Below are 46,994 nucleotides of genomic sequence, written 5' to 3' on the forward strand. Positions count from 1 at the left end.
GTTCTCGGGTCGGGTTCAGATCCCGCAACGCCGATCTGCGCGTCCTTGCGGCCACGGACCCCCGTCCGGGGGTACTGTGATGACAACGCGCGAGACGTTCCCCCCAACTCCTCGCGCGTCGCGCTCGATCGGTTCCCCCCAACGGATCGAGACGCAGCCGGCCCCGGTCTGTTCGCAGACCGGGGCCGTTGCACGTCTGTGGGTGGTTGCCGGTCGGCCGTGCGGGCGTCCGCCGCGTCAGGCGGCGTCGGGCAGCTGTGCGGCGAAGTCGCGGACGGCGCGCTCCCAGCGCTCCGGGTCCTCGTTCCACTCGAGCGTGTGCGGTGCCGTGCGGAACGTGACCGTGGTGGCGCCCTGCCGCGCGGCGACGTCGTCGGCGGCGACCAGGGCGTCGGCCTCGGAGTGGATCAGCAGCGTCGGCGTCGACGAGTCCTGCCAGGTGGTCGTCGTGACGGGAGTCGGGGCCCCGGCGAGCCGCGACAGCACGTTCGTGGTCGCGATGCGGGCGGCGACGGTGCCGACGAACGCGGGCAGGTGCGCGCCCCGGACGGCTCCGCGGAGTGCCGAGGCGACGTCGAGCAGGGGTGACATGGCCACGAGTCCGTCGACGTCGACGCGTGCGGCGGCGACGGAGCAGGCGAGCGCGCCGGCGGACCAGCCCTGCAGCACGACGCGCTGAGCACCACGCGCTCGGGCGGCGCGGACGGCGGCGACGATGCGGTCCGCTGCCCCGGCGTCGAGCGAGCGGAGCGGCAGGTCGGTGGTGTCGACGACCTCGGACGAGGCGCCGAGCGCACGCCAGACCCCGACACCGCGCAGGACCTGGCGCGGGCCGAGGGACTGCCCGTGCACGTGGACCACGTGGGTCGTGGCGGCCTCGGGCTCCGTGCCGGGCACGTCGTCCGGTCCGTCGTACCGCAGGGCGTCCCAGCCCCACGCACCGGTCGCCACGGGGGCGGTGACGCTGCGGCGGACGGTGTCGCCGTCACTGCTGGCTCCGGTCGCCGTGCTCGCGGTGGTGATCGCGCCGACCTGCACCCGGGTGCCGTCGCGCTGCAGGTCGTAGGTGCCCGGCAGGCGGGTGTCGCGGGTGGCGGTCAGCTCGACCTCGGTGTCCGTGGCGCTGCGGACCGTCGCGGTCGCCGTGTACGGCGTCGGGAACAGCAACCGTCGTGCGACGAAGGCGCCGAGTCCGAGCGTGCCGACCGCCCCTGCCGCGGTGCCGAGTGCCGTGATGCGTGCGCCGGTCATGTGATCTCCCTGAGTCGTGCCGTGGTGAGCGTCGCAGCGGCCGGGACGTCCTGCCCAGCCTCGCGCGCGCGGTCTTCGATCTCGACGGACAGCCGGTGCTGCCGACTCCGCCACTGGCGACGCTGCCACACGATCGTGAAGTAGAGCCCGGTGTTGCCCGATGCCGTCTCGAGCCGCCGGAGTTCCGGTTCGAGCACGCGGAACCGGCGTCGGGCGGCCCGCCAGTCGCGGAACTCCCGTGCGGCGTCGGGCAGGACGCCGCCGGCTGCGCCGATGGCGAGCAGGACCATCGAGCCGAGGAACACCGGGGTGTAGAGCGTCGACAGGACCCCGACCGCACCATCCGCGCCGGCGACGTGCACGGCGTCGAGGGCGATCGCGATGCCGGCGAGCAGCACGAGGCCGGCGGCTCCGACGACGAAGAGCCAGTACAGGCGGCCGAGCCCGTCGCCGCTCCGGAACCCGCGCAGCACGGCGACGGCCGACCGGGCGATCACGATGGCGATGTAGGTCATCTCGACCGCGGAGTAGAGCGCGGTCGGCAGCTGGTCGCCGTAGGCCACCATGAACTGCGCCGTCGGGGTCGGTGCGTCGATGAGGCTGAACAGCCCGACCAGGGCGACGAGCACGAGCACGCAGCCGATGATGCGGCTGGCGCGCAGGAGCTTGGCGGAGCGTGCGGCGGCCTCGACCGACTGCGCGAGGGCGAACATGCCGCACACCATCAGGCAGCGGCCGATCAGGTCGGCGATGTTCGGCACGTGCGTCACACCGGCGAGGAACGTCGTGACGTCGGGCTGGTTGATCGTGAGCCCGACGGCGACGCAGCTGCAGCAGACCATCAGCCAGGTGACGCTGGCCGACTGGGTGCGCACCAGGAGCAGCCGGGCGACCAGCACCGCCAGGATCAGCCAGACCGGGATCGACCCCCAGACGTGCAGCGTCACCGCGTCACCGGAAGATCCCGGGCTGGCCCTCGGGGTCGAGCAGCCCGATCCGCAGCGCGAGCTGGTCGGCGACGAGCTCGACGGCCTGTTCGTGCGGGGTGTCGAGCGAGCGGGTGAACGCCGTCCGGCCGCTGAGCAGCCCCGTGTACGCCTGGTGGTCACAGCCGGTGTCGTCCATGAACACGTGGGCGAGCTCGTGCAGCACGCACGCCACCCGGGAGCGCTCGGACAGCCCGGGGCGGGTCTCGAGCAGGGCGTGGTCGGTGCGCTGGATGAGCCGCGCGGACAGGTCGCCCGGCAGCTCCGTGGTGCGCACGAGGATCGGCTTGCCGAGCGCCGCCTCGGCACGGGCGGTCAGCTCCGGCAGGGACAGCCGACGGGGGAGCCCGAGGCGCTGCACGCGGCGACGGGCCTCGGTCTGCCGACGCAGGGCGTCGAAGCGGTCGCGGTACCCGCTCACGGGGTGCCGCCCGATTCGTCCAGGCGACGCAGGTGGTCGGTGAAGTCGCGGATCTCGTCCGCCGAGGCGAACTCGCCCAGACGCCGGGTGGCGAACGCGACGACCTCGCGCTTGCGGAGTTCGAGCACGAGTTCCAGTTGCGCCTGCACCCGCTCCGGCACGTCCGTGTTGCCGGCAGCGTCTGTCAGGTACTCCGCTGGGACGCCGAAGTAGGTCGCCAGGGCCGCCAGGAGTCGCTGGTCGCGGACGGCCGGACCGTTGCCGCCGAGCATGTAGCCCCAGCGCGGTCGACTCATCGACGCACCCTGCGCCTCGATCTCGGCGGCGATCTCCTTGTACGGGGGTCGCTGGCCCGAGTTGGCCTCGACGACGTCCATCAGGAGCTGCAGTTTGCGCGACAGTTCCCGACGGTGTGCGTCGTCGTCGTTGTACTCGATCACGTGTCCCCACTCTCACATCTGTCTCAGACATGATAAAACTGATCCAGCGCGTCGGCCGGTGTCACCACTCTGCCAGGCTCGCGCTCGCTCGTCAGGTCGGCATTTCGATGGGGGGGATGCCGAACGGGGGACGAACGAACGGGAGGCGCGGTGCCAGCTGGCACCGCGCCTCCCGTCCGTCGTGTGGTGCGGACTACGCCTGCACGTCGCCGCGCCAGCCCGGCTGGGTCGGTGCGTTCTCGACGCGCTCCTTGTAGTTCTGCAGGTCCTTCTTGACGGCGTGGCCGCCGACGCCCACGGCGGAGCCGAGCTTCTCGAGGATGCCGGAGGGCTCCCAGTCGATCTGCACGGTGACGCGGGTCTCGGCGTCGGAGAGCTTGTGGAAGGTGACGACACCGGCGTGGTCGGTCTCGCCGTCCTTCACGGTCCAGGCGACACGCTCGTCGGGGTGCTGCTCCGTGATGAGGGCCCGGAACTCGCGCTCCTGGCCGGCGATCTTCACGGTCCAGTCGGTGGTCTTGTCGTCGACCTGGACGATCTTCTCGACCTCGTCGAGGAAGTGCGGGAACTCCTCGAAACGGGTCCACTGGTCGTAGGCCTGGCGGACGGGGACGTTGACGTCGACGGTTTCGATGATCTGAGGCATGCACCGGACGGTAGGCCGATCGACCTGGGCGGCACTCAGCAGCGCTGTCCCCCTGCGGCTTCGGCGGATGCGGGTCCGTCCGTCGCTGCGCAGTAGTGTGGGGCGGATGACAGAGCACGGCAAGCACGCGTTCCACGAGCGCGACGACCACGGGATCCTCGTGCGTCCGGCGCTCGCCTCGGACGTCCCGCACATCCAGCGGCTCATCGCCCCCTACGTCGACCGGCGCATCCTGCTCGGCAAGGAGAACGTCGCCCTGTACGGCTCGATCCAGCAGTTCCGGATCGCCGAAGGGCCCGACGGCACCCCGATCGGGTGCGGCGCACTCGCCGTGTTCTGGGACGACATCGCCGAGGTGCGCACGCTCGCCCTCGACGAGCAGTGGATCCACAAGCGCGTCGGGCACCGGATGCTCGAAGCGCTCGAGCACGACGCCCGTGAACTCGGCGTCGCCCGGATCTTCTGCCTGACCTTCGAGGTCGACTTCTTCGCGAAGCACGGGTACCTGGAGATCGGCGAGAGCGTCGTCTCACCGGACGTCTACGCCGAACTGGTCCGCTCGTCGGACGAAGGGGTCGCGGAGTTCCTCGACCTCGCCCGGGTCAAGCCGAACACCCTCGGCAACACCCGCATGCTGAAGAACCTCTGACGCTTTCTCGTGCCGCCCGGCGGGGTGGCCGGGTGCGGCCCGCGCCGTTGTCTACCCTGTGCGCATGTCGTCGTTGCGTCACCCCGTCGGGCCCGAGAAGCCGGTCGTCTACTGGCGCCGCCGGGCGCTCGTGCTCGGGGCGCTGCTGGTCGTCGTCCTGGTCGTGGTGCTCATCGTCGTCGGGCGGGGGAGCGGGGCCACCTCGGCGGCGCCGAGTGCGTCGGCCTCTGCTGCTGCCGGGTCTGGTGCAGGTGCATCGCCTGCCGGGTCTGCCGGTTCCGGTTCCGGGTCCTCGCGGTCCGCTTCGCCGAAGCCATCGGCTTCCGCCTCGGCTTCTGCGTCGAAGCCCGCCGCTGCCGACGGTTCGACCTGCACGAAGGACCAGATCGTCCTGACCCCGGTGCTCGACAAGTCGGCCTACGGCCCCACCGAGGACCCGAAGATCGCGATGTCGATCAAGAACTCCGGCACGAACTCCTGCCACCTGGACCTCGGATCGGCGCAGCAGGTGCTGACGATCAGCTCGGGCCAGGAGCAGTACTGGTCGTCGAAGGACTGCCAGACCGGCGGCACGAACCAGGACGTCACGATCAAGTCCGGTCAGACGCTCACGACCCCGGCGATCGCCTGGGACCGGACCCGCTCGTCCACGTCGACGTGCGACTCGTCACGGCCGGCGGTCACCGCGGGAGGCGCGAGCTACCACCTGCAGGTCGCCGTCGGGAACCTCGAGTCGAAGAGCTCGGTGCAGTTCATCCTGCAGTAGGCGGCGGGAGCGCGGTTCGCGGTGCGCAGTGCGCGGTTCCGATCCGTTCCGGCTGGCCTGTGCCTCGCAGGGCGCCGGGAACAGCAACAGGCCCCGTCGTCCGAAGACGACGGGGCCTGTTCAAGCTGATGTGATCAGCCGAGGACGGTGATGTTCTCCGCCTGCGGGCCCTTGCGGCCCTCGGTGATGTCGAACTCCACCTTCTGGTTCTCCTCGAGCGACTTGTAGCCGTTGCCAGCAATCGCAGAGAAGTGCGCGAAGACGTCAGCGCTGCCGTCGTCCGGGGCGATGAAGCCGAAGCCCTTTTCGTTGTTGAACCACTTGACGGTACCGGTAGATGCCATGATGGCGTTTCCTTAGCTTTCTTGCTTCCGCCAAGGTGCAGATGCACCGACGGAGACCCCGACGTACGTCGACGGGGGTGATGCGCCACGCGGGCAGGTGCCGGCGGGACGGGTTCGGGGCCAGGCCTGTCGGCCAGTGACCCTGGGGCCCGGGTTGAGGGGCAAACCACCTCGCCCGGACGTTGAGCGCCGCCGAAGCGGTTCCATCAGGCTAGCGTGCTCTGGGCCGACTGGCTACCCGTGCGTCACGGAACGACGAAAATCTGGTGGAATTGAGCTGATGGCAGACAAGGAACAGCGCTTCCGGAGCGAACAGCTCGAGGAAGCCCTCGCGAAGCAGGACGTCGCTGCGGTGGCGTTCGCGCTCCGCCACGACATCGTGATCGTCCCCCGACTCGTCACCGGCAAGAAGGACATGCAGGTGCGAGTGTTCGGCCGTGAGGGGTCGGACAAGCGCATCCTGCTGCTGTTCTCGTCGGCGGACGCCTACACGGCGATGGTGCCGGACGAGAAGATCCGGCAGGTCATGGTCTACGACGGGCCTCGGCTCGAGGAGTTCCTGGCTGCCCACCTCGACATGCTCGAGGGCGTGTTCTTCGACATCGCCGGCCCGCACACGATGCAGGCCGCGCCGGCGGACCTGCTGGCCGCTTTGCGCGCGTAGCCGCTCAGAACGCGCGGTCGAGCTCGCGTTCGCGCGGGGACTGCGTCATCGAGAACGCCACACGCAGGGCTTCGCGCAGGTGCCCGGAGTCCGAGCCGAGCACCGTCGTGAACCCGAGGCGGGTGGCCTCGTTCACGCGCTGCTTCGTGCCCGTGGCCGGACGGATCTCACCGGCGAGGCTGATCTCGCCGACGGCCGCCAGCGTGTGCGGGTACGGACGGTCTCGTGCGGCGCTCGCGAGGGCCAGCGCGATCGCCAGGTCGGCACCGGGCTCGGTGAGCTTCATGCCGCCCACCGTGGACACGTAGACGTCGGCGTCGGACAGCTTGAGGCCGGCGCGGCGTTCGAGCACCGCGAGCAGCATCGCCACACGCGAGGCATCGACACCGTTCACGACCCGGCGTGGCTGTGGCGCCGAGCTCGGGACGATGAGGGCCTGCACCTCGACCGGCAGCGCGCGACGCCCCTCGAGTGCCACGGTGACGCAGGTGCCGGACACCGGGGTGGCGTTCTTCGACATGAAGAGGCCGCTCGGGTCGGGGACCTCGTGGATGCCGTCGCCGCCCATGTCGAAGCACCCGACCTCGTCGGTGGGGCCGAAGCGGTTCTTGAGCGCCCGGACGAAGCGCAGCGCGGTCTGCCGGTCGCCCTCGAAGTGGCAGACGACGTCGACCAGGTGCTCCAGGAGCCGCGGGCCGGCGATCGTGCCGTCCTTCGTGACGTGGCCGACGATGAGGACGGGCAGGGCGCGGTCCTTCGCGATGCGGATCAGGGTCGAGGCGACCTCGCGCACCTGGGACGTGCCACCCGCGATGCCGTCGATCGAGCTCGACGAGATGGTCTGCACGGAGTCGGCGATGAGCAGGTCGGGCTGGACCTGGTCGATCTGGCCGATGATCACACCGAGGTCGACCTCGCTCGCCAGGTACAGGTCGTCGTGCATCGCCCCGGTGCGTTCGGCACGGAGCCGGACCTGGTCGACGGACTCTTCGGCGCTGACGTAGAGGACGCGCTTGCCCGAGGCTGCGGCTCGGGAGGCGACCTCGAGCAGCAGGGTCGACTTGCCGACACCCGGCTCGCCGCTCAGTAGGACCGCCGCGCCCGGCACCACACCGCCGCCGAGGACGCGGTCGAACTCGCCGATGCCGGTCTGCCAGCGCTGCACGGAGGTGCCGCGGGCTTCGGTGATCGGTCGCGCGGCCCGGGCACCGGTGACGGCGACCGCTGACGTGCCGCGGGTGCTCGCCGACGCCGCCGAGCTGTCCTCGACGGTGCCCCAGGTCTGGCACTCACCGCACCGGCCGACCCACTTGATGGTGGTCCAGCCGCACTCGGTGCAACGGTAGAGGGACTGCGGGCGCGCCATGTCGTCGAGGCTAGGCCGTACGGCCGACATCACCGGGGTGGTCGCCCGGCTCGTCTGGTGTGCTTGGCTCGTCCGACCGGTCTCGTTCGTCGGGCACCGCGATCGACCCGGTCATCCGGTGGCGCAGGCGCTCGACCGGCCCCGGACCCTGGCGCGAGGCGTGGTCGAGTGCCTCGGCGCCGTCGGTGTCCTGTTCGGCGCGGGCGTTCGCCACCGCCCCGGCTTCACGACCGAGGTTCTCGGCCTCGCGCACGGACAGGTAGTGCCGGATCGCCGCCACCGTGTCGACCCGCGCGTCGACCGCCGGCTCGAAGGCGCTCGCCCAGACCTCGTAGCCGCGGTCGTTCGGGTGGAACAGGTCGCCGTAGCTGTTGAAGAAGGTGCGGCGGACCCCGACGCGCTTCGTGATGGTGTGCAGCGGCGCCACCGTCAGCCCGAACTCGTCGGCCACCCGGTGCACGATCTCGTTCGCCACCGCCACCTTGCGCTCCCGGTCCGGCACGAACATGCACGGCAGCTCGGCCACCACGGCGTGTGAGGGGACCGCGCCGTAGATCGCCCGGATGTTCCGCTCGAACTTGTCCGGGTCGAAGTCGGCGATGTCGTTCGCCCCGATCGACACCGTGCAGACGTCGGGCGCGTAGTGCCGGAGCTTCGGCAGCTGGTCACGTTTCGCACCCCACGTCGTCGAACCGGAGACGCTGAGGTTCACCACCCGGACCGACATGTGGGAACGGTGCCGGATGCGCCGCGCGAGCAGCCCCACGTAGCCACGCCCGGGTGCGGTCGCACCGACGCCCTGCGCTGCCGAGTCACCGATCGCCACGTAGAGCAGCTGCCCCTCGTGCTGCTGTCGTTCCCGCCACCAGTCGGCGTGGATCGGGAGCATGTCGACGACCCGTTGCGCCGCTGCCCGTTGGCCCTTCACGCCGGCGCGGGCGCCGACGGCTGCGGCACCGACGACGCCGAGGCTGCCGACGACGGAGGTGAGGAGTGCGATGAGCGTGCGGGATCTCATGCCGTGGACGGTACGCCCGCCGGTCTTGCCGGAGACGAGGAGGACCTGTGGGTGTGGGGAGAGCCCTGCAGGTGACCGCTTGTGGAGGGCGATCCGACCCGGGGTGTCATCACGGGCCTCCCGGATCGTGTAAACTCTTTCCCGGTACCGTGTCCGAGCGGCCGAAGGATCATGTCTCGAAAACATGTGTGGGGGCAACTCCACCGTGGGTTCAAATCCCACCGGTACCGCCACAGGGTCATTTGCAGGTCTGGGGTACCAGCGTTTGCAAGTCTGACCACGAAACAAGAGCCCCCGGCTGATGCCGGGGGCTCTTGTCGTTGCTCGCCACGTTGGTGGCGCGGGCATCGGTGGTTCTGCGTGGGGGACGAGTTCTCGGGGTGGCGGGTTCCGAAGGTACCTGGTGCAGTGTCTGGAAACCGTCGGACTACAGGAATCGACCCGGTGTGGCTGACTGCTGCGCGTCCATGTGCTCGATGGCCTGCAGGAGCTTGTCGCAATGGAAAGGGCTCCCTGCACGCGGTCGTCGGACAGGAAGTTCTGAACGTACAGTTCCCTCGTCGCGGCGTCCTGATGGGAGTTGCGCGCCGCTCTATGCCCCTACGCGTCACGGTGATCCGTGCGCTATGAGACCGCTGGTAGGGAGTCGACGTGCGCGAGTACCCAGTTGAGCGCGAGGTGGGTGAGCGCGTTGTGGACTTCACCGCTTGCCAGGAGCGCCGCTACTTCGGCGACGGGAACTCGACGCAGTTTCAGGGCCTCCCCTTCGACCGTTGTGTACCAGCCGTCGATGCGCTCCGCTTGCCCGACCACTGCGAGGTGCAGGGAGGTCTTCTCGCCGGTGAACCCTGGGGAGATGATGAACTCGCTGATTAGTGTGGAGTGGGTCGCGTGGAGGCCTGTCTCTTCCTCCAGTTCTCGAAGGGCTGCCTGCTCGGCCGTCTCTCCTGGGTCTACGAACCCGGCGGGCAGCTCGATGTCAGTCTTCCAGCCGTGCTTTGCGAAGAGTCCGGCTCGCACCTGTTCGATCAGATAGATCGAGTGGTCTTCAGGGTTGTAGGGGATGACTGCCGCGAGGTCGGGTAGGTCGACGCAGTTCACGGTGAGGCGTTGGACGGACACGGGAGTGGTGGCCGTCAAGTTGTACTTCGTGGTTGCCCGTGTCGCGGTGGATGTCGTGACGGGGCCGAGCTCTACCTCTTCTGCTTCGCCGGGATCGGCGGTCTTTCGGTCGGTCATCGCTTGCCTACTTCGCCAACGTTGCGTGGAGCCAGGTTCCGATGTCGTCGAGACTCATGTTGAGTTGCTCCGCCGGCGCAATTTTTCGCCCGTCGAGGAAGACTCCCTCTTCCCCTGCCTGCAGGACGGTGAGGATGTTGTCCTGATCCAGGAGGTACTCCTTGATGAGGTCGGCCACTTGGCGGTTGTGGGGGAGCTCGTACTTCTCGACGACGTGCACCCAGCCTCGGAGTTTCTGCAACCAGACGCTGGCGTTGCTGAGTGGGATCCACGTGGTCTCGGCGTCGGAGTCGAGCGACACGACTGGAACCGTGACGAGAGGCGTGTCCGCGCTCTTGAGTCGGCCGAGTATGTCGTAGTCGACGCAGAAGTCGAAAACGTCCAGGTCGCGGAGCATCTCGGTGAGGTAGACCCGCTCGAACATCTTGAACGGGCACGTCACGTCACGGAGGACCAGGTCGAACGCGAGGAGCTGACGGACGCGCTTCAGAACGTAGTTCGCGGTGCTTTCGCTGTCGCGGGATTCCTGCCAGTGGGAGACACGGGTGGAGCGGCGGTCGCCGATTGCGGCCTTCACGTCGCCTGCGACCAGCGGTTCGAGCAGCAATCCGAGCTGTCCGAGGTTGTTGCTGTTGTCGCAGTCGGTGAACATCACGTAGTCGTGCTGGTCCTCGACTGCGCGCTGAAGACCAAGTATCAGGGCTCCGCCCTTGACGGACTGGTCCACGCTGGCGAGCTTGCTCAGGGGCAGGCTCCTGGCGGGGATCGCGTCGCGGAGGCGGAGGAGGTCGATGCCGGTGAAGCCCTCCTCTTCGATGATGATGCGGGCGACGTCGAGGCTTCCTTCGGGGCATTCGTCGTCCACGATGTAGAGGTGCCAGGTGAGGCTGGTGTTGTCGCACAGCCAGTTCAGCTCGGTCACCTTGGCTCGCAGAGCATCCTCGCCGGTCGGGTTCTCGGCGGTGTTGGGCTGGAGGCGACGCGCTTCCTTCCAGACCGTGAACACCACGCCGATGCTCGTCGGAGTTGTGATGGAGAGAGCGACCCGCTTCGAGGCCGCCAGGTAGGTCACCAGCTCGGCGAGGATTCCGTCGCCGTCAGCGAGATCGAGAATGCCTTCCTCATCCTGAACGTCGGCAGCCACGAGGTGATCAGCGATCCGGAACGCTTCCGTCCGGTAATCCCAGTCACTCAGGAATCGGACGAGGTACTCGCTGCTCGGTTCGATCTTGCTGGTGGTGACGCTCAATGGTGTTCCTTTCGATTGGTCGTACTTGCGGGTTGAAGCGGCTGGGGCCCGCGCTACGCCATGCCTCGGTCGGACATTTCGCGCGATGTGGCCTTCTGACGGACGACGATTGCGAGCGCGCCCAGCGCCACGATGGCGGTGATCAACGCCGCAGTTCCATAGACCGCGCGGTACGGAGCGGGGAACGCAGCCAGTAGGGCGATGAGCAGGCCTGCAACTACAGCGCCGATACGTCGTGTGTTGGTGAAGAGACCTGATGCGAGGCCGGGGCTCGGGAAAATTTCCTGGAACACGGTCAGGCCGACACCTGCGACGACGGCGAAGAACCATGCGTTCAGCGGCTGCAGGATGAGCAGCTGCCACGGGTGCGTCACGAATGCAGCGGCACCGTAGTAGAGGACGCCAGCCGTGAAACCGGTCAAGAGGAGTACCCGGGGCGCCACCCGGTCGTGCAGACGGCCGATGAAGAGGAGGGCTGGGATCTCGAGCAATGCAGCGGCGCCGAGGACGACGCCCGCCCAGAGAAGGGGGCTGTGCAGGTCGCGGGAAACGAAGAGCGAAGCGATCGTGACGGTGGCGATGTTCGTCGCTTGCAGGAACACGAAACTGCCGACGGTCACCCAGCGCGACCAGCCGCGCAACTGTGCCAGCAGTTTCGGGCGAGGGGCACTGTCAGGTTGGATGGAGGCATCGCGCCAACGGATGAGCAGCACCGCGGTGACGACATTCACCACGGCGATGATGCCAATGAGGATCAGCGCCGCCGGGGACCCAGCCACACCCGTGCAGAAGGTGGCAAGCGGTGGACCGACGACCCATGCGAAGGACACGATCGCCCGGGTGCGGATGACCTGTGCCGGCGGTGCGCCTTCGTGACGGAGCTGTGCGAAGAGCAGCGTGGACCCGACGCCGGGCGGACCACCGAGGACGACGAGCGCGAAGACGGCGATCGGCAGGGACGTCGTCAAGGAGAGCACGGCCACCAAGGCGACGCCAGCGATACCGCAGACCAGCAGCGGCCGGAGGTAGTTGCCTGTTCGGTCGGCCAGAACGGGTATCACCAGCGAGGCGATGAAGCCACCGACGTTGTACACCCCGAGCGCCAAACCGACCTCCGCTGGGCTTGCGTTGTACAGCTCGACAAGGAGGACAGCGAGCAGCGGATTGAGGACCGCGAACTGTAGTGCCCAGAACCAGGCCGCCGCGGGCCATACGATCCGGCCGTGGTGCTGCGTCGTCGTTGCGGTCACGCTTGTCCCCTCGTCGTCGAGTACATGAGCATCAGGGTGCCCTACCCCAGCAGCCCGAGTTCCGCTGCGGAGTCGTACGCGGCGGCGTTCTCGAACACGTCCAACTCTTGCAGGTAGGTCAGCAATTTCGAGGACGTCGCCTTGTTGTATGCGTGGCACAGCTCTTGGGAGAAGACGTCGGCGAGGACCTGCTGAATCTGGTCGTTCGGCATCCGGTAGGACGCGAGCTCGGCGGCGATGGAGGGGCGGTCGGGGTCGAGGAAGACGTCGATGAGCTTGGGGAAGAGCCGTGCGATGAAATCGCGTTCCCCGGTGTCCAACGTTGCCCAGAGGAACTTCAAGTAGGAGGCAAAGTAGGCGTGGTGACGGCCCTCGTCCACCGCATGGTCTCGGACGGTGTCGGTCACTGCCGGGTCGACACGTTCTCCCCGAGCGACGTCGGTCAGGGTCGCGGAGATTAGCGTTTCGGAGACGATAGTGAACGCCACCTCGATCAGCCCCGCGAGTCGCGGCTCATGCTGCGCCTGCATGGCGCGGAGGCGATCGAGGAAGTACGGGTCGTCGTCGAGCTTCGGCGCCGCGAGGTCGGTCAGCGCTTCCGCTTGCCGGATCAGATCGATCGAGAAGTAGGCGTGGTACGCCTCGTCGCAGTAGATCTTGAACGCGTCGAAGCGCATCTGTTCAGGGATCGGAACTGCGATGCTGCCGTTCGCGATGCCGAGCGTGACGTGGTTGACGACCAGGTACTCGAGCTTCGCCGTGAAGTGCAGGTAGCGGTACATCTGACGCGTCTGGATCTGCGCGAGAACATCGGGTCCGAGGCTGCGCACCAGGGGATGCGATGCGATCGGCACCAGTTCTTCGGGGAACAGGGACAGCGTCGAATTGGGCTGCAGGACTCGTCGCGGCGCAGACCGCACGCTTGCGCGTTCATCCCACTTCGTGAAGGCGGACCGATAGCTCAAGGTTGCGTGGTCGGCGTCGACGGCCGGTCCTTCCGCGGTTCGTTGCAAGCTGGCCATCGGGCAGAATGCTGCCGCGGCGCAGCCGGTGAAGAGACCTACCGTGCCGCACATTCTTGCACCGCCTTCGTCTTTCTCGTGGGTTGCGAGGCTTGCGGTGTTCCGGGGCGTTGCGGGCTTCGGTGCCCGCGGCGAAGGGCGGCGGTGTCAGGAGCCATCGATGGTCACCGTTCTGGTCTCGAGGAAGAACTCGACGCCGTCCTCGGAGCATTCGGCAGGTCCGAACTGTGAGGCCTTCGCGCCGATGTGAGGCATGTGTGGGAAGGCGCCGGTGCCGGCCCGGTTGACGTGCAGCATGCCGGCTTCTGCTTGGTCAACGAAGCGGGCGATCGCTCGCAGGTCCGTTGTGAAGATGGCAGCGGACATCCCGTAGGGCACGGCGTTGTTGATGGCGATTGCTTCTTCGAGGGTCGCTGCTTTGAGGACGACGAGGAGCGGTCCGAAGACCTCCGTCTGCGCCAATGATGCTGTTGGTTCGAGGCCGATGACCACGGTGGGTGCCATGAAGTTGCCCTCCTGGCGAACCTGGTGGCCGCCGCAGGCGATAGATCCGCCGTCGTCGAGGCTGCTCTGCACCGCCCTGAGGCAGCGCTGCAGCGCTTCGTCGGTGATGAGGGGTCCGAGGTCCGCTCTCGCGTCCTCTGGTGGCCCAGGCTGGAGCGATGTTGCTCGGGCGACGATGCGCTCGACCAGGGCGTCGTGGACGGTTGCGTCCACGATGACGCGGCTCGTCGCGGAGCATCGTTGGCCGGATTGACCGAATGCACCGCTGACGATCGCGTCCGTGGCACGGTCGAGGTCGGCGTCGGCCAGGACGATGACGGCGTTCTTCCCGCCCATTTCCAGCTGTGTGCGGGCCATCGTCCGCGCCGCTGCTTGCTGAATGGCACGGCCGACCTCGACGCTGCCGGTGAAGCTGACCGCGCGGATCAGAGGACTCGACACCAGCAGTTCGCCGGTGACAGCGTCACCCTGCACAACCGTGATGACGCCGTGCGGCACGCCTGCTTGCTCGGCGAAGTCGGCGAGTAGTTGCGCCGTTCTAGGTGCGAGCGGCGACGGCTTGAGGACAACGGTGCACCCCGCAACGAGTGCTGGCGCGAGCTTCCATGCCGGGATGGCGAGGGGGAAGTTCCACGGTGTGATGAGCGCGGCCGGACCGACGGGCCGCTTGATGGTTGCGCTGCTGGTGTGGGGTGTGTCCGAGGGCAGGGTCACGCCTGCTGTGCGTCGTCCGAATCCTGCCGCGTGACGGATAAGGGCGACGGTCCGCTCGACTTCGGCGTCCGCGTCCGCAGTTGGCTTGCCGTGTTCGGTCCCGATGCTGTCGGCGAAGCGTGCGGCGTTCCGGCTGATCAGGTCCGCGAGCCGGAAGAGGATGTCGCCGCGGCGGACGGCGCCCACGGACGCCCACTCCGCGGACATGCTCGTCGCGTGTTCGACGGCGTCGTGGACGGCCTGCGTCCGCCCTGCGGGGAATGTGTGCTCGAGCCGGCCGGTAGCGGGATTGACCTTCAGGAGGGTCGGAGCGTCCTCGATGATCGGGGTCCTCGTGCTTGTGGCTGTCATGGTCAGCTCACCTGCGGGGATCGTGCTTCGACTCCCACTGCGATGTCGCGTCCGATGGCTTCGAAACGGGCTTCGCTCTCGACGTGTTCGGCCATGTCCTGGAGCGCGAAGACGTCTTTCAGCGGCGCGATGGACTGGTCCACGGACGCGGCGGATCCGCTGGTGAGGATGGTTCGAAGGGTGGTCAGAGTCGAGGTGATCGCGCTACGGAGGCCCTGGTTGGCGTAGATGGCCAGCGACGCACCCATCAGCTGCAGGTCGTCGAGGCTGGTGTCCTTGTAGGTCGTGGGAACGACGACGACCGGGATCACACCTTCGTACGCTTCGAGGAACTCCTTGATCTCGGCAGCATCAGTGCGCTTCGAGTGAATCAGGAGTGCGTCCGCTCCTGCTGCTTCGTAGGCGCGGGCGCGGAGAAGCGCCTCGTCGAGTCCGTAGCCGGCGATGAACGCTTCGATCCGGGCGATGACCACGAAGTCGGCTGAGGTGCGGTTCGCCCGTGCGGCGGCGAGCTTGCTGCAGAAGTCTTCGACGGGGACCAGTGATTGGTTGCCTGCGACGAAACTGTTGAGCTTGGGGAAGGTCTTGTCCTCGATGCAGACGCCCTGGACACCGGCGGCCTCGTAGGCGCGCACCATCGCTACGACGTTCGCGGTACCGCCGAAGCCGGAATCGCAGTCGGCGAGGACGGGGATGGAGACCTTCGCGGCCATCGAGGCTGCGACGGCGAGGACGTCGCTCATCGTGAGGATGTTCGCGTCCGGGACCGCCATCGATGCTGAGATCTCGAGGCCGCTGGCCCATACGACGTCGTATCCGGCTTGTTCCACCAGGCGCGCGGTGAGGGCGTTGTGGGCACCGGCTGCGCTGCCGATGCGGCCGGAATCGAGGACGTCGCGGAGGGTTCGTGTAGTCGTCATTGCCTATCTCCCCAAGGTGTTTTCAGTGGTTGTCTGCAGGTAATTCCTGAACCGATCGCGGAGTCCCTTTGGTGTCGATGACACGCGAGGGCCGATCGGGGTTTCTCTCGGCGAGACGCGGATACGCGCGAAGGCCGGGAAGCGTTCGATGTCGTTCAGAGTTGCGAGGTCCTCTGGGGTGGAGATGTCGAGGACCGTGAAGTAGCCGAGTCCTCGTGCGACCTCGGCGAGGTGCCCGGACGGTGCAACGTGCTGGCCGCCGGTGCTGCCGTGTTGGCCGTTGTCGAGGACGACATGGAGGATCTTGTGCCCGCTTCCGGCGACGCTTGCTGCTCCGCTGAGGTTCATTGCCGCGGAGCCGTCTCCGTCGATGGCGATGACGGTGCGTCGGGGTTGTTTGATGGAAATGCCCAGGGCCACGGGGCCGGCCATGCCCATGGAACCGACGAGGTAGAAGTTGCCGTCGCGGTCGTCGAAGTTGAACAGGTCCCGGGAGATGTGTCCGCAGGTGGCGACGATGGCAGCGTCCGGGTAGGCGCCGAGGAGTGCCGTGAAGGCGTCGTCGTATTGCATGCTCAGATCCCCTCGGTGATGAGGACGACGAAGGGCCTGCCTGCTTGGACTGCTCGGATGCCGGCTTCGATGGCATCGGCTGGGTTCGCGGAGTCCAGAACAGCGTGGCCGATGCTGACGACATCGAGGAGGTTCGTGATCTCCCGGCCGATGATGTCGTGTTCCACGGCGTCGGTGCCGTCGTAGCCTCGCCAGCTCATGATGATGAGGGGGTGAATGTCGTAGATGAGCGTGAGGCTCGTGAGGACGTTCAAGGAGTACCCGAGTCCGGAATTCTGCATCAGCACCACCGGGTTCGCGCCTGCGAGCCGGGCTCCGACGGCCATGCCGACGGCGGTGTCCTCCCGGGGGGCGGCCACGTACTCGATGGCGGCGTTCCTTCCGCCGCGTTCGAGTGCGGAGAAGAGTCCGGCCAGCAGCGAGCACGGGACTCCGGTTGCGAAGTCGATGCCGTGGTGTTCGAGGATGGCGAGCACTTCGTCGGCGACGGAGGTCGCGGTGCTGACTGCGCTCACGAGTGCACCACCTCTCGCATCCAGATCGCGACGTTCATGTACATCCAGACCTTCTTCCCGTAGAAGTCGTGGTCGAGTTGTTGGGGGCGGCTGAGGAACCGCTCCATCGCTGATCGATCGAAGAGGCCGTCGCGCGCGGTCGCGTCGTCGAGGAGTACCTCTCGCGCCTGGGTCAGCATCCCGTCGCGCATCCAGTCGTCAAGCGGTGTCGGGAAACCCATCTTCTTGCGAGAGGTGAGCTCGGCCGGGAGGTATCGGTCGGCGACCTTTCGCAGCACCGTCTTCGTCGTGTCGAGCGTCTCGGAGGCTCGGAATGCCGGCGTGACTAGGGATCGCAGCTGCGCGGAGCGGCTGTTCCACGCCATCTTGTACCGGGTCGGCATGTTGATGAAGGTCTCAACGAGTTCGTGGTCCACGAACGGCACGCGACCTTCGAGGCTGGCCGACATGCCAATGGAATCGACCTTGTCGAGGATGGCGCCGATGTGGAGATGCTGGAACGTGTGCAGAACCCGGTCGTATGGGTCGGCATCCGCCGTGCGTGCGAAGGAACGCTCGAATGGGGCCCGAGTCGCCTTGTCGCCCTGCAGCGCGTCGCGGGTGTCGGTGGAGAAGAGTTGCCACTTCTCCTCGAACGGGACCCAGTTGTACATCCGGTAGAAGTGCTCGAGGTGCGATTCCACGTCGAGGTTCGCGGCGATCGACGTCTGGCTGGTCGGCCGACCGGATGCGATGCGTCGAGCGATCGACGCGGGGATGACCCGTCGCAGTGCAGCCGTCTTCTTCCAGTCCAGCGGTGACCGCATCACACGCCCGTAGCCCCCGAAGAGCTCATCGGCGCCGTCACCGGAGAGGGCGACGGTGACGTGGCGCTTCATCTCCTTTGACAGCTCATGTACCGCGATCTCCTGCGGGATGGACAGCGGGGCGTCGCGGTGCCGGATCAGCGGGGCGAGCCCCTCCTTGTACGTGTCCTGGTCGACGACGAGGTGGGTGTGTTCCGCCCCGACGTAGTCCGCCACCTGCTGCGCGAAGATCCCTTCGTCGTAGGCGCCTACCCCGTACCCGACCGAGAACGTCTGTACGGGACGGTCCACACGTCGAGCCATCATCGCGACGATGAGGCTGGAGTCGAGCCCTCCGCTGAGGTAGGAACCCAGCGGGACTTCCGAGACGAGGCAGCGGTCGATCGCCTTCCCCAGCATCTCGTCTGCGAGGTCGATCCATTCGGCCTCGGACTTCGAGTCGTCGATGTCCGGCACTGGTAACTGCCAGTACTCGCGGTCAACGATGCTGCCGTCGAAGACCTCGACGAGATGTCCGGGCAGTACCTTCTCGATGCCGTCGAAGTAGTTGTTCTCCCACACCGGCTGCCGGAAGGTGAGGTAGCTCGAGATGCCCGCGAGGTTCGCCTTCTTCTCGAAGCCCGGCACAGCGAAGATGGACTTCATCTCGGACGCGAAGACGAACCGACCGTTCACCTTCGCCCAGTAGAGCGGCTTGATGCCGAGGCGGTCACGGGCGAGCAGAAGTCGGTTCGTGCGCCCATCGTGGATGCCGAACGCGAACATCCCGTTGAGACGGTGTACGACGTCGGGACCCCATTCGAGGTATCCGCGGAGGATGGATTCGGTATCGCTCGACGTCCGAAATCGGTGGCCTCGCGCTTCCAACTCGGCGCGCAGTTCCCGGTAGTTGTAGATCTCGCCGTTGAAGACCAGTGACACCCGTGCGTCGGCATCCACCATCGGTTGCTGGCCGTGCGGGACGTCGATGACGCTGAGGCGCTTGAACCCGAGCCCAAGGGGTCCATCGACGTGGTACCCGGATTCATTCGGACCGCGGTGGTCCTGGCAGTCGTTGATCGCGGTGAGGGTGTCCCGGTCGGTGAAGGGACGGCCGTCGAGCTCGAGGATTCCTGCTACTCCGCACATGATGTCTCCTTCTCGTAGGCGCGTTCGAAGATCGAACGAGCGCGTGTGTAGTCCTCGGGGGTGTCGACCTCTGCCCACCGGTTCCTGCCCACGGGTACGCACTCGACACTCAGGTGTGAGGCAGCGATTGGGAGCACCGCTGTGTAGTAGTCGAGACGGTTGCGCCGGTCGTTGAACCGCTGCGCCGCTTCCGCTGCGACTGCTGCGCACGCTTGTTCGCTGAGCTTCAGGACCCCCACGAAGTTCCCGTCAGCGTCGTCTGGCGGAACTTCGTTCCCGATCTCGAACCGCTGTTCGCGCATACGGACCCGCATCGTTCCAGAGAGTCGCGACGTCGTGTCGACGGCCAAGGCGATGTCGGCAGTTGACGCCAGGACGTCCGCGATGAGTCCGTCGTCGAAGATGACGTCCCCGAACAAGATGACCCGGCCGCCGCCGCCGGCGGTGAGGAGGTCAGCGTTCGCACCGAGGGTCCACAGGTTGTTCGCGTCCTGCCATCCGTTCCACACACGCACTTCAGCGTGTCCGTCCAGCGCCTTGGTGAGCTCTTGCCACTTGAAGCCGGCGATGACGGCGACGTGACCAACCCCGCAAGCGTCCAGCTGCGCGCGTGCCCGGTCGATCAATCGGACGCCCCCGATCTGCAGCAGGCACTTCGGAAGGTCGCTCGTGACGTCAACGGCCCGGGTTCCCGATCCTGCACAGAGGAAAAGTGCTGACGTGCCGCTCATGAGCGAACCGTGCAGGCGGACGCGGACGCTTCATTCGCAAAGCCCGTAGTAAAAGACCACGAGCCCCCTCCTGCGCGTGCTGTCTTCTCTCGCGGGTCGCCGCAAGCCGAGCGACAACCTTCCCCTGCGAGTTCACTTCTTCGTGACATGTGCACCTCCCCAGATGCAGTGCGCAGACCGTTCTGTGCACTCTTCAAAGCAGGGCTGTACCACTCCGTGCAGCCCCCGCTCACGGCGCCGAGCGTCTTCGACGTCGTCGTCCGTTGCACTACGGAACGTAACCCCCCGTTCACGTGGCGTGCAAGAGATGTTGAGAAAAAGTTCGAATCTGAACAGGTCGACAGGTGGGGTTCGCGCCTCAGCTTGTCCCGACCCTGCGGCGACATCCGACCGGTGTGCACGCGCTGACGCGCGAAAGCGTGGATGCGCCTGGTCGGGCCCGAACGAACGTTGACCGTGCTGGCGTGGATCATCCAGCTAAAGTGCAACCCCAGTTGGGGCGCGATGCGGAAGGGGTCCGAAGTGTTGCTCGCCTATGCGCGATCGGGATCGATTCCGCTCGAAGTGCCGTGGAGTGAGTTGCGGCGTACTGAGAAGCTGAACTCCCGAGACCGGCAGATGTCCCTGACGGGCTACGTGCTTGCCAGACAACTGCTACTGGACGCCGGTCTGGGCGTTCACGAGCTGCGACGCCGTTGCAGCAATTGTGGTTCGGGTGCGCACGGTGCGTTGGTCTCCCCGCACTCGACAATCTCTGTTAGTCATGCCTCTGATCACGTGGTCGTCGCCGTAGACCCCTTGAGCAGGCCGCTCGGCGTCGACATCGAGACCGTGGAGCGCGCGCACGAGATTCGCGCCGTCTGGTCTCAGGTTTCACTCAGTGAAGCCCCAGCGGACCCGCTCTCCGTTGTCGCTCACTGGACTCGCTTAGAAGCCACGTCGAAGGCGCTCTCCCGCGGACTAGCGATGGACTTCAGGTCGATTCGAATGCCCGCGGTTGGGCAGATCCGTGCCGAGGGGCAAGTCTTTCGGGACACGGCGCTGATGGGCTTGCCATCAGGGATTGTTGGATCCGCCGTGCTCGGGATGACGGGCAGGTGCGAAGACGATGCAGCGGTCCCATCTTGGGGTCAAGTGCGCCAGATCGTCCTTAGGTAGCCGTCATGGCCAGCGCCATCGCATCACCCCGGCGCCGAGATGTAAGCGCTTGCATTGGGCGTCGACCCTCGTTAGCGTCGAGGCGTCACGTCGTGAAGTTGCGAGGTCTTGGGGGGACGAGTGGGTTCTAGTGCATCGACGGTCGGCGGAGGGCGCGCCGCCATGGAACCTTGGGAAGCATTGGATCTTCCGAATGCCTTCACGTTCGGACGCGGTCGAAGCCCCGTCGAGTTCGACCTCGCAGAACGCGTCGGCACCCTGCAATCGCTTCTTGTGTCTGCCGGAATGCGCGGGGAACTTCTCGGTATCGATTCGCAGGACAAGTCCCAAGTAGCGGTCGCGCGCTTAGCAGCGCTCCGTAGTAGATTGCCGCATGCTTTGTGGGAAGGTGCGTCCGATATTGCCAGCGTCCGCCTGTATCGGACCCTTGACGTCTGGGAGTTTGAGACCACCCGCTCGTCCGAGGGGATCGCATTCAGTCCGGAAGACGCATATCTCGTCAGCAGCTCAGGGACTACGGGTGCCTCAAAACGTGCGATCATCGCACATTCGTCCCTTCGCGAGGTGTTCCGCGGCGTTCGAGACCATGTTGCGCCGGTCATTCCGAAAGGCGCTCTTTGGACGAGTTTCCATGCTCCCGAGTTCGGGTTCAGCTACTTCGAGATTCTCGGAGCGTGCGTCACCGAGGGCGCAGTGGGCTTCATTGCCGACTCGGGGGAAGCGGCGTATGAGACACTCGCAGCCCTGCCGCGGCGCGATGACCGGCCGATAGTGATGTCTCTGACGCCGTCAGAACTGCGAATGCTCACTTCGAAGTGGGGAGGGACAGGGGCTGGGGCCGTGATCCCGGACTTCATTGTGCTTAGTGGCGAACCGGTCGCTCGCGCTGGTCTGCGCGACTTCTTCGCCCTCCGTGGGGCAGCCGACACTAGGGTGATCAACACCTATGCGCTCATGGAGACCGGCGGCCAGATCGCGATAGGTGAAGTGACGTCAGAGAACCTCGAGGCTTTCGAGGCCGGATTCGCCGGGGAGCCGAGCACGGACGCCCCTCTTCGGCTTTTGGAACCGGGTGTTGAGTCCGAGCTATTGATCGGCGAACCGCTTTCGGCGGGCAGGTACTGCGATGCTGACGTGGTCGGGAACCGGTTTGAAGTCGACGACGGTCAGCGCTGGCTCCGTACTGGTGATCGTGGGGCGCTGCGCGACGGCGGCCTGTGGATTACCGGGCGGACTGCCGACCAGCGAAAGATCGGCGGTCGGTGGGTTGATCTGGCCTCGGCCGAGCGCGACGCGCGGTCGACCGCTCTCGTAGTGGATGTCGCGGCCGTACCCGTGGGGATCACCGATGAAACGAGCGAAGATGCTCTAGGACTTCTCGTGGTGGTCTCCTCGAGTGCTTCAGAGGTTGTTGTGCGGTCCGAAATCATGGCTGCTCTCGAATTCAAAGGAACCACGCGAATCGCTGTGGTGTCGTCGATTCCACGCTTGCCCGGCGGTAAGCGCGACGCCGCGGCCATTCGCGCGTTGATCGAAGCGGACCGTGCCGCTCCCGGTGAGACCGTCATCAAGTTCTGGCGAGACTTGCTGGGGGACGGAATCTCGCCGGACACGAACGTCCTGACAGCGGGTATTGACTCGCTTGGGCTCACACACGCCGCACGAGAACTCAGCCGTCGGATTGGCCAGGAACTCTTCGCCGGGTTCTTCGTGGAGTTTCAGACCCCGTCAAAACAACAGGCTGCGCTGCAAGGACCGCAGCATCCGGTCGCACCTCGGGTTCGACGAAGCGTCCAGCGTATCCGCCTTCAAATTGAGGAGCATGACGAATGAACAAGCAGTCGGGAGTGGCCCTTGTCGGGTACGGATGCCGGGCGCCAGGTGGCATCCGATCTGCCGACGATCTTTGGCGGGTCGCAGAGCGTGGCGACGACGTTCTCAGTCGCACATCCTCGAATGTGGGTGCGACACATCAGGAACGAGTCTCCTCTTATGGGACGCTTCGTGAAACGAACCGCTTCGCACGTAAATACTTCGGGTATTCGCCGAAAGATGCACGCGAAATTGATCCGCAGCAACGTCTGCTGCTCGAGTGCGCCGTCGAAGCCGTCGAAAATGGCGGTGTCGGCAACCTGCTGCATGAATACGAGCTAGGGGCGTTCTTGTCCTCCGGATCGAATTTCAGCGCTGAAGCGGACGGCGCCCTGAGCGCGAGCATTGGCGCTGACCCTCAGTACGCCGCCACCCGCGTCGCCTTCAAGCTCGGGCTCGAGGGTCCCGCCTTCAGCGTAGGGTCGGCGTGCTCCTCATCGCTCGTTGCCGTGCACGTAGCAGCACAGAGTGTCCTCTCCGGCGAGTGCGATTTCGCGCTTGCAGGGGGAATGGACATTGAATCGCCGCAACCGTCGTCCTACCTGTATCAACCCGACGGCATCCTCTCCCGCACCGGGCGGGTCCGACCGTTTGATGAGAAGGCGGACGGAACAGTCTTCGGCTCTGGCGGCGGTGTCGTCCTCCTCGCAGACCTTGACATCGCCATCAGACTCGGACTGCCAATCCGTTCCGTGATCAGTGCGACCGCAGTGAACAACGACGGTGCCGACAAAGCATCATTTACGGGCCCACGCACGTCACGCCAAGCGTCAGTGATCTCGACTGCGATGGCCAACGCAGGAGTCGCGCCCGACAACATCGTGTACCTCGAGACACACGGAACTGCGACCGCCGTAGGAGACCAATCGGAGCTGCGCGCGATCGCGACAGCCTTCCCGAAGCAATCGCCCGAGCGACCACTCAGGCTCGGCGCCCTCAAGGCGAACATCGGCCACACCCGCGTTGGCGCCGGCGTCCTAGGACTCATCAAGACCAGCGAGGTGCTCCGCCGACGGATCGCACCACCCCTGGCCAATCTCGATACTCCGTCTCGCGCATTGCACGCAAGTGGCTTCCACGCTCCTCGAACCGCGGAGCCGTTGCCCTCAGGTGTAATCGCGGCCGCAGTGAGCTCGTTCGGGTTCGGCGGAACGAACGCGCACGTCGTCTTGACCAGTGCACCGCCGGTACCCAATGGCGAAAGCTCGACTACGTCCTCCTCATCGATACTCAAGATATCGGCTGAACGTCCGGATCTGGCGATCGAGTACGCAAAACTCATCGAGCGCGGTCTACTCGAGCAAGGAACGAGCCGCGTTGCGGCGGCCCTCGAGAGCGGGCACGCCGCTCGTGCCTACCGAATCGCCCTTGGCACCACATCCGCTGGGGACGGCCGAATTGTCGCAGAGGGCTGGGCGTCGAGCCGGCCAGTCACTCTCGTGCTCCCCGGGCAAGCGTCCGGGGTGCAGCAGCTGGCACACGAGCTGTACGAGCAGGACACGATCTTCGCAACCTCTTTCGACGCCGCCTGGGCCGCCTTCTCTACCGAACTCAGGTCGAGCTACGGGCCGGTCGAACTTCTCGCATCCGTGGCGGGTGACCTGACCGTGTCCGAAAGACACGGGCGTGACGCCTGCGCCGCGTTTGCGATCGCGGCGACGTTGTCGAAGCGGGGTTTGCACGCGGACACGCTTGCGGGAGTGTCACTCGGCGAGTATGCAGCAGCGTGTGCGGCAGGCGTCCTCACGCTCGAAGACTTCGCTCGTCTCGTGATCGCTCGTTCGAGAATGCTGGGGGCAGCGAGCGTCAGCGGGACTCTCGTCGCTTCGGCCGCTCTCATTTCCACTGAGACCGCATTCCCTGCTATCCGGTACGCCAACGGCACCACCGTTTACGCAGTTGCCGATGCAGGGTCCCTCGCCTCGTTCGCGCACATCAAGCCTCTTGAAGCAGACCAGCCTTATCACTCGCCGATGCTGGAAAAGGTGGCATCGGAACTCGAAGTCGTGGCAGCGTCGTTCGTGCACAGGCCATCCGGCCGGTTCCGCTCGCTCGTAGATAGCTCCGGCGAACCGACGACGTGGGGCGCTCATTGGGCCGCACATCTCACGTGCACGATCGATCTCGCTCGACTCGTCCAAGAGGACGAGAATCCGATCATCGTCGATGCCACTCCCAACGGCTCTGCGACCCGCGGACTCGTCGGCGACGTCGTCCGCTTGTTCGACGGGTCTAACGACTGGTTCGCTGCACTCGGCCGGGCATGGGTCCGCGGCGTGGACGTCCGCGTCGGGCCTGAGCACTCGATCCCGATGGCGGTGCTGCCAGAGCGGCCGTTCGATTCTGAGACGATCGAGACGCCGCACGAGAAGCAGTCGCCGGCGCCGGTACTCGAACGCACGGAGCGACAAACAAGCATCTCCGACTGGACGTACCAGCCGTCGTGGACACGCAAGCGCCGCTCCGCGCTCAGCGCGACCGCGGCTGGCGAGCGATGGCTAGTCTTTGCCGACGAAGGCCCCGTCGCAGAAGCCGTTCGCGACGAAGCCGCCCGCACTGGCGCTGACGCTACCTTTGTCACATCCTCGGCTAAGTCCAACCGCCCGGGTGGCGTCCACGCCGCCCCGGGCGATGAATCATCCGTCGCAGCTGCCGTCGATGCGGTTGTGGCAAGCGGGCCGGTTGACCGGATCTTGCATCTCTGGTCGCTGGCGTCCAAGGACGATGACGTTGATGTGGAATCCGGCATCGCGAGCGTTGACGCTGAACTTGAAGCGGGTTTCTACACTTTGCTCTGGGCTGTGCAGGCACTCGCTCGGGCTCAAGGGTCTCATCCCCTCCGATTGGAGATCGTTTCCCGCGGCGCGCACCCGTTCGACGAGAACACTCCTGGGGCACACCCGTCACGAGCGACGCTGAATGGAGCCACCTTCGTCGTACCCCAGGACTTCCCCTTCGTTCGCGCACGCTCCATTGATGTTTCCGGCCTCACCGACGTGGCTGCGGCTCAGGAGGTCGCTGCCGAGCTGTTGACCGCGGACGAGGATGTCGTAGTCGCATTCACTGAGAACGCGCGATGGGTGCGCGGCTTCGAGCGGGAGCGCCTCGCCCCGGTCGCCGCCGGCCAGGCGCGCAGGCTCAAGGAGGGCGGCGTCTACCTGATCACCGGGGGTCTTGGCGGGATCGGGACGACGATCGCGTCGTTCCTCGCTCGCAACTACCGGGCAAATCTCGTCCTGACCAGCCTTGACGGCGCGCCCACCGAAGCCGAGGTCCGCGCAGGCGAACCAGCAGACGAGCGAGACAACCCCGACTTGGTCCGGCAACGTATCCGCACAATCCGCGAACTCGAAGCGCTTGGAGCCACCGTCCTCGCACGCGCAAGTGACGCAGCCGACTTGGCATCCACACGACAGTTGCTCGACGAGGTCGACGATCGGTTCGGCCGGCTCGACGGCCTCGTGCATGCCGCGGGGGTGTTCGAGACGCAACGAGCATTCCGCGCTCTCGACGACACCGGCCGCGAGGACTGTGACCGACGAATTCGGCCGAAAGTGCATGCGACTGTCATCCTGACGCATCTGCTGCGCGAGCGGGGGATGGACTTCGCGCTCATGCAGTCGTCATTGTCCTCCCACCTCGGCGGGCTGGGCTTCTACGCCTACACGGCAGGCAACTCGTTCATGGACGCCTATGCTGAGCGATTCCGCTCCGATCGGTTCCCTTCTATGAGCGTTAACTGGGACGGATGGGTGTTCCATGAACGATCCACCGACAGTCGTTCATCTGTGATCTCGCCTTCTTTCGCATCGCCCGACTTCGGTGTCGTCGCAGAAATCGCCATCCGCCCGAGCGAAGGAGCGGCGATCTACGAGCAGCTCATGGACAGTGTCGAGCCGCATCAAGTCCTTGTCTCCACCGCCGACTTCCCAAGACGCGTTAGGGAATGGGTTGGTCGCGACACCACTCGGGTGACTACTCCTCCGTCGCGTCGTGCCGAGCGAATCGAGCCCTCCGATGGCGGCCGCGGGCTCACCGCCGCCGAACAGACCGTGTCGGCAATCTGGTCGGAGGTGCTCGGTGTTCAGGACCTACAGCCCGAAAGTAACTTCTTCTCGCTCGGTGGTGATTCGCTCATTGGTGTGACGCTGGCGTACGAGATGAGCAAAGCAAGTGGGAAGGTCGTGTCCGTCATATCGCTATTCGAGAACCCGACCCTGGAGGCGATGGCTCGAATCTATGACAACGCTGGAACTCTGGAGGCCGCTCATGTATAGCGTTATCAAGCTCTTCGACGATCTGCCATGTGCCCACCGTGCGTGGGCGCAAGGCGGCAACTGCGTCTTCCTCCACGGCTACGAACGCTCTTTCGAACTGACCTTCGAGGCAGAAGCGCTCGAGATCGGAACCGGTTTCGTCGTCGACTTCAGTCGACTGAAAGGCATCCGAAAGCTGTTGGAGTCGCAATTCGACCACACCACCGTCATCGCGGAAGACGACCCGATGCTCGCCGAGTTCGAGCGCATGCACGAACTCGGCGTGCTGGATCTTCGCGTGATGATGCAGGCAGGCATGGAAGGTGCGGCGCAGTGGGTGCTCGAGAACGCCGACGCCTTCATCCGACGCGACACCGGCGGTCGAGTACGTGTCGTCCGAGTTCTCGCACGCGAATCACGCAAGAACGCCGTGACCTACGAGCGAGCGCCCAGTGGCGACTGACGCGGCCGCGATCACCCTTCCCGAAGATCCAACGAGACGGCTCCTCATCCTGCACGGATGGGACCACTCGCCGGCGCACTGGGTGATGCTCCAGCGGTGGATCGCGCGGGACAACATCGAGATCATCTGTCCCGATTTGCGAGAACTCGCGCTCGCCTCGCCATATGGCGCTGGCACACTCGAACGCAGCCAATGGATCGTGGACGAGCTCATCAAGACCTACATGCGCGATGGAGTGAGTTGGATCGCAGGTCACTCGGCTGGCGCACAGTTGGCTGTAAGGGTCGCGACCACCCACGAGAGTCGGATTGTCCTCGTCGATCCGATTGCATCGATGTTCGAGATCACCACGCAGCCGACGAAGCTCGTTTCGACGTTGAGCGCTGAACGGCGAGCCGCGAACTCCGACGCCCTCGATGAACTCCGCGGCCGGGTCACGCTGCTTCGGGGTGAGCATTCCGCGTTGTTCCCGCGGGACGTCGCCGTGAGCTTCGCGCAGCGACTGAATGCGCGACTACATGCAGTACCAGCAGCAGGCCATTCGCCGCACCTGGATAACCCCGAAGCGCTCGCGACCGAACTTGCGCGCACATTCCTCGAGGAGAAACATGACAACTGACGCCTTCACTCTGCCGGAGACCGACACCGCCGTCGATGGAGCGCGGATGATGCTCGAAGGGCTCGGCTTGGACATCACCAAGCCGCACCTTGCCGCTACGCCGATGCGGCTCGTCGCCGCCTACCGTGAGCTCTTCAGCCCACGACCGTTCCAACCGACCACGTTCGACAACGATGCCGAATACCATGGGCTCGTGGTCGTCCGGGACATCCCGCTACGGTCGGTATGCGAACACCATCTCCTCCCGTTTGTCGGCACCGCGAGAATTGGGTACGTCCCCGGCGAACGTCTTCTCGGACTAAGCAAGATTGCACGAGTGTTAGAGCACTTCGCCGGCAGGCCCCAGGTGCAGGAGCGACTGACGAACGAGACCCACGATTGGTTCGCGGAGCACCTCTCGCCACTCGGCATCGGTATCGTCATTGACGCGGAGCACACTTGTATGACTCTGCGTGGTGCACGGGCGACGGGTGCCTTCACGACTACTTCGCGGTTCTCCGGGAGCCTCGCCGAGGACGGCGCCCTGCGTCGCGAGTTTGTGGGCTGAGGGCCTCTTGTGATGTCCGAAAAGCTGCCACCTCTTCGCAACAGAACCATCTCCGCCAACTCGGCGCTTCGCTTCCCAGCGTTCCGACGCCTATTCATAGCGCAATCGATATCAGTCACTGGCGACGCCGCGTACGCGGCGGTCCTCGCGTGGTATGCATTCGAGACGACCGGATCCAGTGCGGCGGTGAGCATCGTTCTCGGCACGGTCGCGGTGACGACACTCGCCTCACTCCTGATCGGTGGCGCGCTCGCGGATCGCTTCGACCGCCGGTTGCTCATGGTTATCAGTGACGGCTCACGTGCCGTCCTCCTCGCCGTCCTCGCCGTGATGATCCTGACCGGACAAGACTCGCTGGTGGCGCTCGTTATCGTCACTGGCGTGGCCGGCCTGGTCGACGGACTGTTCACCCCGGCGATCAACGGGTCGATCCCCGACTATGTACCAGAGAGAGCGCTGACGTCGGCCAACGGGCTGATGGGATTCACCCGAGCGACTTTCTCCATCGTCGGCGCGGCGCTCGGCGGTGTGCTGTACGCAGCGCTTGGCGCCGGCATCGTCGTTGGCATCAACGGAGCAAGTTTCCTGCTCTCTGCAGTCCTCCTTGCCACCCTGCCGCGCATACATCGGAAGCCGGACACCGACGCCGGCAGCAATGCGCAGGAGGGCGCCTTCAGATCCATCTGGCTCGGTCTGAAGTACGTGGGAACGGTACCCGTCCTCATGTCGATCCCTATCGCCGCCTTCGCGATCATGATCGCCGACGCCCCTACATCCGTACTCATGCCCGCGGTGATCAAGTTGCACTTCGATGGGGGCGCGGGAACGATCGGCGCGATCAATGCGGCTGTAGGGCTCGGAGCCGCAGTCGGATCACTCGTCATCGGCCGGATCGGCGGCGGCAAGCGACCGGCAATCGTGATCTTCGGTTCCTGGGCGCTAGCGCACCTGCTCGCCGCAATTCTCATCGCCCAGGAATCTATCGTCGTCGCCGTCGTCTTGAGCGGGCTTCGTGGGCTCCTGTCCGGTGCCGGGGGCGCGCTCTGGAGTGACATGCTCATGCGTAACGTCGACCGGAGAATGCTGTCGCGCGTTTTCAGTATCGACAGCTTCGGCGTCTCGGCCCTCACGCCGATTGGCGTCGCGCTGACCGGCCTACTCGCGAGTAACGCAATCGCGGTACCGTTCGTCGTTGTAGGGCAACTCATCGCGTTCGCCCTCATGGGTCTGCTCCTCCTTCGGAGGCCAATCCGTGACGCGTGAAGCAACTTCGACGACGGCTTTTCTGCCCGATGCTGCATCCTTTCTCCAATCTTCGTACCCCACTTTGATCGCGCCCAACCGGTTCTACCTTGTGCGGGCCTGGGACTTACCTAGGGGGCTCAGTCCGACCGAGGTAGGCAGCATCGTGACCGCTCTGCGGGCTCGTCATCCGGCGCTGACTTCAGCGCTTCGGCAGGGAATCGACGGGTGGGCTGCCACTCACGAACCGCGACCGGTCTCGGCCGTCCAGCGAGTCGAGATGGCTGCCATCCCAGTAGAGCGACGCGCAGATCTTGTCCAGGACCTGGCCGATGCGCTCGGGGCAACGCTTGCCGTAGACGGAGGTGCGCTGACAAGCTTCGTGCAGGTCGTCGCCGGGCCAGGCGACAGGGACTTCCTACTCGGAGTCCTGCATCATCTTGTCTGCGATGAGTACTCGCTTCGTGTTCTTGGCCGCGATCTCCAGGGGCTCCTCGACGGGCGTCCTCTGGATGGGCAGGACGGATACCTCAACCTCCTGGAACGCCTCGGTGAGCCCGTCGAACACGTCCGATCTGCACCAGTGAAACCGATTGTCCTGCAGGCCCAGACGACTGTTCACGTCGCGGCCTCGGGAGTGGACCCTCGGGGTCGCGTGGAGCGCGTCCTCTGCGCCGCGTTAAGCCGGTTGGCTGAGGTCATCGCGTCGCCCCCGATCTACCAGCGAGTCCATCACGGCCGCGATGCCATCGACGCCGCCGCTTACCCGCAGGATGCCGTCGAGCTCATGGGTGCAGTTGGATGGTTCACACAGACCCGTTCCTACCGCGGGCACGACGGAGAACCGGCGCCGAGGCGGGTACCCGCTGACCTGTGGTTCAACACATTCGGTAGCCCTATTAGTCGGAGCACGTCGGGCGAGGAGTCGTGGGCCAACGGTCTGGGATTCCCAAAAGACCCATGCTTCGAGGGCACACCTCTTGCCCTCGAACTCACGACTGGTCCGTCAGAAGATCTGCTGCGTTTCGTATGGAGCGAGCGTATCTGGCGGCGACCCGACGTCGAGCGTATCGCGCGCCTCGTTCGAGCCGATATCACCGAAAACCCCTGAGCTAGGAGCCCCGTGTTCGAAACCACTAACCCAGACCTCGATGACTACATCAATGGCCCATATCTCGACGTACGAGGTATGTCGTCAGCTATCGGTGCCAGTGTCAGCGGTACGATCCTTCGCCTGCAACAAAAGAACCTCATCAACGGTGACGTCCTCGAGGTGGGAGCGTTCGAAGGCCGGTTCATGATTCCTCTCGCCCTCGCGGTCGGCGATAGCGCTACAGTCATCGGAGTCGACACGTTCAACTGGCCGGACGAGCACGTTCGGCACCGACTTGAATCGAACCTTCAAGCCGCGGGAGTGCCCATGGCGCACGTCCGCATCGTGTCAGGTGCATCTCACGATGAAGAAGTCCGGCGTCGCCTGAGCGAGTCCCGGTACCGATTCGTCCACCTCGACGGTGACCATACTGGCCCGTCCCTTTCTAGCGACCTGGATTTCGCGGCAAAGCTCCTCGTCGAGGGAGGAGTAATCTGCATCGACGACATGGCCCACCCGGAATACCCGTTTCTCGTCGAATCGGTAGGAGCATTCCTCCGCAAAAACAACCACTTAGCCGTCTTTGCGGTCACGGATCGCGAGAGCTTTGTACAAGCGGCCAAGCTGTTCGTGGCGGACGTGGAATGGGGGGCGAAGTACTCCGCTGAACTAAGAGTCCAGTACTCGTCAAACGTCTTCGCGCACGGCCCGAAGGTCGGGAACCCAGATGCGGTACTCCTCAGCACCAACGAGACTGTGATCGATCTAACACCACCGGAACTGAAGCGCTGAAGCGCCGTCGCGAATCCTACTAGGCGGACGTCGAGGATTCGACCAAACGCCTCGTCGAGGGACCGCCCGCCGATCCGGTGTCGGACGCATTTTGTTGAAAACGCAGGACTGCTGGTAGTAATGAAAGGCGGGACTGAGGCGCCAGTTTAGGGGGTCAGGACGAGTCCAAGTCGCCGCGAAGCCGGACTGCGCCAGCGGCTAATGCTTCACCAATAGCTCGCTCAGTCCGTTCCGAACTTCGCCTAACGTCTCATCTACGAGGTCATGTAAACGCCCGATGAGCTTCGGCACATGCTCGTACTCTGAGGCGAATATTAAACGCTTTGCGAGTTGCATGCGTCCCTCCGCAGCTCTCCAAACATCGGGCTGCGTGTCGGCTTCGCATTGTAGGAGTGAAACCGCTCGTGCGCAATTGCGAAACTGTTCCTCGAAGAGATGAAAGAGGCGCAGGTCGAGAAATTGGGATGACGATTCATGGAGTGCAATGTGCCGGTGGAGGTTTTCCAGGGCCGCTAACCCGTACCTACGCTCGCTCGCGATCGGAAGTTCCCAATCGGTCCACCAGAAATTCCGCACCCATTCGCGGATGTCGTGATCGCCACCGCCCTCGCTGTTCAGGACCGAGGTGAGTTCACGAATGATGCGGACGTTCCGCTCCGAGGAGCTCACGTCCCGGTCCGGGATCGACATCACGTGGATCAATGCCTTAAAGAACTGCCAGGTGTGATCGTGGTGGACGGCATGCGCCGCGTCAAGATAAGCCTTTTCGAACGTTTCCGGCGGCACCTTCTGTAGTGCGAGTTTGCCGTTCCCTCCGAGGGCCACAACTATGATCGCGTCATCTTGCACCTCAACGACAAGGTATTCGTGAAGATACCTCCCCGTTTGGTTCGTAAGAACGTTTTGGTTTACGAAGACGACCGGCCATTCATTCCGTGGGATCTTGTCACCGAGGAACGGAAGAAGTTCTCCGGGCCCTCGAAAGTCAGTCTTGGGGATCACGACGCTATCGCGGGCTAAATCAACGTAGCGGAATGCGTCAACGTACGCTCCGTGCATGGAGGGCGGCTGATGCTCGCCCTCGTATTCAGCGTCGAGCCAAGCGGGCTCGAAGGTGAATACATTCAGGTAACTCGACCGCAGCAGGTTTTCCAGCGATGCGGAGTGCATCATTACAGCGGGGTAAGCCGTATAGGCGCTGTTTACCGGCCCTTCGATCATCTCAACTGCCCGCACGAGCCCCTCCTCAGGTCGTCAATGACCTCTCGCCTGGATGCTCACGGTAGCCGTCACACTGGACCTACACAACCGCACTGACCAGGTCCGCGTGAGAGATCGGGCCCACGTCGATCGCGCGGTGATTCGTGCCGTACCCGCGAGCACGTTGAACGGCCGGCGGCCAGGGATGAAGGTTGACCGGTGGACGCCGCCCGATGGAGCTGATCGGTGGCGCGTCGGTGCATTGCCGCTGTGGTCGTTGGGTTCGGAGAGGGTGAAGGAGTGTCCCTCGCCGGGCTTCTGCGAGCAGGGGAGGGGCTCCCGGGCGGGCGTCCGTCCTTGGTGTCCGCGCGTCGTTAGGCTTCGGTTAGATCGACACGGGGAGACGCACGATGCGGTGGAAGCCGACTTTCTGGGCACAACTGTTCGGCCGGGGACGCGGGCACGTTGTTCAGGTGGAAAAGCTTGCCGTGACCGTGCAGGGGGTGCGCGGCACGGCGACGGAGGACGCACTAGACGCGGTCGTTCGTTTCGACCGGTCAGCGCGGAGTGTCAGCATGCTCGTCGGTGGCGGCCAGTACGTCATTGCGCAGGGCTTTTCACGTCGCTCCCACGAGGCGATCGAACGGGCGGTGCGAGCCGCGCAGGCAGATCGTTCCCGCATCGATCACGCGGTACGCGCTGGGATGGCCGCTGGTGCCGCCGCGCTGGCATGGTGGGCGGACGTAGAAACGGCACGCCGACAAGATCGCTGGGCTGACTACGACACAATCACCCGGCTTGAGCGGTCACGGCCGGCCACAACAGCATGGTCGCACGCTGCTGCGGACGAGGCACTCAGCGTGTACTTCCTCCCCCGCCCTGCGGGTGAGCGGGAAGCACTCGAGCAGGTGACTCGCGTGAACCTCCGGGAGATGTTCGCGTCGCGGAACGAATCCTTTCTCGTCCGCGAGACCAGGGAGCTCGCGCCCTTTTTCCGCACTGTTGAGAAGTCGCCGCTCACAGACGAGCAGACACGGGCAGCTGTCTGCTTCGATAACCGGGTGCGAGTGATCGCCTCAGCTGGGTCCGGGAAGACCTCCACGATGGTGGCGCGAGCCGGTTACGCGCTATACCGTGGCATCGCCAATCCCGCCCAGATACTCGCGTTGGCTTTCAACAGCAAAGCGGCGGCGGAACTGTCACATCGGATGAAAGCGCGGCTCGGCGCTGCGGGGGCAAACATCACCTCGAGTACATTCCACGCGTTCGGGCTTCGAATCATCGGCGAGGCAACCGGGCGGAAGCCATCGGTTCCCGACGATCTGGTGCGGGACAACGGTCTACGTCGTCTCGCTGAGGTGGTCGACACATGCCGGGACCGTGACACGTCGTTCCGGCGCGACTGGGATCTGTTCCGGCTCGTGTTCGGACGTCCGCTGCGGGAACTTGCAGACGACGACGATCCTGAGGCCCTGAACGCAGTAACCAGGCATGACGAGTATCGGACCCTCGGAGGTGAGGACGTCCGCAGTCACGAGGAGGTGATGATCGCCAATTGGCTGTTCATCAACGGTGTCCGATACGAGTACGAGCGTCCGTACGAGCACGATGTCGCCGATGCCCACCACCGGCAGTACCAGCCTGACTTCTACTACCCAGATATCGACACCTGGCATGAGCACTGGGCGATCGGCGCCGACGGGAACGCGCCGCCACACTTCGACGGGTACGAAGCGAGCATGGCGTGGCGTAGGACCACCCATCAACAGCATCACACCTCACTCATCGAGACGACCTCAGCGTCGATTCGCGACGGCTCGGCATTCGAACATCTCCGTCACGAACTCGGATCTCGGGGCCTTGTTCTCGAGGAGAACCCGTACCGCGAAGCCGTCGGCGAACCACCGATCTCTGACAAGGAGTTCATTCAGCTGCTGCGAACGTTCATGGGGCACGCGAAGGGCAACCGGCTGGAGGCGGACCAGCTGCAGCGGGGCGCGGGACAGTCCCTGCGGTCGCGGCTGTTCCTGCGGCTGTACGCGACTGTTCTCGACGCGTGGGATCGGAGACTGCGAGCGCACGGACAGATCGACTTCGAGGACATGCTGAACATGGCCACCGATCACGTCACCTCCGGACGCTGGAGCAGCCCGTACCGCGTCGTCATGGTGGACGAGATGCAGGACACGAGCGTCGCACGTGCTGCCCTCGTCCGCGCGCTCGTGGCGACCCCCGGCTCGTTCCTCTACGCCGTCGGTGACGACTGGCAGTCCGTGAATCGTTTCGCCGGCGCGGACCTCAACGTCATGACGAACTTCGAAGGACGGTTTGGCCCCGGCTCGACGGTGTACCTGAGCAGGACGTTCCGATCGCCGCAAGCTCTCTGCGACATCGCCGGCGCCTTCGTGATGCGGAACCCGAGGCAGATCGAGAAGCGGATGCGCTCCGCAGCAACCGCCAGCGGCCCGGCGCTGCGAGCGGTCAGCGTACGGAGACGATCCGACTACGACAACGTTGCGGGTGCTCAGCTGCAGGAGATTGATCGAAGCCTCGACGGGCCGGCCACCGTGCTGATACTCGGGCGGTATCGCGCAGTCAAAGAGAACCTCGAGCAGGCGCTCCGGTACCGCTATCGGCATCTGAGCGTCGAGTACAACACCGTGCACGCGTCGAAGGGAAAAGAAGCAGACTACGTCCTGATCGTCGGCATGGATCGAAAAGCGTTCCCCAGCACCATCGAGGATGACCCGATCCTGCACGCGGCAATGGCGGATCCTGACCCGTACCCGTTCGCCGAGGAACGGCGGCTGTTCTACGTGGCGCTGACGCGCGCTCGACGACAAGTGCTCCTCCTGATGACGACTGGCCGCGAGTCGCCGTTCATCCTGGAACTCGCGCACGAGGGGCACCTCACCCTCGAAGCGGCAGACGGGGCGAAAACCTCGTCGGAGGTCTGCCCGCGATGCGACCGCCGATTCCTCGTGCCGCGATCCGGCAGAAACGGGGAGTTCCTTGGCTGCGCTGGTTACCCACGATGCACATACACGCAGGACAGCCGCAAGGCCGCTCGGCTGCCAGCAAAGCGGCCGATGCCTCGGCGGCGACCCTCCACGCACAGCTCAGCATGAACCCAATCAGCGCCCGACCCTTCAGTTAGTCGGGGTCGTACCGGTGTCGTTCGGCTGTCCAATCGTCCGTTGTTCGTGGCGGAAGCGGACCGGATCCGCTTCCTACCGAGTCGGCCCCACCCGGATGCCCTCGTAGGGCCAGACCTCTCAGAATCCCGGCGTGCCGAGCGAACGGCATCCAGCTCGCGGCGGACCCGAGGAGCGGATCGCCGAAGACGACCTGAACCGCCTCGGCAGGGAACCCGAAGTTGTGCTCCTCGCCCAGGACGCATCAACATGCGATTGTTCAGGCATGGCGAAGCGGAGCGGCAGCAACGTAACCGGCGATCTCTGGGAGTTGAAGGTAACCGAGCTCCTCCTCGAGCACGGTGTCGCCATCAACGTGTTGACTGCTTCCGACACTGGATGGGACCTGCACTGCCACGTACCCGCGGGGCTTTTCCTGCGGTCGTCTACAGCGGGGCATGCTTCCTGGTCCCTGTCTGGGCGAAGCACTCATGTCCAGGTAAAGAGCGCACCCACAGATCTCCTCAGCGTTGGCACGGTCCGAGGGTGGGTATCTGGCACCGCCAGCGGCGTTCCGACGTTCCTCTTCGGCCGGTTGAACGACAACGCGGTGTTTAGCTCTCCCGCGGACCTTGCGTGCTGGCTCAATAGCGGACAGACGCCCGATGATGATGCTGCCAAGCATAAGTACACGTTCAGGGGTAAAGAGACGCGGTTGCAAACACCGCTGGCAACCCACCCTTATTCCGAGACCCGTTTTCCCTCCGTGCTGCAGCTGTGGGTTCGGTACCCCCAGCTCGCTCTGCACTTTCGAGCAGTTACAGCTTGGATGAACCACGAGGCCGGTGCGTCCGACTTCTACGAACACGTCATGCCCGAACTAGCTAATGCGATCTGGGCTGACGCGGGATTCGGTAAGCACACCGAAACATCGGAATTGGAGGCGTCGCTTGTCGGGCTCTACCGAGCCGCAGGGTCCGACGATGCCGAGGGATATGCCTTGAAACTAATGGAGTCCGGCTTTGCGGAGGAGCGACTGGTCGGGGACGGCCGGTTCACGCGCGACTCCGTATACGGCGTGGCATCGCTGGTCGACAACCACAACCCCAGCGGCTCGGTCGTACATCTCCTAAACGACCTCGCCTACCTGCACAGCACGGATGCGCGAGTCCCGCAGTAGCCGCCGAGATACGACGGGTGCGAGCACCCGAAGGCCGCCCGGCCGGACCCCGGCTCGCCCTGCAACTCCTTTTGCGCGACAGTAAGTTCGGTCGCCGCGTACACAGCTGACGACACTGGGTCGCAGCGTGACGCTGTGTGCCTGCGCTACCGTCCCTGTGTCAGCTCAGCGGTCCCAAGGCTGGTGGGAGCACCAGCTGCGGGGACACGGAGTTGGTGCCCGGCGCTACCCCCGACTCGGAGGGATGAGGAGCTCACGGCCGACATCGCTGTGGGATGATTCTCCCATGGGACTGGCACTCGAACTCGTCGCGGAGGCTGACCCGACAGCGCCGGCGAAGCAGCTCGAGTTTGATCTCGGCCTCCCGCCGAAGCTGATCACCCGCCGCCCGAAGCGCAGCAACGGCGTGAGTCGCGCGATGCAGTCTGTCGCCGAGTTCCACATGTCCTTCGACCTGCCCCTGAAACGCACCCCGCAGCAGCAGGTCGACACGGATCTCGGCGCGTTGCGCGTGGAGCTGCTCCGAGAAGAATTCGAAGAGTTCAAGGCCGCTGTCGTCCGTCAAGACGTCGTTGCCGTAGCTGACGCGCTCGGCGACATCGTGTACGTCGCGTACGGTGCAGCGCTCACGTATGGCATCGATTTGGACGCTGTCCTCCGCGAAGTGCACCGCGCGAACATGAGCAAGCTCGGACCCGACGGCGAACCGCTGCTCCGCGAGGACGGGAAGGTTCTCAAACCGCCGTCGTACGTGGCGCCAGATGTCCGCCGCGTTCTCCTCGACCAGCCGCCGCTCTTCCTCGACTGAATACTTGCCGACGCGCCATCGTTTCCACCTAAAGTGAGGCCGTGAACCAACGGCAGTGGACGAATGAGTCTGTGCGTGCGATGGCCGCAGGGCGAGATCCGCTGCAGGCCGCGAGCGACGCCGCCGCGCAGCTCCTCGCCGAAGCTGAGCGGCTCGGGGTCGCAGGGCCGCCGTTGGACGTGTTCGCCTTCGCCGCCGAAAAGGGGATCCAGCTCCGCGCACGGCCCGATCTTACCGACGCGCAGCTCTCTGCAGACGACACCGGGCTGACGATTCACTACAACCCGAACCGTCCTCGGGGGCGGCTCCGTTTCAGCATCGCCCATGAACTGGCTCATGCCGTGTTCCCCGATGCCGCCGAGCAGCTCCGACATCGAACTCCATCCGGCGCAGTAGACACCGCAAGTGCCACGGATGATTGGGAGCTGGAACTCGTCTGCGATGTCATTGCAGCGGAACTGCTGCTCCCCGAGCGTGCCGTCCAAGGAATCTTGAACGTCGATCCGGACATCGACTTCCTCATGGAGGTCCGACGTCGATGGGACGTTTCGACGGAGGCGATGCTTCGCCGGGTGACCAGCGCAACTCCCCGGCCGCTCGTACTGGTTGCAGCGTCACGCCCCGGCGATGGCAGTGACACCAGCGTCCGCGTTGACTATGTGGTGCGCTCGGAATCGGCGGCGGCGAAGCTACCCGGGTTTTTTCACGGCGCGACGCTCGCTGACGTCGCACCGGTGCTCGCCTGCACCGCGGTGGGGCAAACCAGCCGTGGCGACGCCACTATTGGTGGTGACGCCTTCTACGTTCAGGCGGTTGGCGCGCCGCCGTACCCGGGACAACGGTGGCCTCGCGTGCTCGCCCTCATCGAACCGGCTGATACGCGGCGAACGGAACCGAACCTGTCGTTCGTCACGGGGGATCTCCTCGACGTTGACGGGGATGCGCCGGTTGTGTTTGCCCACGTCGTCTCCGACGCGATGCGCGGTTGGGCTCGTTTCGGGGTCGCTGGTGCCCTCGGACGGGCGTTCCCCGACTTCGCGGGGGCATACCGGTCGTGGACGTTGGCTCATCCGGATCATCTGCAGCTTGGGTCCATGCATTACGTCAGCCGCGATGTTGGCGGCCGCCCAACTGGAGTGGCAAGCCTTGTGGTGCAGTCCGGGTTTGGTCGCGGCTCCACTGACCGGCTCCACTACGACGCCCTGGACATGTCCCTCAAGCAGCTCCGTGTCGAGGCGACACGGGCCGATGCAGTCGTGCACGTACCCCGGTTGGGGGCAGGCCGAGCCAGTGGGCGATGGGACAGAGTGGAAGAGTTGCTCAGCGCCAACTTGGTGCAGGAGGGGGTCCCGGTCGTGGTGCACACCCTCCCGGCCGGAACGCCAGGGGGTTTGAGGTGAGTGCGATACTTCCCGACCCGGACGACGCTGACGTGCAGGTCGAACCACGGATCGTTGCTCTCAGCGGGCCGGTCGGATCTGGGAAGACGACCCTGGCGCGCAAGCTGGCGACGAAGTTCAACGCCGTGCACATCCGAACGCAGGACCTGATGGCGGATGCGGCGGTCGACTTGGGCGTCGTCTTGGAACCCGAACGTCGTGCGATGCAGAAGTTCGGCGAACAGCTCGACCGGGACACTGACGAGCGGTGGGTCGCCGACCAGGTCGCGAAGTTCGTGGCTGGGGGAGGAGCGCGCGGGGCGCTTCTCATCGTGGATGCTGTTCGCACGCTCCGCCAGGTTGATGCGCTGCGGGAAGTGTTCCCCGCAGCCGTGACCCACATTCACGTGCACGCTCCGGAAGCCGTGCTCACGCAGCGATACCAGAACCGTCACGACAGCGGCTTCGCTGAGCTCAGCAGCTATCAGGACGTTGCCGAAGATCCAACCGAAGCGAACGTCGTCACGCTCACCGGCGATGCGGACATCACCATCGACACCCACCGGTGTTCCGAACTGGATGTACTCGCGCGAGCGACGGCAGCGTTGAGCCTCTACCCCTCGCATGCGGACCGCTTGGTCGATGTCTTCATCGGTGGTCAGTACGGCAGCGAGGGAAAGGGCAACATCGCCTACCACCTCGCGAACGAGTACGACCTGCTGCTGAGAGTCGGCGGCCCGAACGCGGGTCACAAGGTCCCGACAACTCCGCCGTACACCCATCGGCTCCTGCCTTCAGGAACGCTTGGAAACCCGCGCGCGAAGCTCGTTATCGGACCGGGTGCGACCCTGGACCTGAAGGTGCTGACGCAGGAAATCGCGGACTGTTCCGTTGACGCTGAGCGGCTGTCGATCGACCCGCAGGCGATGATCATCGAACCTGAGGACCTCGAGAAGGAAGCCGAGCTGGTCAAGACCATCGCGTCGACCGGAAAAGGTGGAGGAGCGGCCGCGGCACGTCGCATCATGGGACGGCACGGCGGGGCAGACCCAAACGTTCGGCTCGCCGGGGACGTCATGGAACTCAGCGCGTACGTCCGTTCCACGGCAGACATCCTCGAGGCGGCGTTCCGCGATGGCAAGAAGGTCATGCTTGAGGGAACGCAGGGCACGCTTCTGAGCCTGTTCCACGGCTTCTACCCCTGGGTGACGAGCCGGGACACGACAACCGCTGCATGCCTGTCCGAGGCTGGCATCGGCCCGCACCGGCTCCGCAAAGTCGTCATGGTGGTGCGCACCTACCCCATCCGGGTCGGTGACCCACCGGCATCCGCCGCAACGTCAGGTGTCATGGGTGCGGAGATCGACTGGAGCGATATCGCGGAGCGTTCCGGCCTCAACGAAGAAGAACTGCGTGACACCGAGCGAGGATCCGTCACCGGCAGCAAACGACGGGTCGCGGAGTTCGACTGGGACCTTCTGCGTCGTGCCTCCGAACTGAACGGCGCCACCGACATCGCGTTGACCTTCGCCGACTACCTCAGCGCTGAGAACCTGCACGCTCGACGGTTCGACCAGCTGACGGACGAGACCATCCGGTTCGTCGAGGAAGTGTCTCGGGTCGGGGGCGCCCCGGTGTCGTTGATCGCGACGGGATTCGATAACCGCGCCTTGATTGACCGAAGAGAGTGGTAACCCTATGGATCTTGACCATCTCATCGAGCTGCATCCGCAGCTGTTCCACATGGCTGAGGCAGGCAGCTGGCCGGCCATAGCAGAGCACGGGCTCCTCCCGACGCGAACCATCGTGAAGACGTCGAACCTGCGCCAGGAGGAGATGTCGGAGCTGCTCGACCAGCGGCGTGCAACGTCAGTTCGCATCCCGCATCCGCAGCTCGGCGACGTCGTGGTCCGCGACCAGGGGCCGCTCAACTTGACGCACTTGGAGCCGAAACTCATCGACGTTTCGGTGGAGGGATGGCTGGACATCCTCAACGAGCGGGTCTTCTTTTGGCTCCACCCAAACAAGCTCGCCGGTTTGTTGACAGCACGCCGGTATCGAAACAGTATCCAAGACGTTTTGACGGTGGACACGAGGAGTCTGCTGGAGTCGGCGGGGGAGCGTGTTCGACTCTCGCCTATCAATTCAGGCGCTGCCCTGTACCCGAACGCGACACCTCGCGGTTCGGAGACGTTCCTGCCGATCGCTGACTACGACTACGCGGCTCGGCGACGTGCCCGCGGCTCGGTTAACGCGATTGTCGAACTCGCGGTCATCGGCGGAGTTCCGGACATCGCGGAGCACGTTGTGTCGGTTCGCCGGATGCAGGGACTCGAAGAAATCGGTGAGTACTCGTTGCGCTGACCCGTTCAGTTGCGCCGATCTGGCTAGTGAGGCGCTCAAGAGAAGCCGCAGTCGTATCGTCGGCCGCGCTACTCGTTCCTCCGGTCTTACTCCACGAACTGCGCGGTGATGGCGGCGAGTTCCTGCTGCGCGCGTTCGAGCATCGGACGGGCGCATTCAGCGCAGTACGTGGTCGTGTCCATGGGGCCCTCGACGACCACGAGGCACAGTTCGCCCTTCGTGATGACGTGCGTGTTGTTGCGCCAGCACTTCCGCTTCCGGCCAGCTGTTTCTGTGCTGACGTGCTTCAGGACGTTCTTCACTGCAGGCATTTACTTCTCCAGTTGTTGAGCGATGCGCTCATCGAGTTCGTCGCCGATTTCATCGAGCGACGCGTACGCGGTCTCAAGTTCGTCGAGAGTCCAGTCCGCGCGCGAGTTCGGTGTCCTTCCAACGAACCTGTTGATCTCGCGGTTCATCAGCACCGTGATGGCCTTCGCGTTGTCCATGGGGCGGAGCTTCATCGCCTTGGCGATGCTGAACGCGGCGCGCGGCTCACCGAGGTTGATGAGAACCCGGTTCGCAACGGTGCGGGACCGGGACGCGACACGCTCGCGCAGCGACTGACGCTGCACCTGCGGTTGGACGGGAACCTCTGGTGCGGGAGATTCGTCCCTGGTGGACCGATCCGCGTACCGGGCGCGGAGCTGTTCGGCGGTGACGCCAAGCTCACGGAAGGTGAAACCGCCGGGGCCCGGCTGGTTGAGCATCTGCTCGATGACGGCATCCTCGGCAGGGTCGATAAAGGACTTGTTGACGAAGTGACTGAGCTGCTCGCCAGCAGCTACCGGGACGTCGAACCGTTGGGTGAATGACTCCTCGTCGACGCCGCGAGGGGATGAGGCGCCGGCCCCGCCATCGCCGCCTGTCCACCCCCGGACCATCTCCTGGTCGGGGCGGTCGAGCTCTCGGAAGTCGTCCCACTGCTGCTCGTTGTTGAGCCCCACGTGCGAGACAACGAACCCCTCGTTGTTCGGGCTACCGGGGGCGTTCTGCTCCACGGTGCGCATGATCCGGCCGACGAACTGGATGTACGGCGACAGAGAACGGTACGGCCGGAAGATGGCGGCGACGCTCAACGGCGGGTGGTCGAAGCCCTCTCCGAGCATCTGAACCTGCACGATGACGTCGATCTGATTGTTTCGCAGCTTCGCCAGGACGGCGGCGACCTTGGCGTTGTCCAAGCCGGAGTGGATGACCTCGGCCTGCAGCCCGGCTTCCTGGAAGATGGCGCGCACTTGGTCGGCGTGGTCGATGGACATCGCGGATGCTGCGATCTGGTGAGGGAACCCTGTCGCTGATCGAAGCTGCTGGAGCTTCTCGATCGCCTTCGCTGCGATGTGGCGGTTGCATTCGTCGGAGAGCGCGACGCCTCGTCGGAACCACGCTTCCTCGTTCAGTTCGAGGATCTGTTCCAGCGTGTACGTGTCGTCGCTGCCGTTGCTGGTGAACGTGATCTCTGACGGGTACGCCGACGCTGAGACGATGTGCTTGATGAAGCCGTTCATCATCGCCAACGAGAACGGGTACCGGTAGATGACGTCACCGAGGAGGTCCTTGTTGTCCGCGCGGAACGGCGTTGCCGTCAAGCTGACCACTCGGGCGTTCGGGAACGCGCGGATCACACGCTGCCAGCTCTCCGCTGCGTTGTGGTGTCCTTCGTCGATGATCACGAGGTCGAAAAAATCCTGGGGGAACTGCGACAGCCAGCGGTCGGCGTTGCCGGCGAGCTGCTGGATGTTCGCAACGACGATGTGGCTGTTGACGCAGTCGTCGAGGTTCGCCTTGGGTCCGTCCACCAGCGCGGTGAACGGTCCCGCGGTGAAGCTGTCCAGGACGCCGGCACGCTTCCAGAAGCATGAGGCGTTCGAGATGCTGAGATCTGCGTACAGGCCTTCTCGGATCGTGCGGTTCGGCGCGATGACCAGCGTCCGCTGCTGGGACAAGCCGAACGGCAGCAACGCCGCGACACCGGTCTTGCCGCAGCCCACTGGCAGTTGAATGATCGCCGGCGAGTTCGACGTGGCGAAGTGCTCCATGGCGGCACGGTGCGCTTCGACTTGCGGTTCGCGCAGACGTGCGTTGCCGTTGATGTTCGATTCAGCGTTGTGGAAGAACCCGGCGACGGTGTCCTTCCCGCTCGCCGCCGACCCGTACTCGAGTCGGAAGGGTTCCAGGTCCGCGATGCGGTAGTAGCGGTACTTGCTCCCGGGACGTCGCACCGCCGCCAGCGTCCCAGCCGCGTCCCATCGTCGAAGCGTCGCGGCGGAGACGCCCACGAATGCCGCAGCTTGGGCGATCGTCAAGTAGTCGTCGAACTCAGCCATACTCAGAAGTTAGCACAAGTCCGTCAACCTTACGCAACATTGGAAGTTCTTCCTCGGCATGGCCAGCACGCACTGGTCGAGTTGTCCTTCGCGGAGGCGTCGCTCAGCGTGAACCTGATTGGTAGCGTCATCGCATATCTGGTCACGGAGTTGGAGGGGCCTGCTCAGGCCCACGGGCTGCAACGGACGCTCAGTACCGGCGCCACGAGACGATGGAGAAAAAGACACGACGGTCGCCATACACGCCATCGGGAGTCCCAGGCTGGTGTCAACCTGCACACCACGAGGACAAACCGTGTCACTCAAGGCGAAACGGCCTTGACCAGCCGATTCGTTCAACCGGAGGAAAATGCAGGAAGAGCCGGAGGAAACGACCGCATCCTCGCAACCCGTCGAACCCTACGGTTACCCGGAAGGATGGAGATACGTGAATCGCCCGCCACAGAAGACCCCCGTGCATGCGGGGGTTTTCTTCGTTCGGGGGGAGTGGCCTCGGCGCAGATGCGGTGCACTCTCCTGAGCGCACGACTCCGCGCCGTGGCTGCGTGGCTGCGTGGCTGCCGAGCGAGGATCGGGCCCAGTCAGCGGAGCCTCAGCCCGCCGGCTCCTGCGTCGGCTCCAGATGCCCTTGCGGGCGTCTTGTGCGCCGCATCGTGGTGGATGGCAGCTCGCCGAACCGTTCGGCGTAGGCGCTGGCGAAGCGACTGATGTGCAGGAAGCCCCAGCGAGCGGCGACCTCGGACACGGTGACGCTGTCCGAGCGGGCGGTGATGAGGTCCTCGCGGGCCCGCTCCAACCGGAGCCGCCGCAGGTAGGCCGTCGGCGTGGTGTCGAGTTCTCGTCGGAAGGCTTCCTGGAGGCTGCGGACGCTCGTCGAGACGGCGGACGCGAGCGTTCCCACCGTCCACGGCTGCGCCGGGTCGTGGCGGAGGAGTTCAACGGCGCGGGAGACCGACCGGGGGCCGGATCTTCCTTGCGGCGTGTGGAGCGCCGTGGAGTGGTTGTGCGGCTGCCCGAGCAGCAGGCTGTGCAGGAACACCTGCTCGAGGCTGCGGATCGCGAGTGGGTGTGCGAGGACGCCTGGCGTCCGCCGAGAGCTTTCGTCGACGAGCCGGACGGCCTGTGAGACGGCGCGGCCTCCGTCGGTGGTGAGGTCGAACTCGGTCTGGAACTCGAGCGGTGTCGAGGCCGGTGCGTCCAGCAGGAGCTCCAGCTCGGTCTGCAGGTCGCCGTGCGGGATCATGATGGCGACCTGCGCGAACCAGTCGCTGCAGTCGAGTTCCACGGGTCTGCCCGGCATGAAGACCCCGGCGGTCTGCTCGGTCCCCCGGAACTGCGTGCCCCGGGCGGCACGCATGGTCATCTGCGACCGTACGGGGATGTCGAGGTGGTAGTCGACGGGTTCCGCGGTGCGTATCAGGACGGCCTCGCGGAAGCGCATGTAGCCGAACGTGATCCGACCGGCCGTGAGCGCGTTCAGGTGCATGCGCAGACCTGGGACGGGTTCGGACGGGGTGGCCTGCACCGGGAGGAACACCTCACTGAGCACGGCCGCGGCCTCGTCGACGGTGGTGCTGTCGGCGAGTCGATGCGAGGCGAACATCTCCGTCGCTGCCCCGGTCATGGCGCGACTCTACCGGCCGCGCCCACGTCCACCGGACACGATCCCGCGCGGATCGACGGTGACTCCGCGCGCAACGGATGGCGTGTGGTCTTCCGGCCTGTCTACGGTCGTGTCCAGCCGGCGCGCACCCGTCGGGCTCCCGGAAACCAGAGCAGTCCAGGAGCAGCTGCGTCGAACAAGGAGGTTGACGATGACCATGCTGGAAGCCCCACGACTGCCCGACCGTTCGTTCACGCCGCGCATCGTCACAGCGTCGGCGAGCGGCGCGGACTCGGACCGGATCCTCGTGTTCGGCGATGCGGTCTTCGCGCCCGGAGTGTCGCTGCCCGACGCCGCGCGGACGATGGCGGAGAACGTGGCTGCACGGTCCGGACGTGGTGTGGACGTCACCGCGGTGCCGTGGTCGAGCTGGTCCGGCCAGACGCTGGTCTCGGCCGGGAGCGGTCTCCACGTCGCCAACTACGACGTGGTGGTGGTCTGCCTGTCCGGCAGCGTCGTCCACAGCCGCACGACGAGCACCGCGGTCGTCGGTGCCGCCGAGGAAGCGCTCGTCCTGGTCGATCAGCTCCGACCGCTCCTCGCGCCGACCACGGAGATCGTGCTCGCGTTGGCGCACGAGGAGGACCAGTCCGCGCTCGTGACCGCACTGCAGCAGGCGCGACGAGACCTGGTCGTGCTCGGCGTGGACACGGACGTGATCACGTGCACCCCGCCGCTGTTCGTCGAGGTCGTGCACCTGTTGATCGAGCAGCAACGTGCCCGAGCCGGCAGCCCGCAGTGGCTCCGGTCGACGCCGCAGCGTGTGCAGGACCGGTACGACGCGATCCGTCGCCTGGGTGTCGTCGACGCACCGGCCGACGCCGCCCTCGACCGGATGGTGCAGCAGATGACGGAACTCTTCCGCACGAGAGGGGCTGCGATCACGTTCCTGCCGCTGGGACGGCAGTGGTCCGCGGCGAGCGTGTGGTTCCCACGCGGGACGGGAGCGCTGCAGGACTCCTTCTGCCGTTCGACCGTGCTGCGCTCGGGACCGACGGTCATCGAGGACGCATGGGACCGGAGCCGTCCGCAGGTCGCACGGCGGGGACGGATCCGCTTCTACGCGGGGCATCCGTTGGAGGACCTGGACGGCACCCGCGTCGGTGCGGTCTGCGTGTTCGACCCCGCTCCACGCGATGCGGGCACCGTGGAACTCGACCTCCTGCGCGACTTCGCCGTCCTGGCGCGCGACACCCTGCGCCGTTGAGGACTTCACCAGTTCCGGGTCGGGTGGAGCGCCCTGCGCCGCACGGCGCGGGCTGATCGACGGGCGGGAGGGGCGGGATCGGGTACCCCCGCCCCTCC

The 46,994-nt window shown here is 65.3% G+C and carries 40 protein-coding genes and 1 tRNA gene; 19 read left to right on the forward strand and 22 right to left on the reverse strand.

Going from position 1 to position 46,994, the window contains the following annotated elements:
* Positions 1–237: 237 nt before the first annotated feature.
* The 5 genes from BIU91_RS05290 to BIU91_RS05310 form a co-directional block, all read right to left on the reverse strand.
* The gene (locus tag BIU91_RS05290) at positions 238–1,251 is read right to left on the reverse strand and encodes a hypothetical protein (protein ID WP_071404517.1); all 1,014 of its coding nucleotides are present in this window, start codon (positions 1,249–1,251) and stop codon (positions 238–240) included.
* Entirely contained in the window at positions 1,248–2,198 is a 951-nt protein-coding gene (locus BIU91_RS05295) for a hypothetical protein (RefSeq protein WP_071404518.1), read from the reverse strand. Before BIU91_RS05295 ends, BIU91_RS05290 begins: the two co-directional genes overlap by 4 nt.
* Positions 2,199–2,202: 4 nt before the next feature.
* Complete coding sequence (locus BIU91_RS05300; RefSeq protein ID WP_071404519.1) at positions 2,203–2,658, reverse strand: hypothetical protein; 456 nt, start codon at positions 2,656–2,658, stop codon at positions 2,203–2,205.
* Positions 2,655–3,098, reverse strand: a complete 444-nt coding sequence (locus BIU91_RS05305) for a hypothetical protein (protein ID WP_035809351.1) — start codon at positions 3,096–3,098, stop codon at positions 2,655–2,657. Before BIU91_RS05305 ends, BIU91_RS05300 begins: the two co-directional genes overlap by 4 nt.
* A 193-nt stretch (positions 3,099–3,291) precedes the next feature.
* Positions 3,292–3,744, reverse strand: a complete 453-nt coding sequence (locus BIU91_RS05310) for an SRPBCC family protein (RefSeq protein ID WP_027467072.1) — start codon at positions 3,742–3,744, stop codon at positions 3,292–3,294.
* 106 nt (positions 3,745–3,850) lie between these two features.
* Between BIU91_RS05310 and BIU91_RS05315 the strand changes: the two genes are divergently transcribed.
* Both BIU91_RS05315 and BIU91_RS05320 read left to right on the forward strand, forming a co-directional pair.
* Positions 3,851–4,393: an amino-acid N-acetyltransferase gene (locus BIU91_RS05315; RefSeq protein ID WP_071245253.1), complete on the forward strand. Its 543-nt coding sequence runs from the start codon at positions 3,851–3,853 to the stop codon at positions 4,391–4,393.
* Positions 4,394–4,457: 64 nt separating this feature from the next.
* Entirely contained in the window at positions 4,458–5,159 is a 702-nt protein-coding gene (locus BIU91_RS05320; RefSeq protein WP_071404520.1) for a hypothetical protein, read from the forward strand.
* Between the two features lie 134 nt (positions 5,160–5,293).
* On the opposite strand, the gene BIU91_RS05325 is transcribed toward BIU91_RS05320, so the two are convergent.
* Positions 5,294–5,503, reverse strand: a complete 210-nt coding sequence (locus BIU91_RS05325) for a cold-shock protein (protein WP_017887662.1) — start codon at positions 5,501–5,503, stop codon at positions 5,294–5,296.
* Between the two features lie 280 nt (positions 5,504–5,783).
* Between BIU91_RS05325 and BIU91_RS05330 the strand changes: the two genes are divergently transcribed.
* A complete protein-coding gene (locus tag BIU91_RS05330) occupies positions 5,784–6,167 on the forward strand; it encodes an SseB family protein (RefSeq protein WP_017887661.1) in 384 nt (127 codons plus the stop codon).
* Between the two features lie 4 nt (positions 6,168–6,171).
* On the opposite strand, the gene radA is transcribed toward BIU91_RS05330, so the two are convergent.
* Both radA and BIU91_RS05340 read right to left on the reverse strand, forming a co-directional pair.
* Entirely contained in the window at positions 6,172–7,533 is a 1,362-nt protein-coding gene (radA, locus tag BIU91_RS05335) for a DNA repair protein RadA (protein WP_084740666.1), read from the reverse strand.
* 10 nt (positions 7,534–7,543) lie between these two features.
* Complete coding sequence (locus tag BIU91_RS05340; protein ID WP_071404522.1) at positions 7,544–8,551, reverse strand: SGNH/GDSL hydrolase family protein; 1,008 nt, start codon at positions 8,549–8,551, stop codon at positions 7,544–7,546.
* A gap of 143 nt (positions 8,552–8,694) precedes the next feature.
* Between BIU91_RS05340 and BIU91_RS05345 the strand changes: the two genes are divergently transcribed.
* A tRNA-Ser gene (locus BIU91_RS05345) sits at positions 8,695–8,784 on the forward strand.
* Between the two features lie 391 nt (positions 8,785–9,175).
* Here the strand turns inward: BIU91_RS05345 and BIU91_RS05350 are convergent.
* From BIU91_RS05350 to BIU91_RS05395, 10 genes are all read right to left on the reverse strand, one after another.
* The gene (locus BIU91_RS05350) at positions 9,176–9,790 is read right to left on the reverse strand and encodes an NUDIX hydrolase (RefSeq protein WP_071404523.1); all 615 of its coding nucleotides are present in this window, start codon (positions 9,788–9,790) and stop codon (positions 9,176–9,178) included.
* A 7-nt stretch (positions 9,791–9,797) separates the two neighbouring features.
* Positions 9,798–11,039 (reverse strand): glycosyltransferase, encoded by a 1,242-nt coding sequence (locus BIU91_RS05355; protein ID WP_071404524.1) that lies wholly within the window; start codon positions 11,037–11,039, stop codon positions 9,798–9,800.
* A 53-nt stretch (positions 11,040–11,092) separates the two neighbouring features.
* A complete protein-coding gene (locus tag BIU91_RS05360) occupies positions 11,093–12,289 on the reverse strand; it encodes an MFS transporter (RefSeq protein WP_171907782.1) in 1,197 nt (398 codons plus the stop codon).
* Between the two features lie 41 nt (positions 12,290–12,330).
* Positions 12,331–13,311, reverse strand: a complete 981-nt coding sequence (locus BIU91_RS05365) for a diiron oxygenase (RefSeq protein WP_171907783.1) — start codon at positions 13,309–13,311, stop codon at positions 12,331–12,333.
* Between the two features lie 147 nt (positions 13,312–13,458).
* A complete protein-coding gene (locus BIU91_RS05370; protein WP_071404526.1) occupies positions 13,459–14,880 on the reverse strand; it encodes an aldehyde dehydrogenase family protein in 1,422 nt (473 codons plus the stop codon).
* Positions 14,881–14,882: 2 nt separating this feature from the next.
* Positions 14,883–15,800: an isocitrate lyase/phosphoenolpyruvate mutase family protein gene (locus BIU91_RS05375; RefSeq protein WP_071404527.1), complete on the reverse strand. Its 918-nt coding sequence runs from the start codon at positions 15,798–15,800 to the stop codon at positions 14,883–14,885.
* Between the two features lie 3 nt (positions 15,801–15,803).
* Positions 15,804–16,373 (reverse strand): thiamine pyrophosphate-dependent enzyme, encoded by a 570-nt coding sequence (locus BIU91_RS05380; protein ID WP_071404528.1) that lies wholly within the window; start codon positions 16,371–16,373, stop codon positions 15,804–15,806.
* 2 nt (positions 16,374–16,375) lie between these two features.
* Positions 16,376–16,888 carry a thiamine pyrophosphate-binding protein gene (locus tag BIU91_RS05385; protein WP_071404529.1) on the reverse strand — a complete coding sequence of 171 codons (513 nt, stop codon included), beginning with the start codon at positions 16,886–16,888 and terminating at the stop codon, positions 16,376–16,378.
* Positions 16,885–18,822: an asparagine synthase (glutamine-hydrolyzing) gene (asnB, locus tag BIU91_RS05390; protein WP_071404530.1), complete on the reverse strand. Its 1,938-nt coding sequence runs from the start codon at positions 18,820–18,822 to the stop codon at positions 16,885–16,887. Before asnB ends, BIU91_RS05385 begins: the two co-directional genes overlap by 4 nt.
* Entirely contained in the window at positions 18,810–19,553 is a 744-nt protein-coding gene (locus BIU91_RS05395) for an NTP transferase domain-containing protein (protein ID WP_071404531.1), read from the reverse strand. The genes asnB and BIU91_RS05395 overlap by 13 nt, the downstream gene beginning before the upstream one ends.
* Before the next feature lie 1,320 nt (positions 19,554–20,873).
* On the opposite strand from BIU91_RS05395, the gene BIU91_RS05405 reads away from it, so the two are divergent.
* The 8 genes from BIU91_RS05405 to BIU91_RS05435 all read left to right on the forward strand — a co-directional run bounded on the left by BIU91_RS05405 (position 20,874) and on the right by BIU91_RS05435 (position 31,595).
* The gene (locus BIU91_RS05405) at positions 20,874–22,544 is read left to right on the forward strand and encodes an AMP-binding protein (RefSeq protein ID WP_084740677.1); all 1,671 of its coding nucleotides are present in this window, start codon (positions 20,874–20,876) and stop codon (positions 22,542–22,544) included.
* Complete coding sequence (locus BIU91_RS05410; RefSeq protein ID WP_084740680.1) at positions 22,541–26,860, forward strand: type I polyketide synthase; 4,320 nt, start codon at positions 22,541–22,543, stop codon at positions 26,858–26,860. Before BIU91_RS05405 ends, BIU91_RS05410 begins: the two co-directional genes overlap by 4 nt.
* Complete coding sequence (locus tag BIU91_RS05415; protein ID WP_071404535.1) at positions 26,853–27,302, forward strand: 6-carboxytetrahydropterin synthase; 450 nt, start codon at positions 26,853–26,855, stop codon at positions 27,300–27,302. The genes BIU91_RS05410 and BIU91_RS05415 overlap by 8 nt, the downstream gene beginning before the upstream one ends.
* Entirely contained in the window at positions 27,292–27,921 is a 630-nt protein-coding gene (locus BIU91_RS05420) for an alpha/beta hydrolase (RefSeq protein WP_071404536.1), read from the forward strand. Before BIU91_RS05415 ends, BIU91_RS05420 begins: the two co-directional genes overlap by 11 nt.
* Complete coding sequence (gene folE / locus BIU91_RS05425) at positions 27,911–28,468, forward strand: GTP cyclohydrolase I (RefSeq protein ID WP_084740683.1); 558 nt, start codon at positions 27,911–27,913, stop codon at positions 28,466–28,468. The genes BIU91_RS05420 and folE overlap by 11 nt, the downstream gene beginning before the upstream one ends.
* Positions 28,469–28,480: 12 nt before the next feature.
* Positions 28,481–29,731, forward strand: a complete 1,251-nt coding sequence (locus BIU91_RS05430) for an MFS transporter (protein ID WP_084740686.1) — start codon at positions 28,481–28,483, stop codon at positions 29,729–29,731.
* Positions 29,732–29,990: 259 nt separating this feature from the next.
* Entirely contained in the window at positions 29,991–30,821 is an 831-nt protein-coding gene (locus BIU91_RS18450; RefSeq protein WP_139196659.1) for a hypothetical protein, read from the forward strand.
* Positions 30,822–30,833: 12 nt separating this feature from the next.
* On the forward strand, positions 30,834–31,595 hold the full coding sequence (locus BIU91_RS05435) for a class I SAM-dependent methyltransferase (protein WP_139196660.1): 762 nt from the start codon (positions 30,834–30,836) through the stop codon (positions 31,593–31,595).
* Positions 31,596–31,793: 198 nt separating this feature from the next.
* On the opposite strand, the gene BIU91_RS05440 is transcribed toward BIU91_RS05435, so the two are convergent.
* Positions 31,794–32,831, reverse strand: a complete 1,038-nt coding sequence (locus BIU91_RS05440; protein WP_139196661.1) for a hypothetical protein — start codon at positions 32,829–32,831, stop codon at positions 31,794–31,796.
* A 437-nt stretch (positions 32,832–33,268) separates the two neighbouring features.
* Here BIU91_RS05440 and BIU91_RS05445 point away from each other — a divergent pair, with 437 nt between their 5' ends.
* From BIU91_RS05445 to BIU91_RS05470, 6 genes are all read left to right on the forward strand, one after another.
* The gene (locus BIU91_RS05445) at positions 33,269–35,923 is read left to right on the forward strand and encodes a UvrD-helicase domain-containing protein (protein WP_071404540.1); all 2,655 of its coding nucleotides are present in this window, start codon (positions 33,269–33,271) and stop codon (positions 35,921–35,923) included.
* Positions 35,924–36,083: 160 nt separating this feature from the next.
* Positions 36,084–37,109 (forward strand): hypothetical protein, encoded by a 1,026-nt coding sequence (locus BIU91_RS18455; protein WP_139196662.1) that lies wholly within the window; start codon positions 36,084–36,086, stop codon positions 37,107–37,109.
* A 286-nt stretch (positions 37,110–37,395) separates the two neighbouring features.
* On the forward strand, positions 37,396–37,917 hold the full coding sequence (locus tag BIU91_RS05455) for a hypothetical protein (RefSeq protein WP_216099647.1): 522 nt from the start codon (positions 37,396–37,398) through the stop codon (positions 37,915–37,917).
* 41 nt (positions 37,918–37,958) lie between these two features.
* Positions 37,959–39,317, forward strand: coding sequence for an ImmA/IrrE family metallo-endopeptidase (locus tag BIU91_RS05460; protein ID WP_139196663.1), 1,359 nt, complete (start codon positions 37,959–37,961; stop codon positions 39,315–39,317).
* A 32-nt stretch (positions 39,318–39,349) separates the two neighbouring features.
* On the forward strand, positions 39,350–40,990 hold the full coding sequence (locus BIU91_RS05465; protein WP_071404566.1) for an adenylosuccinate synthetase: 1,641 nt from the start codon (positions 39,350–39,352) through the stop codon (positions 40,988–40,990).
* A 4-nt stretch (positions 40,991–40,994) separates the two neighbouring features.
* Positions 40,995–41,660, forward strand: a complete 666-nt coding sequence (locus BIU91_RS05470; RefSeq protein ID WP_071404543.1) for a hypothetical protein — start codon at positions 40,995–40,997, stop codon at positions 41,658–41,660.
* An 86-nt stretch (positions 41,661–41,746) separates the two neighbouring features.
* Here the strand turns inward: BIU91_RS05470 and BIU91_RS05475 are convergent, their stop codons facing one another.
* The 3 genes from BIU91_RS05475 to BIU91_RS05485 all read right to left on the reverse strand — a co-directional run bounded on the left by BIU91_RS05475 (position 41,747) and on the right by BIU91_RS05485 (position 45,650).
* The gene (locus tag BIU91_RS05475; RefSeq protein ID WP_139196664.1) at positions 41,747–41,971 is read right to left on the reverse strand and encodes a hypothetical protein; all 225 of its coding nucleotides are present in this window, start codon (positions 41,969–41,971) and stop codon (positions 41,747–41,749) included.
* Complete coding sequence (locus BIU91_RS05480; RefSeq protein WP_071404545.1) at positions 41,972–44,026, reverse strand: DEAD/DEAH box helicase family protein; 2,055 nt, start codon at positions 44,024–44,026, stop codon at positions 41,972–41,974.
* A gap of 592 nt (positions 44,027–44,618) precedes the next feature.
* A complete protein-coding gene (locus tag BIU91_RS05485) occupies positions 44,619–45,650 on the reverse strand; it encodes an AraC family transcriptional regulator (protein WP_071404546.1) in 1,032 nt (343 codons plus the stop codon).
* Between the two features lie 190 nt (positions 45,651–45,840).
* On the opposite strand from BIU91_RS05485, the gene BIU91_RS05490 reads away from it, so the two are divergent.
* On the forward strand, positions 45,841–46,896 hold the full coding sequence (locus BIU91_RS05490) for a GAF domain-containing protein (protein WP_071404547.1): 1,056 nt from the start codon (positions 45,841–45,843) through the stop codon (positions 46,894–46,896).
* The last annotated feature ends 98 nt before the right edge of the window (positions 46,897–46,994 follow it).

This window comes from Curtobacterium sp. MMLR14_002, from assembly GCF_001864975.1.
Lineage (GTDB): Bacteria > Actinomycetota > Actinomycetes > Actinomycetales > Microbacteriaceae > Curtobacterium > Curtobacterium flaccumfaciens.

What these genes read in the sequence shown, in the direction of transcription:
- BIU91_RS05290 (WP_071404517.1), bottom strand. Translation starts at nt 1,251, where the DNA reads ATGACCGGCGCACGCATCACGGCACTCGGCACCGCGGCAGGGGCGGTC.
- BIU91_RS05310 (WP_027467072.1), bottom strand. Translation starts at nt 3,744, where the DNA reads ATGCCTCAGATCATCGAAACCGTCGACGTCAACGTCCCCGTCCGCCAG.
- BIU91_RS05315 (WP_071245253.1), top strand. Translation starts at nt 3,851, where the DNA reads ATGACAGAGCACGGCAAGCACGCGTTCCACGAGCGCGACGACCACGGG.
- BIU91_RS05320 (WP_071404520.1), top strand. Translation starts at nt 4,458, where the DNA reads ATGTCGTCGTTGCGTCACCCCGTCGGGCCCGAGAAGCCGGTCGTCTAC.
- BIU91_RS05325 (WP_017887662.1), bottom strand. Translation starts at nt 5,503, where the DNA reads ATGGCATCTACCGGTACCGTCAAGTGGTTCAACAACGAAAAGGGCTTC.
- BIU91_RS05330 (WP_017887661.1), top strand. Translation starts at nt 5,784, where the DNA reads ATGGCAGACAAGGAACAGCGCTTCCGGAGCGAACAGCTCGAGGAAGCC.
- radA (WP_084740666.1), bottom strand. Translation starts at nt 7,533, where the DNA reads ATGGCGCGCCCGCAGTCCCTCTACCGTTGCACCGAGTGCGGCTGGACC.
- BIU91_RS05340 (WP_071404522.1), bottom strand. Translation starts at nt 8,551, where the DNA reads ATGAGATCCCGCACGCTCATCGCACTCCTCACCTCCGTCGTCGGCAGC.
- BIU91_RS05350 (WP_071404523.1), bottom strand. Translation starts at nt 9,790, where the DNA reads ATGACCGACCGAAAGACCGCCGATCCCGGCGAAGCAGAAGAGGTAGAG.
- BIU91_RS05365 (WP_171907783.1), bottom strand. Translation starts at nt 13,311, where the DNA reads ATGGCCAGCTTGCAACGAACCGCGGAAGGACCGGCCGTCGACGCCGAC.
- BIU91_RS05370 (WP_071404526.1), bottom strand. Translation starts at nt 14,880, where the DNA reads ATGACAGCCACAAGCACGAGGACCCCGATCATCGAGGACGCTCCGACC.
- BIU91_RS05375 (WP_071404527.1), bottom strand. Translation starts at nt 15,800, where the DNA reads ATGACGACTACACGAACCCTCCGCGACGTCCTCGATTCCGGCCGCATC.
- BIU91_RS05380 (WP_071404528.1), bottom strand. Translation starts at nt 16,373, where the DNA reads ATGCAATACGACGACGCCTTCACGGCACTCCTCGGCGCCTACCCGGAC.
- asnB (WP_071404530.1), bottom strand. Translation starts at nt 18,822, where the DNA reads ATGTGCGGAGTAGCAGGAATCCTCGAGCTCGACGGCCGTCCCTTCACC.
- BIU91_RS05395 (WP_071404531.1), bottom strand. Translation starts at nt 19,553, where the DNA reads ATGAGCGGCACGTCAGCACTTTTCCTCTGTGCAGGATCGGGAACCCGG.
- BIU91_RS05405 (WP_084740677.1), top strand. Translation starts at nt 20,874, where the DNA reads ATGGAACCTTGGGAAGCATTGGATCTTCCGAATGCCTTCACGTTCGGA.
- BIU91_RS05410 (WP_084740680.1), top strand. Translation starts at nt 22,541, where the DNA reads ATGAACAAGCAGTCGGGAGTGGCCCTTGTCGGGTACGGATGCCGGGCG.
- BIU91_RS05415 (WP_071404535.1), top strand. Translation starts at nt 26,853, where the DNA reads ATGTATAGCGTTATCAAGCTCTTCGACGATCTGCCATGTGCCCACCGT.
- folE (WP_084740683.1), top strand. Translation starts at nt 27,911, where the DNA reads ATGACAACTGACGCCTTCACTCTGCCGGAGACCGACACCGCCGTCGAT.
- BIU91_RS05430 (WP_084740686.1), top strand. Translation starts at nt 28,481, where the DNA reads ATGTCCGAAAAGCTGCCACCTCTTCGCAACAGAACCATCTCCGCCAAC.
- BIU91_RS18450 (WP_139196659.1), top strand. Translation starts at nt 29,991, where the DNA reads ATGGCTGCCATCCCAGTAGAGCGACGCGCAGATCTTGTCCAGGACCTG.
- BIU91_RS05455 (WP_216099647.1), top strand. Translation starts at nt 37,396, where the DNA reads ATGGGACTGGCACTCGAACTCGTCGCGGAGGCTGACCCGACAGCGCCG.
- BIU91_RS05470 (WP_071404543.1), top strand. Translation starts at nt 40,995, where the DNA reads ATGGATCTTGACCATCTCATCGAGCTGCATCCGCAGCTGTTCCACATG.
- BIU91_RS05475 (WP_139196664.1), bottom strand. Translation starts at nt 41,971, where the DNA reads ATGCCTGCAGTGAAGAACGTCCTGAAGCACGTCAGCACAGAAACAGCT.
- BIU91_RS05480 (WP_071404545.1), bottom strand. Translation starts at nt 44,026, where the DNA reads ATGGCTGAGTTCGACGACTACTTGACGATCGCCCAAGCTGCGGCATTC.
- BIU91_RS05485 (WP_071404546.1), bottom strand. Translation starts at nt 45,650, where the DNA reads ATGACCGGGGCAGCGACGGAGATGTTCGCCTCGCATCGACTCGCCGAC.
- BIU91_RS05490 (WP_071404547.1), top strand. Translation starts at nt 45,841, where the DNA reads ATGACCATGCTGGAAGCCCCACGACTGCCCGACCGTTCGTTCACGCCG.